The following is a 57,671-nucleotide window of genomic DNA, read 5'->3' as shown; positions in this document are numbered from 1 at the left end:
GCCGTCGTCGGCGACGTGATCTGCTTCGAGGTCGCCTACGACGACATCGTCCGCGACACCGTCGACGGCGGGGCGCAGATCCTCACCGTGCAGACCAACAACGCCACCTTCAACGAGGCCGAGGCCCTGCAACAGCTGGCCATGGTGCGTCTGCGGGCGGTCGAGCACGGCCGGGAGGCACTGATGGTCTCCACTGTCGGGGTCTCCGGTTTCGTGGACGGCGAGGGCTCGGTCCACGGTTCGACCGGCTTCAACACCGGTGCGGTGGTGGTCCGTGACATGAATCTTGACGGACCGCGTACGCTGGCGACTCGTTCGGGCCTCTGGCCCGAGGCGCTGATCGTTTTTGGTACGGTCGTCGCCCTCATCGGCGTGCTGCCCCTGCGCCGCCGTAAGACGAGAATCGACAGTGACGACGTGACAGTTTCGGAGGAACGGTGAGCGAGGCCGAAGGCTACCCGGGAGTGGGACGGGTCCTCGTGATCATCCCCACGTACAACGAGGCGGACAATGTCCGGCTGATCACCGAACGGGTGCGTAAGGCGACGCCTGCCGTCGACATCCTGGTGGCCGACGACAATTCCCCGGACGGCACCGGCGCGATCGCCGACGAGCTCGCCGACGCCGACGACCACATCTTCGTGCTCCACCGGGCCGGCAAGGAGGGCCTGGGCGCCGCCTACAAGGCCGGCTTCGCGTGGGGCAAGGAGAAGGGCTACGACGCGGTCGTCGAGATGGACGCGGACGGCTCGCACGCCCCCGAGGAACTGCCGCTGCTGCTGGACGCACTGAAGGACCACGACGTGGTCCTCGGTACCCGCTACATCCCCGGCGGCAGTGTCCACAACTGGCCGATGCGGCGCCTGCTGCTGTCCCGCGGCGGCAACATCTACATCCGGATGGCGCTCGGCATGCCGTTCAAGGACGCCACCGGCGGCTACCGGGCGTACCGGATCGCCGTTCTCGACAAGATCGACGTCGGGACGATCGCGTCCACCGGCTACTCGTTCCAGGTCGAGATGGCCTGGCGGTCGTACCGGCAGGGCTTCCGCATGAAAGAGGTGCCGATCACGTTCACCGAGCGCGAAATCGGCGTCAGCAAGATGAGCGGCAACATCTTCAAGGAACAGCTGCTGAGGGTCACCGTGTGGGGCGTGCAGGCCCGCAAGGAGAGCCTGAGCAACCTGGTCAGCCGCAAACCTCGCTAAGGAAGCACTCAGCTTCGAGGTGTCATGCTTGAGCGAGCCCGTCGTGAGGCGGGCTCGCGTGGCACCCTCCGGAGGATCGACGATGCGCCGAAGCAGACTGGCCTACCTACCCCTCGTGTTCCCGCTGCTGGCGTTCGCTGAGTTCCTGGCCTTCGTCTCGGTGGCACAGATCCTCAGCTTCGGCTGGGCGGCCCTGCTGCTCGCCGCGTGCAGCGTCGTCGGGGTCCTCCTGCTGCGCCGTGAGGGCATCCGCGGCTTCCGCGCCTTCCAGGAGGCCACCCGCGACGGCCGGCCGCCGGCTGCCGGGGTCACCAATTCACTGATCGGCCTCGGCGGGGCATCGCTGCTGGCGCTGCCCGGTTTCATCACCGGCGTCGCCGGCATCGTCCTGCTCCTGCCGCCCAGCCGGTTCCTGGCTCGCCGCGGCATCGAGCGACTGGCCGCCCGGCGTCTCGGCGGTGCCGCCACCGGTGACCTGTTCGGCCCGCGTCGCGTCCGCGTCCACCAGAGCGACCCGGTCACCGTGGTCGTCGTCGACGAGCAGCGCCCGACCCCACCGGCAGGCGCCATCGAGGGCGAGATCCTCCGCTGACCCGCTGACCCGCTGACCCGCTGACCCGTCGGCCGGCTGGCTCGTCGGCCCGCCACCGCAGGCTCCGCTCTCTCCCGGCCTCCCTGTTTCCGGCATGCGAAAAGGGCCGCCCCGTCAGGGGCGGCCCTTTCTCGTGTCAGTTCCTCAGCGACCGCGGCGGGTGCGAACTTCCTGCAACCGCTCGTTGAGGATGTCCTCCAGCTCGGCGATCGAACGCCGCTCCAGAAGCATGTCCCAGTGGGTGCGCGGCGGCTTGGCCTTCTTCGCCTCCGGCTCGTTGCCGTCGACCAGACGGGCGACGCTGCCGTCGAACTTGCACTCCCAGGTGGTGGGCACCTCGGCGTCGACGGCGAACGGCACCTCGAACTGGTGACCCTTGACGCACAGGTACTCGCGGGTCTGCCGGGGGGCAAGCTCGGTGTTACGGTCGGACTCGTAGCTGACTGCGCCTAGACGGCTGCCGCGCAGCATGCGTTCGCCCATGATCGGCTTTCCCCTCGCTCGTGGTGCTGCTCTCGTTGGTGTAACGAAAGGCGCGGCCGCTGGATTCCTCCGCCGGGATCCCCGCCGGCCGCCTAAGTTGTTCCGTCCGCACCGCTGTATCGGCGGTGTTAACGCTATGAGCGTAACCGGCCACTCACCCCCACCTGCAAACCGAACCGGCGTCCGAGTGGACCTTGGTCCACTTTGTGATTCTTTGCCGCTTCTTCGCGTGGTGCGATGTCGGTCACTCGACCGGATTCACTCGTAATTCACGGCACCTTCGGTCACTCGCCGGTGCGCACATCGTAGTGATCGGCTAAGGAACCATGGGCTGAAGCCTTCCGGGCACCTTCCCGAGCCCGCGCCGAACGTGAGAATGTTCACGAGTCGCCCACGGCCCACGCCGTAGCCCGCCTCACCGCGAGTGCTTACCCCACGTCTCATCGCCCACACCCGTCCGCCCGGAAAATCTCGGCGCCGCCACCCCAGCGCGGCAGCCGGGGTCAGCTGTTGTCGGACGGGGACGGCTGGGCGGGCGCCGGGGCGGCGGGCCGGGCGGCGCCGAGCGCGGCCAGAGCCGCGGCCAGGTCGCTGACCTGAGACGTCAGCTGGGCGACGCGGTTCTGGGCGGTGTCGGCGTCGGCGCGGGCGAACGCGAGACGGCGTTCCAGGTCGGCCTGGTCCCGCGCGGCACGGTCCACCGACCGTTCAAGATCTTCATTGGTACGCCGCAGAGTGTCCCGCTCGGCCAGCACCGCCGTCAGCGCCTCCCGCGCGGTGACCGCGTCCGCCTCGGCACGGCGGGCCTGCTCGACGGCGTCGTCCCGGGCCCGTTCGGCGGCGGCGGCGCGCTGCCCCTCCCGGACGGCGTCGGCCGAGCGCTGCTCCACCTGTTCGCGGGCGGCCGTCAGTTCCTCTTGCGCGCGGCGTTGCGCTGCCTCGACCGTACCCCGAAGATCCTTGGCGTCCTGGATCGCGGTCCTGAGGTCGCGCTCGGCGGTGTCGCGGGCGCTGCGCACGTCCTGAAGCTCGCGCCGCGCCGCCTCCAGATCGTCGGCGGCCGCGTCGCGTTCGGACTCGGCCCGCTCCCGCAGAGCGACCGCGGCCGTGGCCTTGCGCACCGCCTCGTCCCGCGCCGCGGCGGCCTCCTGAGCGCGTCTCCCAGCCTCCTCCGCGGCCCGTTTCGCGTCCTCCGCCTGCTGCCGGGCCTCGTCGCGCTCGGCCGTGGCCGCCGCCGCGATCTGCTGGGCGGCCGCCGCCGCGGTGGCCGCGTGCTCGGCGTCGCGGCGGGCGTCGTCGCGTTCCGCGTGTGCCGCCGCCACCTGGCCCGACGTCTCCGCCCGGACCTCGGCGACCTGACGTTCCACGCCGGCCGGCGACATCTCCGAGTGCAGCGCCTCGGTCAGGGACCCGACGAGCTGGTCGAGACGGTCGACGACCTCCCAGGTACGCGCGACCTGCCCCGCCAGCCCCGGCGACTGACGATGCCGCATCCGCACGTTGCGGGAGGCACGCTGGCATTCCCCGTCGTTGTCCCGGCAGTAGCGGAACGGCCGGCCGGCGGACGAGCGCTGGGGTACGGGGCGGCCGCAGTGGCCGCAGGGACGGGTCTCGGCTTCGGAATCCTGCACAGTCATAACGTCCACCACCCTAGGCTGCCCCCACCCCACGGCCCGGCAACCACACCGTGATCACTCGCTTGATCCGGGTTACCGGGCGTACCCCCGTGGTCTTAAGGTTTGCCGATGGATCGCACCGCGTTGGTCACCGGAGCCTCGTCCGGGATCGGTCTGGCTACCGCGGCGGCTCTGGCCGCCCGCGGATTCCGGGTGCTGGGCACCAGTCGTGACCCCGGGCGGCTGACACCGGAGCAGCGGGCCGACGGCGTCGACTACCTGCCGCTCGACCTCGGCGACGACGCGTCGATCGATCGCCTCGCGGACACACTGGCCGGCGTCGACGTGCTCGTCAACAACGCGGGGGAGAGCCAGTCGGGGCCGATCGAGGAGCTGCCGGGAGACGCTCTGCGGCGGATCTTCCAGGTCAACGTCCTCGGGCCGGTCCGGTTGACGCAGCTGGCACTGCCGGGGATGCGGGCACGCGGGTACGGCCGGGTGGTCATGGTCGGCTCGATGCTGGCGTCGTTCCCCCTGGCCTACCGGTCGTCGTATGTGGCGTCGAAGGCGGCGGTCAAGGGTTTCAGCAACGGCGCCCGGCAGGAGCTGACACCGTTCGGCGTGTGGCTGACGACGGTGGAGCCGGGGTCGATCGCGACCGGCATCAGTGAGCGGCGCACGAAATACATCGGGGCGGACTCACCGTACCGGGAGGACTTCGCCCGGATGCTCGCCGCTCTGGACCGCAACGAGCGGGCCGGGATCACCGCCGCGCAGGTCGCCCGGACGATCGTGGCCGCGATCGAGGCGGACCGGCCGAAGGCCCGTTACGCGGTGGGCAGCAACGCCCCGGCCGTCTTCGCGCTGCGGCGGCTGCTGCCCGGCGGCCTCGTCGAGAAGATCGTGCACCGGCGGCACGGCCTCAGTCGCTGAACCGTCGGCGCAGGGTGCTGATCGCGCTGGTCACGGCCAGCGCCCAGACCACCAGCAGCGGCTGGAAGAACAGCCGGGCGAACCGCTTGGTATCGGTGTCGAGGCCGAAGCCGTCCTTGTGCTCCAGCCACTGGGCCACGTTGCCCGGGAAGATCACGATGAAGAACGCGGCCACGATCACCCCGAGCCGGCCGCGGGCCGGCTGCCGCCAGACCGTCAGCAGTGCCACGCCCAGGGTGATCTCGACGACGCCGGAGGCCAGCACCACGAAGTCGGCGTCGAGGGGGAACCAGTCGGGGACCTGCGCCTGGAACTCGCTGCGGCCGACGGTCAGATGGGTGATACCGGCGAACGCCAGGACCGCGCCGAGAAGCGCCTGACCCACGTTTCGGATGACCGTCATGACGCCTCTTATAACACGTCACGGGGCGAACCAGCGCAGGTCGACGGCGTCGGCGATCGCCTGCAGGCCCGCGGCGGACGGGTGCAGATGGTCACCGGAGTCGTAGCGGCGCAGGAAACGGGCCGGGCGTGCCGGGTCGCGGAGGGCCTCGTCCTGATCCAGGACGGCGTCGCAGCCGCTGCCGGGGGAGCGGAGGAACGTGTTGACAGCGGCACGGCCGGCCTCACCGCCGGAGGTCCAGTAACCGGCGCCCTCGTACGGCGTCAGGGTGGAGCAGATCACCCGTACTCCCGCCGCATGGGCCCGCGTGATCAGCTCCCGGAGGCCGGCGATCAGCCGGCCGGCGGGCGGCGGGTCGGCGGCACCGAGATCGTTGAGCGCGTCATCGGAGATGATCACCCATCGCACGCCCGCCCGGCGCAGCACATCGCGGGCGAACCGGGCCGGGGCCCGCTCACCGTGCTCGTCGGCGGTCAGGCGATTGCCGCTGAGCCCGGTGTTGAGCACGCCGATCTCCCGGCCGGACGCGCGCAGCCGGTCGGACAGCAGGTCGGGCCAGCGCCGGTCGCCGCCGAACGGTGAACCCAGCCCGTCGGTGATCGACGCCCCGAACGCCACCACCGCGCCGGCGCCGCCCCGCACGTCCAGGCCGGACAGGAAATACCAGCTGCGCTCGGCCCGCGCACCGGTCAGCCGGGTGGCGAAGACCTGCTCCCCGGCGGCGACCCAGTTGCGCCGCGACGCGACGGGGTGCCGGGTGCTCGGGCCGGTCGCCGCCGGCAGATACAGGGTGACCGCCACGTCCGCGTCGGCCGGCACCACGAACGGCACCTCGTCACTGACCGCGGAGCCGCCCACCGGAATCGTCACCGACGGCCGACCGCCGAACGTGACCGCCCGGTGGGCCCCCAGCCCGGCCGACCCGATCGTCAGCGGCCGGGTGCCGAACTCGTTGGTCAGGTGCAGCCGGGCGGCATGGCCGCCGATGCTGGTGTGCACGATCTGCCGCAGAGTGTGGTCGTCGAACGCGCGCCCGTCGCCCTGCACGGCGGCCGCCCACGTGCCGGTCCACTGCGGCGTCACCGGTGCCGATGGTGTCACCGACGACACCGGCGGCGCGGGCCTCCGCGGCGGCTCGGGCGCGGTACATCCCGCCGACAGCAGCAGAAGGAACACCACCGCGCGGCGCATGATCTCCATCCTGTCACCGGGCGCGGGCCCGGCGGTGCGGCAGACGGCGAAACCCGGGATCGGCGTACGGCCACCGAGGGCACCGTGGCCGTCCGCGCGAGGTCTCCGCACCACCGGACCGCGACGCGGCCGCCGGGCTGAATCCGGTGGTCGCGGAAGGATGGGTCCCGTGGAGATCATCGAGCAGTTCGTGGCCGGCAAGAGCGGGGATCCGCACGGGTGCGAGGACGCGATCGTCGTGACCGGGCGGCACGCCGCGGTGATCGACGGGGCGACCGACGTCAGCGGCCGGACCTTCCACGGCCGGTCCGGCGGCTGGTGGGCGATGAACGCCTGCCGCGACGTCATCGGCCGGCTGGCCGAGGACACCGACGCCGGCACCGCCGTGGCCGCGCTGACCGCGGAACTCGCCGCCCGCACCGAACCCGGGGACACCGCGGCGTCGGTCACCGTCTATTCCGCGGCGCGACGGGAGATCTGGCAGATCGGTGACGTCGGTTTCGCCTACCGGGGCCTGCCGCCCGCGGCCGGGCAGCCGCGCAAACTCGTCGACCGGGTGGCGGCGTCGTTCCGTGCGGCGGTCATCGCCGCGGAGGCCGCCGCCGGGCGCATCAGCATGGACCGCGTGACCGAGGAGGACCCGGGACGCCTGGCAGCCCGGGCCCTCGTCAGCCGTCAGGACGCGTTCCGCAACCGCACCGGGCCGTACGGATACGCCGCGATCGACGGCCGTCCGGTGCCGCCGTCACTGGTGGTCGTCCACCCGGTCCCCGACGACGTCGACGAGCTGAGGATCGCCAGCGACGGCTACCCGGTGATCGGGGAATCGCTGGCGGAGTCGGAGTCGATCCTGGGCGGGCTGCTGGTGAAGGATCCGTGGTGCGTGGCCGAACTCGCCGGCACCAAGGCCGTCCGGCCCGGCCAGGTCAGCTTCGACGATCGTGCCTACCTGCGCATCCGCCGGTGAGCCGGGGGTCACGCCCGGGCCCCTGCGACGGCGACCCGGGATCACGTCCCGGTGTGCGGCGGCGACCCGGGATCACGTCCCGGTGTGTGCGGTGGTGAGCCGGGGTCAGGCCCGGGTGCGGGCGGCGGCGACCCGGGCGACCATCAGCTCGACGACGGCCTCGAACGCCGACAGGATGAGCACGAACATGTCGGACGGGCCGGAGACCGACGACGTGCCGACCGTGCCGACGACGACCACGACGGCGACCGGGATCGCGACCACCCGCACTCCGGCCAGCAGCACCGCGAGCCCGGCGAGCCGGTGCCCACGGGTGTCGCGGAACAGCGCGACAGCGGCCGACAGCATCACCACCACACCGAGCGCGGCCGATCCGGCGAACACCATGAACGGTGCGACCTCGGCCGCTGTCACGTCACCGTCCCGGTACGCCGACCACATGATCGAGTTGATCGCGACCAGGCCCGCGTCGACCATTACCAGGACCAGGGTCAGCGCCCCCAGCACCCGGTTGCTCACGCCCTCGGAAGACCCATGCGCCACGGCGTCCCCCCGACCTCCGGTGGATCTCGTCCCGTCAATATCGCACCGCCGCGCCAGCCGGTGCCGGGCCGCGTCGCGGCGCGACGGGTCAGGAGGAGGTGACCGGGGACGCCGGTGCGGAGATCGCCGGCCGGACGGGGTCGGGCGTGCGCGGCAGCGAGAGGATGAAGACGGCGCCGTGGGGCTCGTTCGGTTGGTAGCCGATGGTGGCACCGGAGGCGTCCGCGAGGCGGGCGACCAGATAGAGGCCGAGCCCGGTGCCGCTCTTGGTGGTGGCGACACCGGTCTCGGCGCGGGTGAAACGCTCGAACAGGTGCGGGATGAACGCGGCGGGGACGCCCTCGCCACTGTCGGCCACCCGGACCAGGGTGCGGTCACGGTCGGGAGTGATCATGACCTGAACCGGCGGGGCGCCGTACTTCGTGGCGTTGCCCAGCAGATTGCCCAGCAGCAGCTGCAGGTGCACCGGGTCGGCGAACGCGGTGACCTGATCCGGTGCGGTGACCGTGATCGTGCCGGGTTCGGCGCCTTGGGCGATGACCGCCTCCCGGACGGCGTGGGCGACGTCCAGGCGCACCGGCCGGGCGGTGAGGGCACCGGCGTCGAGCTGGGCGAGCGTCAGGATCTCGGTGACCAACCGGTCGGCGCGGTGCCCGGCGGTGGTCATCCGGCGCAGGTAGTGCAGGCGGGTGTCGTCCTCCAGGTCGGGCCAGTCGTCGAGCAGCAGCTCGCCGGCCGAGACGATGGCGGTGAGCGGCTGGCGTACGTCGTGGGTGAGCATCGCCATGAAGTCGGCCATCTGCTCGTTGGCGTGTTCCAGACGTTCGGCGTGGCGGGCGAGCTCGGCGGCGGCGCGGCGGCGCTCGTCCGCCAGGGCGTGCCGTTCCGTCATGTCGATGATCTGGGTGGCGATGTACTGCGGCCGGTCGGCCTCGTCACGCAGCAGGCTGGCGGTGATCGTGGCGTCCACGATCCGGCCGTCGGCATGCACGTAACGCTTGTCGATGTCGAAACCGTCGATCCGGCCGGTGCGGCAGTCGCGGACGTTGCGCTGCGTCGTGATCACGTCGTCGGGGTGGGTGACGTCGGTGACGTGCCGGCCGAGCAGATCCGTCTCGGTACGCCCCAGCATCTGACAGAGGGTGGGATTGACCCGGACCATCCGGCCGTCCATGTCGGTCAGCGTCATGCCGATGCGCGAGTTGTCGAACACCTTGCGCAGCCGCAGCTCACTGGAGCGCAGTTCACGCCGGTTGCGGCGGGCCCGGGCGGTGGCCGCGACCACGAGCAGCCCGACCCCCGACGCGGTGACCAGCGCGGCCCGTCCGGCGGCCCGGCTGCCCGACGTGGAGGCGAACAGCACGTCCTCGGAGACGGCGGCGGACAGCCGCCACGGGGTGCCGGGGATGTCGCGTGAGGTGTACCGCCACCAGACGCCGCCGTCCTGGTAGCGGCCGGTTCCGGCCCGGCTCAGCGCGGCGTGCAGCCGGGGCTCCTCGTTGATCAGCAGGTTCACGACGGTGTGCGGGTGGTTCCCCGCGACGACGGCGTCGACCGAGTCGACCAGGTGCACCTTCGCGCCTTCCAGTGGGATGGCGGTGGCCAGGTAGGACGAGAGCTGGCTGCCGCCGACCGCCACCGCCCCGGAGAAGACCCGCCGCCCGTACGGTGTGCCGTAGGGCACCGCGAAGGCGACCACCGGCAGGCCCTCGACGGCTGAGGCAACGACCGAGGACACGGCGGGCCGGCCCTGGGTCACCGCGATGTCCATGTGCCGGTAGCGCTCGGAGATCTTCTGGCCGGTCAGTGCCGGGTCGGGTGGCATGACCTGGAGGAGTCGGCCCTCGGCGTCGAGCAGGACGGCGGCCGGATAACCGAACCCGCCGACCGAGCGGGTGAAGTCGACGGCCGTCACCGTCTGATCGCTGAGGAACGCGCGTGCCTGGGTGCTCTGCCGGGCGATCAGGTCGGTGACCAGGGCTTCGACGAAATCGGCGGCCAGCCCGGCGCGCCACTCGTAGCGCTGGACGACGGCGTTCTTGGTGGTGCGCTCGACCCAGATCAGAACGCCGGTTCCCAGGCAGGTGAGCATCAGCCACACCGCGAGCGGCGCGGCGAGGAAACGCCAACCCGTCCGCATCTTTCTAACTATTTCATGTTTTGGTCTCTGCCCACCTGAGGACCGGGAAAGGCAGCCTTCGGTACGGGGCCCGATGACCGGGTGGGCAGCGTCGCACGGCGTCGGCGCCGGCAGGTGGCGCGGATGGGTTCGTCCCGGATCAGCTGTCCGGCCAGGTGCGGGGCGTTGCCGGGTCCGCCGGCCGCTGTCCGGGAAAGCGTGGTAGTGCTGGCGTTACCTCGAAGTGTCCATCCTGGACGACTGTGTGCGGCGCCCGGGTCCGGTTGGCTGATGGCATGACCTCCTCCGGAAGCCCTTCCTCGAACCCGTCTTCCCTCCACCGCCCCTTCTCCCGCCTACCAGTCTTCGGTCGTTCCCTCTCGGGAGTGCGGGCCGCCCGCACGTCCTCTGCCCGGCGATCGGCTGCGGCCGTGGCGATCACGGTTGCGGCGGCCACCACGGCCGGTGCCGCGTCCGTGCTGCCTCTGCTGCCGGCCACGCCCGCCGCCGCCTCGCCTGCCGTGGGTGTCGTCCCCCTCGCGTCGCCGTTCGCCTTGCCGGCGCCGTCCGGGCCGTTCGCCGTCGGCCGCGAGGTGCTGCACCTGACCGACCGGTCCCGGCCCGACCCGTGGGCACCCGGCCGGGCCCGGGAGCTGATGGTCTCGATGTTCTATCCGGCGGTGGCGCTGCCCGGCCGTCCCGCCCCCTATCTGTCCGTCGCCGAGGCGCGACTGCTGATCGACGACCGCGGGGCCACCGGCGTCATCACCCCGGACGACCTCAGCGCCACCCGCACCGCCGCCGTCCTCTCCGCCGCCGCCCGCCGTGGCCGCTACCCACTGGTGGTGCTGTCACCCGGATTCACCCTGCACCGGCACACCCTCACCCACCTCGCCGAGGAACTCGCCAGCCGTGGTTACGTCGTGGCCACCGTCGACCACGCCTACGAGTCGGCGGCCACCGACTTCCCCGGCGGTCGCACGCTGACCTGCACCGCCTGCACCGTGCTCAAGGGGCAGGGCAACGCGGGCTACGCCCGGGTGGCCACCGGCCGGGCCCGGGATCTGTCCTTCGTGCTCGACCGGCTCACCGGCGACCGGCCGGCATGGCGTCACGCCCGCCTCATCGACCGCGGCCGGATCGGCATGGCCGGCCACTCGATCGGCGGCAACGCCACCGCCGTGACCATGGCGGCCGACCCACGGGTCCGCGCCGGGATCAACATGGACGGTGGCCTCTTCGAGCCCGTCCCGGCCGGCGGTCTGAACGGACGGCCGTTCCTGCTGCTGGGCGCACCCTCGGCGGTTCCGGCCGAATCCTGGCTGCGGGACTGGCCGGTGCTCGACGGCTGGAAGCGCTGGCTCGACGTCACCGGTAGCGGGCACATGGACTTCACCGACATCCCGGTCCTCGGCGAGCAGGCCGGCATTCCCGACCCCGGGTTCCCCCTGTCCGGCAGCCGGGCCGCGCAGATCACCCGTGACTACGTCGCCGCCTTCTTCGACAGGCACCTGCGCGGCATCCCGCAGCCCCTGCTCGACGGCCCGTCCGCCGACCACCCGGAAGTCGTGTTCCAGAAGACATCGACGAAGATCTGATTGAAGCATCTCGATTATGGACGTTCGGCCCATCCCGTGATCATGCGTTCGTGCGATCGGATGCGAGAAGACCGGTAACGACCGTCCATAGAGGAGGTTCCGTGCGCACACCATCCCGTGCGATGGCGGCCACCACCACAGCATTCGTCGCGGCCGCGCTCATTCTCGCCCCAGGGGCGGGGAGCAGCGCGGCCCCAACCACCCCGGCCCAGGCGGCCGGGACCCCGGAAGTACACGGCGATCACGACCACGCCGACATCATCGATAACCGTAAAGGCAGCGTGGCGCCCACGTCGGCGCAGCGCACCCTCGCCGCGGAGGCGAGCGCGTCCGCACGGTGGAACGTCTTCGGCACCCCGGCCAGCCTCACCGCCCTGAGCGCCGAACCGCTGGCCAGTGGGCTCCCGGCTGACCCGGTGGCCGCCGCCCACGCCTACGTCGCCGGCAACCGCGACGTCCTCGGCATCACCGAGGCCGCCGCCGACTCCCTCGAACTGCTCACCAACCAGCCGGTCGGCGAGGGCAGCATCGTCCTGCTCCGGCAGCAGTTCGGTGACCTCGAAGCCGGCCGTGACGGCCTCCTCTCCGTGGGCATCCGCGACGGCAAGGTCTGGTATGTGAGCTCCTCGCTCGCCCGCGACGCCGCCGCGCCCCAGCCCGCCACCCTGACCGCGGCCGACGCCGAGCGCATCGCCGCCCAGCACGCCGGCATCACCGACCCCACCTCGCTCGGTACGAAGCTGGTCGCCGTACCGACCCCCGGCCAGGGCGCGCGTGCCGCGTACCAGGTCGCCTTCGGCTCCGACCTGACCAGCGCCGAACCCGAGGCGTACACCACCTGGGTGGACGCCCGCGACGGCAGCATCCTGGTCCGTGAGGACATCGTCGACCACGACGCCGACAACCCGAAGTGGGACGTCTTCCCGAACTCGCCGCGCACCGACTACTCGTCGCGCGACACCCGGCAGACGTTCTGCTGGATCCGGGCGCGCGGCTGTGACGAGGCCGTCGCCGGTCCCGCGTCCCCGCAGCCGTGGGACGTCGACCCGGCCACCGGCACGTCCACCAACACGACCAGCGGCAACAACTCGTTCGCGGTGCACAACTGGCTGTCCAACGACGCGTTCAGTGTCGGCACCGAACTGGCCACGCCCAGCCCCACCCGGGACTACACGTACCCGTGGACCAACCAGTGGTATCGGGAGCAGTGCGCGCCGACGGTCTTCGACACGCCGGCCCGTAACGACATCGACGCGGCCCGGGGCAACCTGTTCGTCCAGCACAACCGGATGCACGACTGGTCGTACCTTCTCGGCTTCACCGAGGCCACCTGGAACATGGAGAAGGACGGCGGCGACCCCGAGCAGGGCAACGCCCAGGCCGGTGGCATCTCCGGCGGCCCGCCCACCAACGCGGCGCGCAACAACGCCAACCAGATCACCCCGCCCGACGGGGAGGCGCCGATCACCAACATGTACCTGTGGCAGCCGATCGCCGCCGCCTTCTACGGTGCGTGCGCCGACGGCGACTACGACATGTCGGTCATCGCCCACGAGTACACCCACGCCATCACCAACCGCATGGTCGCCGGCCCGAACGGTGGCCTCTCCTCCCCGCAGGGCATGAGCGAGAGCTGGTCCGACCTGCTCTCCGTCGAGTACCTGGCGGAGCACGGCTACGCCCCGAGGGGCGCCCGCGGCTTCACCGTCGGCGAGTACGTGACCAGCGACCCGGTCGCCGGCATCCGTAACTACAACATGAGCAACAACCGGCTCAACTACAGCTCCGTCGACTACGACTTCGTCGGCCTGCAGGTGCACGCCTCCGGCGAGGTGTGGAGCGCCTCCAACTACGACGTCCGGTCCGCGTTCATCAAGCGGTACGGGTACGGCTCCGCCGCCCTCCAGAAGGCATGCGCCGTCGGCAAGAAGCCGGTCACGTCCTGCCCCGGCAACCGGCGCTGGATCCAGCTGGTGTTCGACTCGTTCCTGCTGCTGGCCAACACCGCCAACAGCCAGGTCGACGCCCGTGACGCGCTGCTCGGCGCCGACCGGGTCCGCTTCGGTGGCGCCAACCAAGACATCATCTGGAACGCGTTCGCCAAGCGCGGCCTCGGCGAGGGCGCGGCCAGCAACGGGGCCGGAGACGCCGACCCGACGCCCAGCTTCAGCTCGCCGTACGCCAAGGAGGCCACGGTCAAGTTCCGCCCGGTGGACGAGCACGGTAAGCCCGTGGCCGGTGCGAAGCTGTTCGTCGGCGACTACCAGGCGCGGGCCGTCGCGGTCGCCGACACCGACCCGGCGACCGCCCTGCCCGACACGGTCAACCTGGTCTCCGGGTCGTACGCGTTCATCGCGCAGGCCCCCGGCCACGGCCACGCCCGCGTGTCGCCGCAGTGGTTCGGATCCGGCAAGTCGGCGACCCTGACGGTGAAACTGCCGCGCAACGTCGCCTCGGCGACCGGCGGCGCGACCGCCACCGGCGACGGCATCAACCTGGCCCGGCTCGTCGACGACGACGAGGCCACCAACTGGGCGTCCCTGGGCAGCCCGGTCGCCGGTAAGGGCGTCACCGTCGACCTGGCCGGCGACGCGCAGAGGGTCCGGCGCGTGCAGGTGAGCGCCCTGCTCCGCCCGCCGGTCACCGGCGACGTCGACGCCGGTACGCAGAACCGCTACACCGCGCTGCGCCAGTTCAAGGTCCTGGCCTGCACGGCCACGGCGACCGTCACGTGCTCGGCTCCCGCCGACTTCAAGACGGTCTACACCAGCCGCCGGGACGCCTTCCCGTCCGGATCCCCGCGCCCGCGGGCCCCGGAGCTGGTCGTGAAGTCCTTCGACATCCCGGACGTCACCGCCACGCACCTCCGCATCGAAACCGTCACCAACCAGTGCATCGGCGCGCCCGACTACGCCGGTGAGCAGGATCTGGACCCGCGTGCCAACACCGACTGCGCCACCTCGAGCCCGCAGGCCCTGAACGTCCGAATCGCCGAGTTCCAGGCCTTCACCCGCTAGCCCACCGGTGGGTGGGGCCGGCGCCCCGCCCACCACCATCTCGTCCTCAGTGGTCGGCCATCAGCTAGTAGTTGATGGCCGACCACTGATTCGTTGCCGGTAGTCGGCAGCCGTCTGTTCATGCGAGACCGAATCAGGTAGGTGGTCGGCCGTCGGCAGAGCCGTCAGGTGGTCGGTCGCAGGCCTGGTCAGATGACCGTCGGCAGGGTCGGTCAGCGGCCGGTCGGCGGGTCTGGTCAGGTGGCTGGTCGGCGGGGCTGGTCAGGTGGCTGGTCGGTTGCTGGTCAGGGTTCGGTGCAGGCGGGCGGCCTCCGTGGTCACCCGGTTGCGGGTGGGGCGGGTGGCCGCGGCGGTCAGCTCGGGGATGTCGTCGTGGGCGGCTGCTGCGGCGGCTGCGGACTCCGCCACCAGTAGCAGGTCGGGGGTTCCGATCGGTGGTTTCGGGGCGGACAGGACGGCCGGAAGGAACTCGCGGAGGGTCATCCACACCTGGGTGGCAGCACCCGCCTGGAGTATCTGGGTGAGGGTGTCCACCACCCGTTTCAGCACCAGGACGTTCGCCGGGTGCAGGGCGGCCAGTTCCCGGCCGACCAGCGTGCCGTCCAGAACGCCGCGAGCGGCCAGGTCCACGAAAGCGTCGCTGGTCGCCAGGCGCCCGTCGGGGCGGGCGGCACTCATCCCGTACGCCAGGCAGAGGGCCATCGCCGGGCCGAACGGGCCGTCGCATGCTGCCAGGGCCGGCAGGACCGAGATGTCGCTGGCGGCTCCCTTGCCTTCGGAAGCCTTGACGAGCCGGGGCTGCATGTGTGCGGCGGCCAGTTCCCGGTGGCTGGGGAACACCATCGGCCACCCGGCCAGCCTGTCCGAGCTGTAGGGATCCGCCCGGTCCGCGGCGACGTCGGCCGGCTGGAACAGCAGGTAGGGCTGAACGGTCAGGTCGGTCTTGATCGCGTCGAACGTGACGACCCGGCGCCGGGTCCTCGTGGCGCAGCCGCAGTGATCGCGGACCTGGTGAGTACAGCGACGGCCGGGATCGAGGGTGATGACGGTCGGGTCCGGCAGACCGCCCGACTCGACGAATCCGGCGAAGGTCCGGCCGGCGGTCGAGGTGAGCCCGGCAGCCGCCGACCGGATGGCCGGGTCGATCTCCCGGGGCAGACGCAGCAGGGCCTGGGCCAGGTCATACGGTTGCGGCTCCCAGCCCTCGCCGAGCAGGCGCAGCACCCGGGCCGGGTCGACGTGACCGTCGACAGTGGCCGGTGTGGACAGGAGGGCCGGCGGCGGAGTCCTGCACATCTGCTCGGCCAGCTCCTCCATCCGGCGGATCGTCATCCAGAACGGCGGGCCGGCTTTCCGCTCCCACGCCGCCGGGGCCCACTTCGCCGCTTGACCGGTGACGACAGCGCGCAGCATGTTGGCGAACGCGGAACTCCACTGCGGAACGATCGGCTCCAGCGCCCGGACCACCGCCGGCCGGTCGAGGGCCACGAACCGAACCAGCCCGTCCATGATCAACTCGAAGCGGATCGGGTCCTCCGCCTGGTAGAGCAGATACTTGGCCTCGGCGGCCAGCTCCGGAATCGATGCGATCGGATCGGGCATCGGCGCCGCCACCGGCGGCATCCCCGCGAACCCCGCACCAACCCCGAACCCGCCATCCGAACTCCCACCGCCGATGTCGGTCCCGCTGACGGTGGACGTGGCAGAGCCGGTCCCGCTCACGGTGACCCCGCCGACGTAGGCTCCGCCCACGGTGGACGCGGCGACGCTGGCTCCGCTCGCCATGGAAGCGGCGACACTGGTCCAGCCCGCGGTGGAAGCGCCGATGTCGGTCCCGCTGGCGGTCGAGGTGGCGCTGACGGTGGAGGCGGCGGTGGGCGCGGGCGTGCCGGGACCGGCAGGAGCGGCGGGGAGCAGGGAGGCCGCCTGGCGGCGTAGGTCGCCCTGGAGGGAAGCCGTGACCCGGATCAGCTGGGCCAGGCCGGTCGGGCCGAACGCGGGCAGGTGCCTGCCCGCCAGTTTGAGGGCGCGCTCGGCCAGATCGGCGGCCGGGTTGGACAGCCCGGTCAGCAGCGCTTCGAACAGCAACGGATCCGCTTTTCGCGTGAGTGCGGCGCCGAGCCAGTCGAGCTGAGCCCGGACCAGCTTCTTCTCCTTACGGGGAAGGACCGCCCAGGCGGCCTCGGCGACCGTGTCCGGCTCCAGCAGGCCTGCGTCGTCGGCCAGGCGCAGACCTCGGAGAGCCAGCTCGGCGACCGTGGAATCCGCGCTGGAGAGCATGCCGGAGTATTCGCCGCGGCGGGCCGCGAACTCGTCGGCGGTCGGGTCGAGGAGGCGGTGCAGGACGACCATGCGCCGCAGCGGGCCGGTGCGGTCGCCGGCGTGCAGGCGCAGCACGCAGCCGTCGAGCAGGGCCTGGCGGTCCAGGACACCGTCGGCGGCCAGCCTGGTCAGCGCCTTCGTCCACTCCTCGTCCAATTCCTGGCCGAGCAGCGGGATGGTGAACACGTGCGGCAGCATCGACTCCAGATGCGGGTCGGCGCGGAGCAGGTCGGCGAGGTCCTTCCGGTAGCGGTCGGCACCGACCCGGCGCATCCATCCGCGGAGGGTGGCCTCGGTGGCCGGGGGCGGTAGCTCGGCCTCGGCGAGGAGCCGCGCGATCAGTGGCCACTGATCGTCGGCCCGGGTGGGGCGCATCTTCTCGGCCAGGGAGCGGGCGATGGCGGGCAGTGAGGGCCGGCCCGGCAGTCGCAGCACCTGGACGACGGCGTCGACGGAATGCGGCAGTGGTGCCTGCCAGAACCGGTCGGACCGCAGCCAGGAGACGATGTCGGCGGCGCGTGGCAGGCACGCGGCTCCGGCCACCCGGAGCGCACCCTCCCGCTGCTGGAATCGCAGGGTGCGCTCCTCGTAGCTCCGCCTGGTGTGGGGGCGACGGGGATCGCTGTGGGGCGCGAACTCCAGCTCGGGATCGTTCCACTGCAACCGGAGGCCCTTGAGCTGCGTGGCCAGCGAGCGCCGTGACGGCTCGTCGAGATCGGCCAGGGCGGCGGTCAGCCGGCCGCTGTCACCGGCACGGATCCACGACTCCAACTCCGGGAAGGTCACCATGGCGGACAACCTAACGGCACCCTCCGACAAATCCGCTCCCATGATCGACGGTGACGGCGTCCGGAGCGAGGTCCGACCCGAGAGCCGGGGGAATGCGGGCGGGGCGGAACCCGGGCAGGCGAGAGCGGCCCGATCAGCTGTGGCCTGGTACGCCTACGATCGCCGGGCGTGAATGGCGGGCGGAAGTTGCGCCGGTCTGGTCGGATGGTGTGACGAGACGTATCGGGGGACACGTGACGAATCGACGCACCTTCATGAGAGCGGGTGGCCTGCTCGCCACCGGTGTCACGGTGACCGCCGCGGCGTCCGGGCCGGCCCGCGCGTCCTCGTCGGCCGCCGCGTTACCGCTGCTGACCTGGCATGCGGCCCTGGCGAACCGCCGGTATGCCCCGGCGGTGGTGGCCGTCCTGGGTTCGTCGAGCAGTGAGGGTGTGGGGGCGTCCGGGTACGGCCGCGGTTACGTCTCGGTGCTGGCCGAGAACCTGCGGGCCGCGTTCCCGGTGGCCGGTGCGCCCGGGGGAGCCAACTATGTGGCGGCGTGGGGCACACCGCACTGGTGGCCGGTGACCGGCGGCGGGACTAGGGTGAACACGGCCGGCTGGGGCCTCAAGGCGGTCGATCTGGCCGGGCCGGAGGAGAGCCTGACCTACACCTTCACCGGTACGAGTGTGCAGGTGTGGCACGACGGCTCGCCGGAGATCGTGGTGGACGGCGGCACCGTCGTGGTCCGGGGGCCGGGCCGGATCCACGGGTTCGCCACCTTCGACGGCGACGAGGAGAAGGGCATCCAGGTCTTCAACGGCGGCCACGGCGGCCGGACCAGTGGTGATTTCGCCGATCGGCCGGCGGCCTGGGCGCCGCGGCTGAGGTCGATCCGCCCGCACCTGGTGATCCTGCAACTGGGCATCAACGACTGGCGGAGCGGGGTGTCCGCCGCGGAGATGAAACGCAACCTCATGACGATCATCGCGACGGTCCGGGCGAACACCACCACCGACCCGTCGTTCGTCATCTACGGCACACCGCGGGTCGGCGCCGATCACCGGATCCAGGATCACAGCCGCTTCACCGGGGCCTGGCGGGAGATCGCGGCCGAGGACACCGGCGGGCCGGGCGGCGCCAGTGGGGTCGCCTACTTCGATCTCGCGGCCCGGCAGCTGTCGCCGTCGTCGGACAACGGGCACGGCCTGTACTGCGAGGACCTGGTGCACATGACGGACCGGGGCGCCGCCTTCACCGCCGACGCGCTCGCCTCGTTCCTCACACCGTGACCTGCGGAACCGGGCCCGGCGACGGTGAGTGCGGGGCGCGTATGACCGAAGTGGTATGAGACCCCTCGGGGCCCGCTCGCTCACACTGAAGGCTGTCTATACAGCATGGCGAACGGAGCCCCCCATGCCCGGTCCCACCAGACATCGGCGCATCGTCGCGCTGATGGTCCCCGCCCTCACCGGCATTCTCGTCGCGACCATCGCGGTCTTCGGGTTCCCCCGGCCCGCGGCCGCCGCCACCCTGACCGTCGCCCAGGCGATCAGCACCCAGACCGGCGCCAGTGCCACCGTCAGCGGCTACGTCGTCGGCGAGCCCACCGCCACCAACACGGTCCGGTTCAGCGGCTTCACCGGCGACACCGCTCTCGCCATCGCCGACAGCGCCTCGCAGACCAGCACCGGCAGCATGCTGTACGTCCAGATCACCAGCACCTACCGGTCGTCGTTCGGGCTGCTGTCCAACCCGGCACTGATCGGCAAGCGACTCACCGTCACCGGGACGCTCACCGCCTACTTCACGCATGCCGGCCTCAAGTCGCCGACCGCGATGAGCCTGGGCAGCGGCTCCACCACCAGCCCGACCGCCACCGCCACCGCCTCGCCCACGGCGTCCAGCACCACCGACACCTACTACGCGGCGGCCCTCGGCAAATCCGGCCCCAGCCTCAGGTCGGCGCTGCACACGATCACGTCGACCGGCGTGACGAGGCTGTCGTACGACGGGGTCTGGGAGGCGCTCAAGGTCACCGACCAGGATCCGTCCAACTCGTCCAACGTCAGACTGTTCTACTCCGGCATCAGCCGCTCCAAGACCCTCAACGGCGGCAGCAGCGGCAACTGGAACCGCGAACACGTCTGGCCGCAGTCCCACGGCAACTTCGGTACCAGCGCCGGCCCCGGCACCGACCTGCACCACCTGCGGCCCGAGGACGTGACGGTCAACGCGCTCCGCGGCAACCTCGACTTCGACAACGGTGGCAGCGCCGTCTCCGGAGCCTCCGGCAACTACGCCGACTCCGACTCGTGGGAGCCCCGTACCGCCGTCAAGGGCGACGTTGCCCGGATGCTCTTCTACATGGCGGTCCGGTACGAGGGCGGCGACTCGTTCGCCAACCTCGAGGTCAACAATGTCACCGGTAACGGCAGCGTCCCGTACACCGGGAAGCTCTCCACCCTGATCGCCTGGCACCACGCGGACCCGCCGGACAGCGCGGAGAAGAGCCGTAACCAGCTCATCTACTCCACGTACCAGCGCAACCGGAACCCGTTCATCGACCACCCCGAGTGGGTCGCCTCCATCTTCGGCTGACCCGGCCCGGAACGCAGGCCACCGCCCGCTGCGGCGGTGGCCTGCGTTACGCTGCCGCGCATGTTCTGGCGTGCCGGTGACGTGCTGCGCGTGTCGTGCCCGTTCGACACGGCCGTGGTCACCGCGGTGGGCCGTGATGACGTGAGCCTGCGCTGGCCGTGGTGGGAGATCGACCCGGACGTCGTGGGTGTCGCCTGGAACGGCGACGTGGCGGTGAGCCGCACCGATCCGGACGAGTTGTTCACGACCGATCCGCCGGCCGGCGATCTGCGACCCGGCGGCACCTGCCGGGTCGGTGTCCTGCCGCGGATCGTCCACGTGCTGGAGGTACGCCGCGGTGGCGAGCCGGAGGAGACCGGCTGGCTGCCCCGGCCGACCGAGATCCTCACGGTGCTGCCGGGCGGTGTGGCGCCTGATCCGGATGCGGAGTTCGAGGGCCTCGACATCGAGGTGGACGGCGGGGTGCCGTTCACGTTCGAGCCGGTGTTCCGCCCGTACGCCTTCCTGGAGGCCGGCGACGACGTGGCCGACGCCGCCGGGCGGGCATGGCATTTCGGTGGCCCGCTCGCCTGGGCCGCCTTCGACGGCGCGGCCGGGGCACCGCGGTGGCCCCTGCTCCTGTTGGCCGGTGCGGCCGACGCGGCGACGGTGGCGGCGTCGACCGCCGGCGGGTTGCACGACGACGAGGTGGACCGCTGGCGACGGGCGGCCGGTCTCAGCGGGTGATGCCGGGGCGGGTGCGGAACGTGCCGCGGTAGGTGTGCGGGCTCGTGCCGACGATGCGTTTGAAGCGGTCGCGGAAAGCCGTCGGCGAGCCGAAGCCGACCTGGCCGGCGATCGACTCGACCGGCTGATCGGTGGCTTCGAGCAGGTGCTGGGCGCGGCGGACACGGGCGCGCAGCAGCCATTGGAGCGGGGTCGTGCCGGTCTGCTCGCGGAAGCGCCGGTTCAGCGTACGGATGCTCATGCCGGAACGCGCGGCCAGATCGCCCAGGGTGACATCGACGCTGGTGTTGTCCTGCATCCATTGGAGCAGGGGCTCCAGCCCGGCGCCGCGGGGTGTCGGCGGCGGGGACGGGATGATGAACTGCGCCTGGCCACCCTCACGTTCCAGCGGCATCACCGACAGGCGGGCGGCGTCGGCGGCGACCGCCGAACCGTGGTCGCGCCTGATCAGATGCAGACACAGGTCGAGCCCGGCGGCCGCTCCGGCGGAGGTCAGGAATTGGCCGTTGTCGACGTAGAGGACGTCCGGATCGACGTCGATCCGCGGGAAGCGGGCGGCGAGATCGGCGGCGGCCAGCCAGTGGGTGGTGGCGCGCAGCCCGTCGAGGAGGCCGGTGGCGGCGAGGACGAAAGCTCCGGCGCAGACGGAGGCGATCCGGGCGCCGCCGGCGGCGGCCTTCCGCAGATAATCGACAACCTCCAGGGGTACGGCCACCCGCGGGTCGGCACATCCGGGCAGGATGATCGTGTCCGCGTCGAGCAGGGCGTCCAGCCCCCACGGTGCCCGCAGAGTGAACGCCCCGGCGTCGACGGACGGCGTGGCCGCGCACACCCGTACCTGGTACGGCGTGCTGCCGTCGGCGAGCCGCACCCGGCTGAACACCTCGATCGGGGTGGACAGGTCGAACGGGATAACCCGGTCCAGGGCTAGTACGGCCACCGTGCGCATCCGCCCACCCTAGTTGGCCAGAACCCGTTGCAGGTGGGCAGTCTTGCCAGTTCCAGGTGTCCGAAAACGGGCCTACCGTCCCCGTCGTGACAAAACTGCTCCTCTCGCTGCACGTGCTCGCCGCGATCATCGCGATCGGTCCGGTCACCGTCGCGGCCAGCATGTTCCCGGCCGTGGCCCGCCGCTCCGGCGTCGGTGAACGACTGCACCTGCTGCACCGGATCTGCCGTGTCTACGGCGTGGTCGGTGTGGCCGTCCCGGTGTTCGGGCTGGCCACCGCGAACAGTCTCGGTGTCCTCGGCGACGCCTGGCTGCTCACCTCGATGGCCCTCACCGCGGCCGCCGCGCTGATCCTGGGACTGTTGATCATTCCCGGTCAGACACGCGCACTGGCCGGTCAGACGGTCACCCGGCTCGGCATGGTCACCGGCGTCTTCAACCTGCTGTGGGCGACCGTCACGGTGCTGATGATCGTGCGGCCCGGCTCCACCACCGGCGCGTGATCATGCGTGCCGCCGCATGGGTTGAACTCGTCTCGTTGTCAATACTGTTGATCAATATGTACACCGTACATATTGACGCGATCACGTCAACATGTGGTCCGGTGCACGGGTGTGCGTACCTCATCGTCGTGATCTTGACCTTGAACCGCACCACCCTGCCGGTCCGCACCCGGCTGCTCGCGCTGATCCCCGGCGTGGGCGGGGTCCTGGTGCTGCGCCGAATCAGCTGACCTGCACGATCACGGCGGTGGCGTTGTCGTCGCCGCCGTGGTCCAGCGTCTCGGCGAGCAGTTCCGCCACGGTCGTCCGCTCGGCCAGGGCATCGGCCAGCCGCCGGTCGTGGAGCTGGTCGGAGACTCCGTCCGTACACAAGAGGAATCGGTCACCGGGACACAGGCTGACGTTGAGCAGATCGGGCTCCGGCATGCCGGGATGTCCCGCGTAGCGGGTCAGGTGATGCCGGTCGCGGACCGCCTCCCGCGAGTCCGCCGCATACCATCCGTTGAGAATCCCCAGCCAGGCCGCCGTGTGGTCGGAGGTCAACAGCTCGAAGACACCGTCGCGCAGCCGGTAGGCCCGCGAGTCGCCGAGCTGCACCAGCCACGCCGAGCCGTCCGTGTCACCGGCAAAAGCGGTCAGCGTGCACCCGGTCAACCCGGCGATCCCGCGGCCCGCGTCCCGGACCGCCCGCTGCACCCCGGCCACCGCCGCGCGCAACGCCGCCGGACCCGTCGCGGTCGCCGTCTCCCGGACGAACACCTCCACCGCGGTACGCCCGGCGGCCGTACTACCCGGACCGTCCCCCATCCCGTCCGCCACCACCGCGAGCGGGCGCGCCGCATCCACGTGCAGCACGTCGAAATTGGCCGGGTAACGGTTGCCGACGACCGTCCCCGCCGTCGCGCTGAGCAGCCGCTGCCCCAGAACCCAGTTCGCCGCCGTGACCTCCATGACCGAAGGGTAGATCGCCGGCCGATCTGCGGTAGGTTGCCGGCCCGTGGCAGATCCACTGCGGCGACGGCTCGCCGCCGTCGCCACAGCCGTCCCCGCCGTGGCCGCGGCCGGTGGGATCGCCCTCCGGCCGGCTCCGCCTCAACTCCCGCCGGCTGTCGCCCGCCTCAGCCTCGCCGGGGAACAGGTTGCGCATCAGCGACCACTGACCGGAGTTCCGCCCGGATGCCGCCTGGGCCGGGTCGCCGGTCCGGCCAGTGCCGGGATTCAGGACGTCCGATGGTGCGGCTCTCGCCCGGTTCGGGTGGCAGAGGGCCGGGTTCCCGCAGGTCCGGAGGACGGCATCCGAAAATGTCGTACCCCGGCGCTAGTTTCCTCGCGTCAGGGTCGAACAGCGAGGGGAGGCCGGCGATGTACCGGCAGGGCGACGTGCTGATGATTCCGGTTCCACAGACCGAGGTGCCGGCGTGCGCCGCGGTGCCCCGCGACCGCCGGGGGCGGATGGTGCTGGCCCGCGGCGAGGCGACCGGCCACGCCCACGTCGTCGGCGGCCCCGGCCTGCAACTACTCGCCGATGTCGACGATCCGGACAGCATGTTCATCGACGTGCCGTCGCACGGGCGGGTCACCCACGAGGAGCACGGGCCGATCTCGCTGCCATCCGGCCACTACCGGGTGGTGCGCCAGCGTGAATACATTCCGGGCGCTTTCCGCCCGGTCGCGGACTGAGGGAGCCCGAGATGAAGCTGAGTCACGCCCAGGAGGCGATGGCTGCCGCCATCGAAGACCAGTGGCTGGCCGCCGCGGTCCAGACCGGCGATGCGGCACGTGCGGCTGCCGAATCGGGGGTACGGGACGCGTATCGCCTGGCCGGACTCGAGGCTCCGGACCGCATCTACTGGTTGGGGTCACCGCGCGCCGGCGCCGTGGCGATGGCACTGCTCTCCGGCCGTCTCACCCTCCCCGCCACAGCCCTCACTGACGGGCCCGCTGCCCTGTCCTCGACCACCCTCGATCCCGCTACGGCCTCGTTTGCTGCCTCGTCCTCGACCGTTCTCGGTCCTGTCGCGGTTTCGTCCGCGGCCGCCGCCACCTCGCTCGATCCGGTGGGGGCCGGCGGGGCCGAGCTGGATGCCGGGCCGGCGGCGTGGATCGCCGAGGTGGCGGCGGAGCTGCGGCGGCAGGGCTGGACGCCGGGGGAGACCGCCGGGCCGTCGCTGCGGCGGCGGGTGCGGACCGAGCCGTGGGCGGCCGCCCGTAAGGCGGCTGTCGACGTGCTCGGCAGCGACGGCTGGGCGCAGCTCAGCGCCGCGGCCGGCCGCCGCTCCTGGGCACTGGTGATGGACCTGATCGCCGGACGGTTGCGGCTGTGCCTCGGCGAGGATCTGGCGGCGGCCTTCCCCGGCGACGACAGCCGGGCGGTGCGGACGCCGGTGCTCGACGCGATCTACGGTCAGCACGACGGCACGTGGCTGTCGACGTTCGAGGCCGCCGATCGTCTGTGCCCCGACGCCGGGCTGATGACCGGCCTGGCCGGTCTCGCCGAGGTCGCCCGGAACGCCGGTTGGTGGTGGGCGAACGAGAAGGTCGCCGTGCTCACCGAGCGCCCGGCCACCCTGACCCGCGACAACGTCGGCCGGCTGCACCGTGGTGAGGGCGCCGCCCTGGAGTTCCCCGACGGCTACGGTCTCTGGGCCTGGCGTGGCATGCCCATCCCGGCCGACCTGGCGACCGAGCTGCCGACGCTGACCATCAGCCGCATCCGGTCGGAGGAGAACGCCGAGATCCGCCGGGTGATGCTGGAACACTACGGCTACGACCGCTACCTGCGCGACGCCGGCGCCCGCAAGCTGGGCTCCGACGAGACGGGCACGCTGTGGTATCTCGATCTCCCCGGCGACGAGCCCCTGGTCATGGTCGAGGTGGTCAACTCCACCCCGGAGCCCGACGGTACGAGCCGCATCTACTGGCTGCGCGTCCCACCCCGGACCAGGAGCGCCCGCGAGGGCGTCGCCTGGACGTTCGGCCTGACCACCGAGGAGTACCAGCCGTTGATCCAGACCTGACCACCCCGCCACACCCGCCCGCTCGCCTGTCCCGGTAGCAGATCGGGGCGGGCGGACCCGGCATAGCAGAGACAGGCGAGTGGGCCCGGCGTAGCAGATCTGGGCGGACGGGTCCGGCCTTGCAGAGACAAGCGAGCGGGCCCGGCGTAGCAGATCTGGGCGGGGCGGGCCCGGCGTAGCAGAGGCGGGCGGCAGAGACGGGCGGGCGGGTCCGGCGTAGCAGCGACGGGCGGGCGGGTCCGGCGTAGCAGCGACGGGCGGGCGGGTCCGGCGGGATCAGCGGTGTGCGGGCCGGGGCTGCGCCGGCAACGGCCAGGCGACCGGGATGCGTTCGAGGAGACCGTCGGCGTAGACGTCGCGCAGGTGCAGGGGCTTTAGATGGATGTAGCCGATGTGGCAGTCGCAGAGATTGTTGGTACATGGGCGTGGCTGGAGGGCGGCGCGCCACGTGCCGTCGTACAGGTTGCCGATCGGCGTCTTGATGAAGTGACAGCGGCGGACCGTGCCGTCACCGAGCACCGAGACGGCGGTCTCGCCGGCGTGACACGGCAGGCCCAGGGACGCGTGGGGGCGGACGCTGTCGCCGAACAACGGGTCCAGGGCGGTCCAGCGCTGCTCCTCCTCGGCGGTGTAGACGTGCCCCTCGGCCGCGTTGATCCACAGATAGACCTCGGGTGGCAGTGCGGCCCGCAGTGCCACCGCCTCCGCGTGGTGTTCCGGGAGGCCGACCACCCCGATCGAGAATCGGATGCCCAGGCCGAGGAGTTCCCGGCAGCGACCGAGGAACCGGTCCCGTGTCACCTGACCCGGGTGGTATGTCGCCCACAACGCCGCCACCTGCGGGTTCGCTTCGCTGAGCCAGCCGGTGCGGGCCGCCAGGTTCGTCTGGATCGCGACCCGGGCCACGTGCGGCAGGTGTGACAGCCGGACGATCGTGTCCCGGTACCACGATCGGGTCAGGCCCTCGCCCCACGGGGTGAACAGCACCGACAGCCGCCGGTCGGTGGTCGCCTCCACCCAGCCGGCGAAGCGTTCCAGGTCGGCCCGGTCGGCGCGTAGCAGTTCCGGCGGATCCACCCGCTTCGCGAACGGACAGTACGGACAGTCGTAGTTGCAGCTCGCCAGCGGCCCGCGATACAGCAGGTAGAGATCGTCCCGGGCCTCCGGCGCCACAGGTAGTGCATCGCCCTCAGTCGGCCGGGGCCGGCGTTCGGCAATCCGCGCTGAGACGGGCAGGAGGCGGCGGCCCTCCGGATTGGGCGGCGAGGCTTGCGGGCGGTGCGCCGGGTGTGGCTCGGGCCGGGGCGGGTGGCCCGGACGATGTGTGTGGTCGGGGCCGGTCATCGCGGGACGTAGGCTCCCATCGCCTCACGGACCTCGCCGGACACCAGCCACGGGCCGATGGCGTCGGAGTGGTCCAGCCCGGTTGCGGTGAGGGCGGTTCGGGTCTCGTTCAGCAGGCCGAGATCGACCAGCCGGACGAGCTGCGGGAAGTCGCCGGTGTGGTCGGTGCCGAAACGCCGGCGGTAGGCGCCGGCGTCGACACCCTCCGCGCGCAGCAGGGATTTCAACAGCCAGCGGCGCCGCTGCTCGACCTCGTCGAGGTGGAAACCGAACTCCGCGTACCGGAAATCGTCGGCCGGCCGGGACAGGTAATCGGTGAGAACCGCGCGGACCTCGGGCACCGCCACCGCGTAGTCGAAGGAATAGTGCAGGGTCGTCGTGTACGACCGGGCGCCGCAGCCCAACCCCACCATGCCGTCGTCCTGGCAGCAGTAGTCGGGGCCGTCCGGAACCGGTGCGTCGGACCGGCGGAACTGGCGCATCGAATGCCGCACATATCCCGCGGCGGTCATCACGTCGACTGCCTGCCGATACAGCTCGAGACGCTGCCGGTCCCAGTCGGCGCGGGCGTGGGCACGGCGGCCCAGCCCGGTCAGCGGCCGCACATACAGCGGATACAGGTACAGCTCCTCCGGACGCCATCGGAGGGCCTCGTCGAGAGAATGCTGCCAGGTCTGCGCGGTCTGCCCGTCGATGCCGTAGATCAGGTCGATGTTGAGGACCGGGATCCGCGCGTCACGGATCGCCTGCAGCGCGGCCATCACCTCGGGGAGACGTTGCGGCCGACCCGCGGCCCGAGCCTCGGCGTCGAGGAAGCTCTGCACCCCGATGCTGATCCGCGTCGTCCCGTGCGCGGCCAGTACCGCCAGCCGATCCGGAGTCGCCGTCGCCGGCGACGTCTCCACCGACAGCGGCACACCGCTGAGCCGCCCCCGCGATGCCGACGGTGGCTCGCCAGCGAGGCGCTCCCGCGATGCCGACTCTGGCTGGCCGGTGAGGTGCTCCCGCGATGCCGACGGTGGCTCGCCAGCGAGGTGCTCTCGCGGTGCCGGCGCTGACTGGCCGGTGAGGTGCTCCCGCGGTGCCGACGGTGGCTCGCCGGTGAGGCGTCCTGGCGACGCTGACAGCGGTTCGGGGGCGGGGTGCCCCGCCGAGGCCGACGCCGGATCTGCGAGCAGCCGAGGTGACGGCGCCGGGGCGGGTGCCGCCCGGTCGCCGAAGGCGTCGGCCAGGATGCCGAACAACTCCTCCAGTTCGGAGGCCGTCAGGTAGGTGGGTGTGCCGCCGCCGATCGCCAGGCGGGAGAACGACGCGGCCGGGTCGAGACTGTCGCGGACCGCTGTGGCCTGGTGCCGCAGCTGGGCCAGATAGGCGGTGACCTGCTCATCGGGCGGATTGGCGCGGGTGAACAGGTTGCAGAAGCCGCACCGCATCTCACAGAACGGCAGGTGGACGTACCCGAAGAGGGACGTTTGCGGCTCGGCCGCCCACACGTCGCTCAGCAGCGGGCGTGGGTCGAGACGGCGGTAGGCGGTCTTGTGCGGATAGGCGTAGAGGTAACCCTGATAGGGGGAGTCGAGGTTCACCGGGCGTCCAGGATGAAGTCGGCGTACGGGACAGTCCACACGGACTCGTGGGCGACACGGTGGCCGGTGTGGCCGTCCTCGCCGTAGAGCGTGCCGTGATCGGAGCAGAGGATCACCTGGCAGGGACGTCCCCGTCCGGTGACCAGGGAGAACAGGCGATCGAGGCGACCGTCGACGTACTCCAGGGCGGCGGCGTGCGTGGCCAGGTCGTCGTGGGGGGCCGAGGGCACGTAGTGCCGGTTCGGCTGGTGCAGGGCGGCCACGTTGACGAACGTGAAGAGTGGACGGTTCGCGGGCAGGCCGTCGACGATCGTCTGGAGGCGGTCGATCTGGGCGCCGAAGCAGTCCGGAGCGGTCACGCCGAACGCCTTCTCCCAGTGCGCCTCGGCGAACAGCCCCGGCAGCACCCGGCCGAGCGGCGTCGCCGGGTTGAAGAAGCCGACCCCGCCCAGGCAGACGGTGTGATACCCGGCTGTGGCGAGGGCGGTCGGCAGGTCCGGCGCATCGAAGACATACGTGTCCGGGCCGCTGGTCTCACTGCCCCCGAATCGCGCCGCGAACAACCGCTCGTGCGGCCCCGGCGTCACCGGCGTAGGCAGGAACCCGGCGAAGAACGCGTGATGCGCGGCGTAGGTGAAACTCGCCGGGCTGTGCCGCCGCTCCCACACGCCACCCGGCAGAACCTTCGCGAGGTACGGCGTCCGCCCATCCGCCAGACACTCCACCGCCACGTCGTAACGCAACGTGTCCAGCGTGACGAACAGCAGGTCATGGCTCCCGATCAGCTCACGCACGACACACCCGCCCATCGACCGGCCGCAGGCCCACCGAGCGAGGAAGGCATGGCCCCGGGCCCTCGAGGGCGGAGGACGCGGCCCCAGGCCCATTGAGGGCGGAGGATGCGGCGCCGGACCCATTGAGGGCGGAGGATGTGGCGCCGAGGCCCCCGAGGGTGGAAGACGCGACCGCAAGCCCGTCGAGGGAGGAGGGCACGGCCCCGGGCTCATCAAGGGCGGAGGACGTGGCCCCGGGCCTATCGGGAGGAAGGGCGGGCGACCAGCCGGCGGTGAGGGCGGCTATCTGGGCACCGTAGGTGTCGAGGCCGTCGGCCAGGACCCGGGGGAGCAGGTCACCGAACGCGTTCACCTCGGCGACCGCGTGGTCGCGCCAGCCTGTCCGGAACATCAGGTCAACCCCGGCGTGCAGGGTTCCGGGGAAGACGGCCGCCACCCGGGCGCACGTCTCCATCGCCGCGGCCCAGGAGCGGGCGCCCGCGGCGGCCCGGACCGCTGCCACGTCGCCGCGGGTGTTGCCCAGGTGCAGGTTCGTCATGGGGGAGCGGCTGGTCCGGACGACCACGTGTCGTGGCTCGCCGGCGATTACGACGACCCGCAGGTCGAGGACACGATCGCCGAGGGTGGCTTTCGGATACCAGCGCTCGACGTGGAGGCCGTCCGGGCCGAGCCGGTCGACGATCGCGCGGATCGAGGCTTCGTCGTCGTAACGGCGTACCCGGAGATTGTTGAAGATCTTGTCTCCGCTCAGCTCGACCGACGTGGCCGCGGTGACCCGACGTCCGGCCGTGGCGAAGGCCAGGACGCCGGACGCCGACGAGCCGTGAGCCGGTTTGACGAACACCCGGTTCCAGCCGGCGTCGGCCATCGCGGCCCGCAGCGAGGCGTAGTCGTGCACCGGCGGCAGGGCGGGCGGCACCGGGATACCGGCCGCGGACAGCAGCGCGTGACAGCGGGGCTTGTCGCTCATGGTGAGGATGTCGTCGGGCTGGTTGAGCAGCACACCGCCGCCGGCCGCGACCCGGTCCAGTGCCCACCGCAGACCGGCGAACGCCGCCGCGGCCCCCACGATCTCCCCGTGCTCGGCCGCCACGGCGGGCCGTCCGCTGCCGCGCTCCCGCAACAGCCGGTCGACCTCGGCATCCTCCCCGGGCGACTCGATCCGCACGAACGTCCCCGGACCGGGAACCGCAGAACGCGGCGAAGGCGACGACGCGGCCGGAGGGCCAGCGGCGGCGAAGCGCACAGTGCCCGCCCCCGCGACCGCGGAACCCGGCGAAGGCGACGACGCGGTGGGAGGAGGTGCGGCGCCCGGGCCGGACGACAGCACCTCACGCCACGGGTGGACGACCGGGACGGGCAGGCCGGCCCGGACAGCGGCCTCGACGAACAGGGTGACCCGGCGGTTGTCCGGGTTTCCGACGACGGCGAGACGCACTACTCGGACACCGCGGTGTAGCGGCCCCACTCCTCTTCCTTCTGTGGATCGGAGACGTCCACCTCGACGCCGGGCAGCTCGTCGACCACGCGCTGCGCCGTCTCCGTCGACATGAAGTGGTGGCTGAGGTCGAGCTTGCGCAGGTGGGTCAGCGGCTGACCGGCCAGCAGGGTCTCCGCGCCGGTGTCGCCGAGGACGCCCATCGACAGGTCGAGGTCGGTGAGGCGGGCGACGATGGGCGCGGCGGCGACGGCCGCGGCGATCTCCTCGGCGACCTCGGCGTTGCGCAGGCCCAGGTAGGTGAGGGCGGGCAGGGACCGGCCGGCGAGGATCGGGGCGAGGTCGTCGGCGCGGGCGTCGCCACCGTATTGGTCGACACCCAGCCACAGCTCCAGGTGGCTCAGGTGGGGCAGGTCGCTGGCACCGACCGCCCGGACCACCCCGGCCGGCAGGCCACCGGACTGGAAGATCAGCTCACGGAGGCCCTCGTGGCGCACCGGCCGCATCCCCAGACCCGTCCCGCCGCGGATCCACAGGCGCTCCAGAGCCGGGAAAGCCTCGATCAGCGCGGTGATGTCGGCCTGGTTGATCCAGGAGATCTCGCACTCCTCGCCGGTGAGGTCACCGACGAACAGGGAGCGCAGCCCGCTCAGCCGTGCCGCGTTGTCGACGAGCAGCTGATAGGGGAACGGGGTGTCGTAGGCCGACCCCCACTCGCCGACGATCAGCGCGGTCGGGCCGGCCGGGCCGGTGCGCTGCAGCAGCTGCTCGAACGCGGCCTCGAACTCCTCCGGGGCGGCCTCGAAATCCTCCATGCTGATCCGCCAGGTGACCGCGGCCGGGTCGGCGACGGTCACCTCGTCGTCGTCGGCCGCGACCACCGGCAGTCCCGCGAAGATCTCCACGTGCTCGTAAATGCCCACAGGACTCCCCTAGTCCGTAACCGACGCTCACCGGAACAGTGCCGAGAACCTAGCAGCCCCCACCGACACTTTCGCGTCCCGCGTAACCCTTCAGAGGACCCGCTGGCCGGGGGAGCGGAGCGGTGGGTGCGCGGACGGTCCGCCGGACGGGTGCGCCGGTGAGCCGGATCCGCCGGTGGGCAGCCCGTCGATCAGCTCGTCCAGCCGCTGGAGGTACGGGTCGCCGGCGTCGGCGTGGTAGTCGTCGGGCCGGGTGCCGTCGTGGCCGTCGCGGACCCCGGCGGCCCGCACGAGCAGGGTGACCACGACCGCGACGACGAGGTTGACGGCGAGCGCGACGACGCCGACGTAGATGCTGCGGCCGTCGCCGATCGACCAGCTGGATCCACCGAAGTGCTCGGCGACGATCCGGCCGGTCCCGTCGACTTCCGGGATGTCCCAGAGCAGCACCAGGCCGGTGACCAGCCCGCTGATCAGCCCGGCGGTGAGTGCGGCCCGGTGGAACCAGGCGGTGAGCAGGCCGAGGAAGACGGCCGGGATGGTCTGCAGGATCAGCACCCCGCCGATGAGCTGAAGGTCGACGGAGAACGCCGGGTCGACGGCGAGGATCAGGGCGGCCGCGCCGAACTTGACGATCAGCGACACCCACCGGCTGGTCCACGCCTCGGCGGCGGGGGTGGCGTCGGGCCGCAGATAGGTGCGGTAGAGGCTGCGGGTGAACGCGTTGGCGGCGGCGATCGACATGACGGCGGCCGGGATCAGGGCGGCGATGCTGAGGGCGGCGTACGCGATTCCGGCCGACCAGCTGGGGAAATACTCGTGGATGAGCCGCGGCACCACGGTGTTGAGGTCGCCGTCGGCCGGTGTCACTCCCCGGGACAGCGCGAAGATCCCCATCATGGCCATCAGCCCGAGTGCCATGCAGTAGATCGGCAGAGCCGCGGCGTTCCGGCGGACCGTGTCGCGGTCCTTGGCGGCGAGCATCCCGACCAGCGCGTGCGGATACGCGAAGATGGCCAGCGCCGACCCGATGACCAGGGTGAAGAAGCCGAGATGGCCGGTCTCCGGCAGCAGCAGCCCGTCGGCCGGGTTGGGTGTGGCGGCGAATCGTGTGGCGGCGCCGCGGAAGGCGCTGCCCCAGCCGCCGTACATCGCCACCATCAGGGCAGCGGTGATCAGCATCCAGGCGAGCAGGACGTCCTTGACCACGGACAGCAGGGCGGGCGCCCGCAACCCGGAGCGGAACGTGCAGATCGAGATGAGCGTGACCGCGGCCAGCAGTGGCCACTCGCCGCCGAACCCGACCGTACGCAGCACCGCCTGGAGCGAGATGAGCTGCACCGCGACATACGGGATGGTGGCGAGGATGCCGGTCACGGCGACCAGCGCGCCGAGCCCGGGCGACCCGAACCGGGCGGCCGCGAACTCGCTGTGGGTCAGGAAGCCGTGCCGTCGCGCCACCGACCACGCCCGGGTGGTGAAGATGAAGGTCAGGGGCGTGGTGACGATGGCGAACGGCACGGCGAACCACCCGATCGCACCGAGGCCGTAGGTCAGCGCCGGGACGGCGATGAACGTGTACGCGCTGTACATGCTCCCGCCGAGGAGGAACCACATCGTCCAGTTGCCGAACGCCCGCCCGCCGACGGCCCACTCCTCGAGGTGGTAGGGGTCGGCGGGCCGGCGCCAGCGTGCGGCGCCGAAGCCGAGCAGCACGACGCCGGCCATCAGGACCAGGAAGACGCCGACCTCGACGTCCCGGTCGGTCACGGCCGGTCCTCGCGGGTGGCGAGGTAGACGACCGTGATGACGACCATCGCGAGCAGCGCGCACGCGAACTGGTACCAGAAGAAGAACGGGACCCCGAACAGGGTCGGCTCGATGCGGTTGGCGAACGGGGTCAGCAGTGGCGCGACGGTCGGAATGACCAGCAGCCAATGCCAGTGGCGTGAGCGGGGCGACATCTTCGTCTCCTGCTGTCGTGGGGTGCGGCGGGAGCCGCCGGAGGCCGGCCACGGCGAGGAGAACGAACATCTATTAGCACTGCTAGTGCCGAAACCGTGAGGATTGTTTTACCGCTCGATCTCCAAAGAGGAAAGACCCCTGATCAAAACTCAGTCGTCGGAGCCGTCGTCGTCGGTGTCGGTGCCGTCATCGTCGGCGCCGTCATCGTCCGTGTCCGCGGTCTTGGTCACGACCTGGAAGGAAGAGTCCAGATCGACATCCCACTCCTGACCGGCCGCGTCGCGGACCTCAGCCTCGTAGGCGACGCCCTGGTCGTCGGAGGCCTCCACCTCCAGGACGGTCCCGCCGGTGATCGCGGCCCGCGCGGCGTTCTCCGCCGAGGTGCGCTCCTCGGCGCTCAGCACCCGATCATCGGAATCCGGCCGCCCGTCCGCATTGGCGGCGGTCGCCCACACCGTGCCACCGGCGCCGAGAGCGGCCACGAGGGCGATGCCACCGACGATGGTGCGCTTGCTGCGGAGCTTGCTGGTGTCCATGAGATGTGCCTTTCTGGCGGTGACTTCTAGCGGTGACTTCAGGTACCGCCACAGCTTGCGCCGAGGTCCCTGAACCTCCCCTGAACGCAGCTGAAAGGCCTTTCAGGAAGCCGGCAGCCGTACGACGAAACGCGCCCCACCCAGCGCGGAGGCGGTGATCCCGACCGTGCCCCCGTGCGCGGTCACGATCTCCTTGACGATGGCCAGCCCGAGCCCACTGCCCCCGGCATCCCGGTCCCGGGCCTCGTCGAGCCGCACGAACCGCTCGAACACCCGCTCCCGCTCACCCTCGGGGACGCCCGCCCCGTCGTCCTCGACCACCAGCTCCACCCCGTCCCCGGCGGTCCGGACGGTCACCACCACGGCACCGTGGGCGTGCCGTGACGCGTTGTCGGTGAGGTTGCGCACCACCTGGGCGAGCGCCGTCGCGTCCCCGCGGACCCGGCCCGCGCCCACCCCGGACGTGTCGACCGTCAGCCCGGCCCGCCGCACCCGGCGCGCCTCGGCCATCGCCAGGTCGTCGAGGTCGACGTCGCGCAGCTGCCGCACCCCGGCCCCACCCGTCCGGGTGAGCAGAAGCAGCTGCTCCACCAGGCGTTCCATCCGCCCGGACTCCTCCAGCACCGCCTCGGCCAGCTCGCCCTCGGGCAGCGCTCCGGGATGCGACCGGGCCACCTCGGCCGCCTGCCGGATCGCGGCCAGCGGCGACCGCAGCTCGTGCGAGGCGTCGGCCACGAACCGCTGCTGCCGTTCCCGGGAGTCCTGGAGGCGGGTCAGCATCCGGTTCATGGTGGCGGCCAGCCGGTGGATCTCGTCGCGGGCCACCGGTTGCGGAACCCGCCGGTCCAACCGCTCCCCGGTGATCTCCTCGACCTCCCGGCGGATCCGCTCGACCGGTGCCAGCGCCCCCGTCACCCCGACCCAGGTCACCCCGCCGACCAGGATCAGCGCCCCCGGCACCCCCATCAGCAGGGGTGTGGCCAGCGCCTTCGTCGCGTCGTCGACCTCCTCCAGCGAGGCGAGGACCACGACGGTGTACGGACCCTCGTCCTCGGTGACCCGCAGTGACCGCTCGTCGAGTGTCTCCGACGACCGGACCACGGTGCCGGAGTCGTCCAGGATCTCCCAGGCGAAGTCGTCGTCGGAGTCCTCGTCGTCGGTGGCCTCATCGGTGCCGGAGGAGGACGGGACGGGGTCCGGCAGGCCGGACGTCCTGATCCGGTCGGCGATCATCAAGGCCCGGCTCTCCGCGGCGTCCCTGATCCCACCCTCCAGCGACGCCCGCGTCAGAAGCACCAGCGTCACCGCCCCGATCACCACGGCGACCGCCGTCACCAGCACCGCCAGAACGGTGGTCCGCAGCCGGATCGAGGCCCGCTCAACCACCGTCGCCGCCCAGCCGGTACCCGGCGCCCCGCACGGTCCGGATCGCCTCCCGCCCGAACGGCCGGTCGATCTTGTTGCGCAGATGCCGCACATACACCTCGACGATGTTGGGGTCACCGTCGAAGTCGGTGTCCCACACCGCCTCCAGGATCCGCTGTTTCGACACCACGTCGCCGGTGTTGCGGGCCAGGAAGGCCAGCAGCGCGAACTCCCGGGCGGTCAGCTCGATCTCGGTCTCACCCCGCCACACCCGCCGCGACGCCGGGTCGATCCGCAGGTCACCGGCGGTCAGCTGGACCGGCCGCTCCCGGGCCCCGCGCCGGGCCACCGCCCGCAGCCGGGCCACCAGCACCGGATAGGAGAACGGCTTGGTCAGATAGTCGTCGGCGCCGGTGTCCAGGCCCTCGACCTGATCCCACTCGCCGTCCTTGGCGGTCAGCATCACGATCGGCGTCCAGTTCTCCTCGGCGCGCAGCGTGGCGCAGACCTGATAGCCGTTGAGCTTGGGCAGCATCAGATCGAGGACGATCACGTCATATTCATTCTCCCTGGCCAGCCACAAGCCGTCGACGCCGTCCGGTGCGACGTCGACCGCGAAGCCCTCGGCTTCCAGGCCCACCCGCAACGACCAGGCGAGCCGCTTCTCGTCCTCCACGACGAGTACACGCATGCCGCTCATCCTTGCCCACCCGACCTGAAACCACGCTGAAGGGATCGCGGTAGAGCGGACCCGGATATCGGGGTGATGGTGCCGATGGTTACCGTCGTGGTGGTTTCGACGGGCTGCGGCAGGGGGACAAGCGGACGCGATGAACGGTGATGACAACCGGCCGTCTCCCGCGCTCTTCTCCGCCGATCCCGAGATCGGCACCGACCTCGCCGCGGTCGACTGGGAGGCGACCCCACTGGGGCGACCGGACAGCTGGCCGCAGAGCCTCCAGACGGCGGTGAGCATCCTGCTGTCCTCCCGGTTCTCCATGTGGATGGCCTGGGGTCCGCAGCTCACCTTCTTCTGCAACGACGCCTACCGCCGCAACACGCTGGCCCGGAAATATCCGTGGGCGCTGGGCCGGCCGGCCAGCGAGGTGTGGGCGGAGATCTGGGGCGACATCGGGCCGCGGATCGACACCGTGCTGCGCACCGGGGAGGCCACCTGGGACGAGGCGCTGCTGCTGTTCCTGGAGCGCTCGGGGTATCTCGAGGAGTCGTACCACACGTTCTCGTACAGTCCGCTGCGCGACGACGACGGCGCCCTCGTCGGGATGCTCTGCGTGGTCAGCGAGGAGACCGACCGGGTGGTCGGCGAGCGGCGGATGGCCACGCTGCGTGACCTCGGCTCGGACCCGAGTGTCGCCCGGACCCAGGAGGAGATGCTCGGGTTCGTCGGCCGGCAGCTCGACCGCAACCGGCGGGACCTGCCGTTCACACTGACCTACCTGTTCGGCCAGGACGGGGCGGCCCGGCTCGCCGCGTCGACCGGGATCGACAGCCGGCACCCGGCGGCGGCGCCCGGCGCCTGGCCCACCGACCGGCTGGCCAACGGTGAGCCGGTCCTGACCGACCTCAGCCGGTGGGACGGGCTGCCCGGCGGCGACTGGCCGGATCCGCCGGCCCAGGCGCTCGCGGTGCCGCTGGTGCGCCAGGGCGGTACGCCGTACGGCTTCTTCGTCGCCGGGCTCAACCGCTACCGGCCCCTCGACGACGGTTATCGGGGGTTCGTCGAGCTCACCGCCGGTCACATCACCGCCGGAGTGGCCGGCGCCCGCAGCTACGAGGCCCAACAGCGCCGGGCCGAGGAACTGGCCGAACTCGACCGCGCGAAGACCGCCTTCTTCTCCAACATCAGCCACGAGTTCCGTACCCCGCTGACGTTGATCATGGGTCCGGTGGAGGATCTCCTCGCCGACGCCGACGAGCGGACCCGGCCGGATCTGGAGGTCGTCCACCGCAACGGGCTGCGCCTCGGCAAACTGGTCAACACGCTGCTCGACTTCTCCCGGATCGAGGCCGGCCGGATGCAGGCCCGTTTCGAGACCGTCGACCTGGCCGCCACCACCGCGGACCTGGCCAGCGTGTTCCGGTCGGCGATCGAACGGGCCGGGCTGACGTTCGAGGTCGACTGCCCGCCCCTGCCCCAGCCGGTCCACCTCGACCGGAGCATGTGGGAGAAGATCGTCCTCAACCTGCTCAGCAACGCCCTCAAGTTCACCTTCGACGGCGGCATCCGGGTGACGGCGCGTGCCGACGGTCCCGATGCGGTCGTCACGGTCAGTGACACCGGAGTGGGTGTCGCCGAGGAGGAGATGCCCCGGCTGTTCGAGCGGTTCCACCGGATCGAGAACTCCCGGTCGCGCTCCAACGAGGGCAGCGGCATCGGTCTGGCCCTGGTCCGCGAGCTGGTCGGGCTGCACGGCGGGACGATCAGCGCGGAGAGCACCGTCGGACGGGGGACCACGTTCAGGATCCGTCTTCCGTTCGGCAGCACGCACCTTCCGGCGTACACGCTGAACTCCCCGGGCGAAAGCCATGCCGAATCCTTCCTCCAGGAGGCCCTGCGCTGGCTGCCGGGCGGTGAGGAACCGGCGGTGGTGCCCGGACCGGGCGCGTCGCCGGACGGTGGCGCGGCCCTGCTGGTCGCCGACGACAACGCCGACATGCGCGACTACCTGACCCGGCTGCTGCGCTCCGCCGGGCACCGGGTGACCGCCGCCGGCGACGGCCAGCAGGCTCTGGAGGCCGCCCGGACCGTCACCCCCGACCTGATCGTCAGCGACGTGATGATGCCGCGCCTCGACGGGTTGCAGCTGGTCGCCGCCCTGCGCGCCGACCCGCGCACGGCGAGCACGCCGGTGCTGCTGCTGTCCGCCCGCGCCGGGCAGGAGGCGTCCATCGAAGGCCTGGAGGCGGGCGCCGACGACTACCTGGTCAAGCCGTTCTCCGCCGCCGAGCTGCTGGCCCGGGTGCGTGCCAACGTCAAGCTGGCCCGGCTGCGCAACCATCACACCCGCTGGCGGACCGCGCTGATCGACTCGCTGCAGGAGGCGTTCTTCGTCTGCGACGAGGACGGCGCGGTCATCGAGATCAACAGCGCGTTCACCGACATCCTCGGGTATGGGCCGGAGGGGCTGCCGTACCTTCCGACCCATCCGTGGTGGCCGGACGCCGCGACCGACGTCGAGGCGCACCGGGCGGTCTCGCACGCGTACGCGACGCTGCTCGAGGAGCCGCACGGCACGTACACCATCCCGGTCCGGCACCGCGACGGCCGGCGGCTGTGGGCGGCGGCCGCGTACAACCGGGTCCGCGACCCGGAGACCGGCAAACAGGTGGTCGTCGGCACGTTCCGGGACGTCACCGCCGAGCACTACGCGGTGCAGCGCGACAGTGCCCTCGCCGCCCTCGGCATGCGCTTCGCCGAGGCGGAGAACCTCGGCGAGGCCCTCGATGCGGTCCTGCGCGAGCTGGAGCAGACCTGGCAGGCGGCGTACGTGCTGGCGACCGTCTTCACCGACCGGTCCGGTCCCGTGGTGACCGCCACCGATCCGTCGCTGACCTGGGACAGTCTGCCCGAGGAGCGCCGGCGGTCGATCCTCGCGCTCCGGGACCTGCCGGCGTTCACCCCGTCCGGCACCGGCATCGTCCTCGACCACCCGCACGGCCCCATGGCACTGTGGATCGAGCCCGGCCCGCAGCGCCCGTTCACCACCCCCGACGAGACCCTCCTCGCGCTGCTCGCCGGCCGCATCAGCCAGGGTCTGCGCCGCATCGACCAGTTCGACCAGCAGCGGGAGACCGCGCTCGCCCTCCAGCGGGCCATCCTCGGCCCGGACAGCCTGCCCACCGGTTTCGCGGTCCGCTACGAGCCGGCGACCCGCCCGTTGAAGGTCGGCGGCGACTGGTACGACACGATCACGCTCCCCGACGGCCGGATCGGCATCGTCGTCGGCGACTGCGTCGGTCACGGCCTTCAGGCGGCCACCGTGATGGGCCAGCTCCGCAGTGCCTGCCGCGCCCTGCTGCTCCAGGACACCAGCCCCGCGCAGACCCTGATGGCCCTCGACCGGTTCGCCGCCATGCTGCCCGGCGCCGGCTGCGCCACCGTCTTCTGCGGGATCCTCGACCCCGGCACCGGCCATCTCGTCTACTCCAGCGCCGGCCACCCACCGGCCATCGTCGGCCATCCCGACGGCAGCACCCATCTGCTCGACGGTGGCCGGTCCCGTCCGGTGGCGGTCCGTCCCGGCCTGGACCGTCCGGACGCCGAATACGTGGTGCCACCCCGGGCGACCCTGCTGCTCTACACCGACGGTCTGGTCGAACGCCGGCGCCGTCCGCTGTCCGCCGGCATCGGTGAGGCGAGTGTCGCCGTGCAGCACGGCCTGGGTACCCCGATCGAGGACCTGGCCACCGAGATCATGACCCGGCTGGCCCCCGAGGCCGGCTACGACGACGACGTCGCCCTGCTCCTGTACCGCCACCCCGGCCCGCTGGAGATCGAGTTCGCCGCCGAGTCGACCCGGCTCGCCCCGGTCCGCTCCGCGCTGCGCGGATGGCTCGACCGGTGCGGCGTGGACCCGGCCATCGTGCAGAACGTGCTGGTCGCCGCCGGGGAGGCGTGCGCCAACGCGATCGAGCACGGCCACCGCGAGCAGCCGGGCGGCCGGATCCGGCTCCGTGCCGCCGCGACCGCCGCCGACCTGCGCCTGACCATTTCCGACAGCGGACGCTGGAAGACTCCCGATCCCTCCGCCGGCCCGTACCGCGGTCGGGGGATCAAGCTCATGCGCGCCTTCATGCACACTGTCACCGTCACCTCCGGAACGACCGGCACCGTCGTCGACATGCAGGCGAGGCTAACCTGATGACCCCCGAGCTCACCCTCACGACGGGTCCCGGCCCGGATGGTGCCGTCGTTCTCACCGCCTCCGGCGAGATCGACATGAGCAACGCCGAGACCTTCGCCGGCGCCCTGACCCGGGCGGTCGCCGACGCGGCCGGCGCGCGCCTGGTCGTCGACCTCACCGCGGTCGAATACCTGGACAGCGCGGGTCTCGCGGCGCTCTTCGCCCAGGCCGATCACATCGAATTGCGTACGGGGCCGCTGCTCGCCCCGTTGCTGGAGATCTCCGGCCTCAGTGACCTGACCACGGTCCACCAGCTCTGACCCGCCGGCCCTTCCGCGGCTCGAGCCGGCGGTGGAAGCCGGCGGTGGAGGCCGATGGCGGAAGCCGATGGTGGCAGCCGGAGCCCGGTCGGTCAGGAATCGAGAAGTCCTGGCGGGGGCCGCGTGACTAGCGTTCGTGCTCGACGAGATTCCGAGCCCGGAGGCCCTGATGACCTGGAACAACCGTATCCGCCGACTGCACCGCTGGACGTCCGCCGTCTTCACCGCGACGGTCGTCCTGACGTTCGTCGCCCTCGCTCAGAAGGAGCCGATCGTCTGGGTCTCCTACGTGCCCCTGCTCCCGCTGGCGGTGCTGATGATCAGCGGCCTGTACCTGTTCGTCCTGCCCTGGATCCGCCGCCGGGCCGTCGCCGAGCCGCTTGATCAGTGACCGGACGATGATCAGCGGCACGACACCGAACACACCGAACGACATGTCGAGCAGCGTCCACCCGAGCGGCAGCTGCCGGATCGGCCCGGCGATCAGTGCCAGCGGAATGATCCCGGCGCAGCAGATCATGCCCCACTCGACGACCCAGACGTTGCGTACCGGATCGCGCCACGGCCCCCAGAACGCCGCCGCGATCACCAGGTGCGCGAAGGCCAGCCAGTCGGTCCCGTACGCGACGAACGGATAGTCACGGCCGGTGACGGCAAGTCCGTCCCGGATCCGCTCCACCCAGGTGACGAGCCCGTCCGGGGCGGCGGGCAGCGCATGCAGCAGATCCGCCAGCAACCGCATCTCGGTGGCCAGCGGGAACGCCGTCACCCCACTGATCACCAGCCCGCCGACGAAGACCGCCAGCCACACCCTGATCCATCCCACCGTGCTCATGACCGGACCGTAGGCCGGTCCGGCGCCGCCGCGCGACACCGGACACCGGATCTCCACAGAACCCGGCGCCCCGGCACACAGTGGCTGGCTCTCACCGCTGCCTCGAGCGCACTGAAACAGCGGCCGGAGCCAGCCGGAAATGTGCGCGCCGAGCCGGCGGTCAGAGTCGGCCGGAAATGAGCGCGCCGAGCCGGCGGTCAGAGCCAGCCGGAAAAGTGCGCACCGAGACGGCGGGGAGAGCCGGCCGGCAAAGTGCGCGCCGAGACGGCGGTGAGAGCCGGCCGGAGAAGAGCCGGGTCAGCTGGGGCCGGGGGACGGCACGGGGCCGCGGTCGACGAAGCTGAAGGTGGTCAGCGGCGGCGCGTCGCCGACGTGCTCGACGTAGAAGCCGCCGACGCCCTCGTTGGCGTCCGCGTCCCACTGCACGAAGCCGTAGGCGTCGTTGTAGAGGTGATAGCGGGGCCGGTTCTTGTCGTCCTTCTGGTCGGTGGCGACCAGTTCGAACAGCGTGCCCTTGCCGGTCTCGCACTTGGCCCCGACCAGCTTGGCCGCCGCGTCCGGGATGATCCGGATGCCGAGGCAGATCTCCTCGACGTTCGGGTCGTACAGGGAGCGGATCAGGTAGTCTACACCCATCGGGATGAGCGCGAACTCCGATTTCGCGCCGGTGCCGTCACCGGCCTCGACCTCGGTGTAGTGCCGTTCGAACGCCATGTCGCGGTCGACCTCGGCGACGTGGATCAGCATGCGGTTCCGGCCGGTCTTGATGGCCTGGAGCCGTTCCTCGGCGGTCGGTGTGCGGGCCGGTTTCGGCGAGACCGAGACCGAGGACGGCGCCGACGCGGAGGGCTCGCCGGGACCGGCCACCGAATGGTCCGGCGTGGACAGGCCGTTGTAGCGGATCAGGACGCCCACGCCGGTGGCGAGCAACACGGCGACAGCGGTGGCGGCGACCGCGAGGGTACGGCGACGGCGCGGCCGTTGCGGCGCGGCGGCCGGCACGGGTGGCGCGGTCGGCCGGCCCACCGGGGCGGGCGCGGGCGACGGTGCCGGCAGCGGCGCCGGTGACGACGGCGACATCGCCGGTGACGGTGCGCTCGCGAGCGCCCGCAGGATCACCGTGTCGTCCGCCGGCGGCCGCACGGGCCCGCCGGCCAGCAGGAGGTCCAGCAGTTCCCGGGCGGTGGGCCGGTCGCCGGGTTCCTTGGACAGCGCCCGCGAGACCGGTCCGTGCAGCGACGCGGGCAGGCCGGCGAGGTTGGGTGGCTGGGTGAGGATGCGCATCGCCGTGGCGGGGGCGGACTCGGCGGCGAACGGGGTGCGGCCGGTGGCGGCGTAGGCGACGACGGCGCCCCACGCGAAGATGTCGGCGGCCGCGGTGACCGGCCGGCCGTCGACCGGGTCGAAGCGTTCCGGCGCCATGTACGCCACCGTGCCGACCAGCTGGTCGGTGCGGGTGTGCTGGCTGGTCGCCTCGAACGCCCGGGCGATGCCGAAGTCGATGACCTTGATGCCGCCGCGCGCGAACAGCACGTTGCCGGGCTTGAGGTCGCGGTGGATGACCCCGGCCCCGTGGATGGCGGTGAGCGCGGTCGCGATGCCCACGGCGACACCGTGCAGGGCGGAGCCGGACAGCGGGCCCTTCGCCTTGATCTCGGCGGCCAGGCTGGGCCCGTCCACGTATTCCACGACCAGGTAGGGCGGCTCGTGGTCGGGGTCGGCGTCGAGCACCTCGGCGGTGGAGAACGGCGGCACCTGCTTGGCGCGGGTGACCTCGCTGCGGAACCGGCCCCGGAATTCGCTCTCGTTGGAGAACTCGGGCCGGACCATCTTGATCGCCACCGGCCGGCCGTCCGGGTCACGGGCCAGGAACACGGTGCCCATGCCGCCTTCGCCGAGCCGTCCGACCAGCTCGTATGGGCCGAGGGCGACCGGGTCTCCCGGACGCAGCGGCATGTTCATCTGGTTCTCATCCTCTCGGGCCGTCGCGCCCCGGGAGTCTACTCATGGTGATCACGCCTCTTGGTTACCGCGTCGATGTCGGTTTGGCGACGGATTGCCCGGCGGTGGGCCCGAACAGCCGGGCGGCGGGCGGCGGTCAGGTACGGGGTGGACGGGTGGAACCGCGGATCCGCAGGCTGGTGGCCAGCACGTGCTGTCGTCGTTCGGTCCGGCCCCGGAGGCGTTCCAGCAGCATGGTCGCCGCCTGGGCGCCCATCTCGACGCCCTGCTGGTCGACGGAGGTCAGGTCGATCAGCGGATGCTGGGACATGTCGGTGTTGTCGTATCCGGCGACGGAGATCTCACCGAGCCGGCCCGCGGCGGCGACACCGGCCAGCACGACCAGGGCGATGTCGTCGTGCCCGGCGAAGATCGCCGTCGGTGGTTCGGGGAGCGCCAGCAGCCGTGCGGTGGCCTCCCGGACGCCGCTGTCGCCGTCCTCCCAGCGGGCCACCTCGATGCTCGGGGTGAGCCCGGCCTCGGCCATCCGCCGGCGGTAGACGGCGACGCGGACCACGTGCGGGGTGACCGGGGTCTCGGCGGCGACGGCCTCCGGTTCGGTGAGGTGGGCGATCCGGCGGTGCCCGAGGGCGAGCAGGTGGTCCATCACCGCGCCGGCACCGGCCTCGTCGTCGCCGACCACGGTGTCGTAACCCTCGGGGTCGTCGTGGCGGCCGAGCATCACCACCGGCACCCGGCGGGCGAGTTCCTCCAGCCAGGGCGGGTCGACGCGGGGCGAGACCGCGATGATGCCGTCGACCAGGCCGTCGGCGAGCGATTCGAGGGTGCTGTACTCGGGGCCGTCGGCGGGGGCGAGGACCAGTTGGTAGGGCGTGTCGGCGACGGCCCGGTTGGCGCCGTCGACGATCTGGGTCATGAACCGGCCGCTGACGTAGGGGATCTCCAGGCCGAGCCGGTAGCTGGAGCCGCGCAGGGCCCGGGCGGCGACGCTGGGGCGGTAGCCGAGTTCCTCGATGGCGGCTTCGACGCGCTGGCGCATTCCGGGGCTCACCCCGTACGCGTTGCGGATCACCTTGGACACCGCGGCCCGGGAGACGCCTGCGGTCCGGGCCACGTCGCTGATCGTGACCGACCGGCCCCTCGTGATCGACATATGCCTCACTGTAGACCGTTCTCCGCGGCCCGGAACGGCGGGTTCACCACTCCTTGAAACGTTTCGAGCCGTGTCTTGTGCCGTCGGCGTAGACCGGTCTACTGTGACGGCTGTTACAAGCGGAGACCGATCTACAAACATGCGGGAAACCGGAGGTTCATATGAGGTTCGGTGCGGCGGTACTGCTCGCGGGCGCCCTGTCCCTGTCGGCCTGTAGCGCCGGGTCCCTGGGGTCCAGTGACGACCAGGCCGGCGGCAAGATCCAGATCACCTTCCTGACCAACAACGACCCCGCCAACGTCAAGGTGGCCGACGCGGTCATCGCGGCGTTCGAGGCCGCGAACACCGACGTCGACGTCAAGCTCGACACCCGGCCGCAGGGCAGTGAGGGCGACAACCTGGTCAAGACGCGGCTCTCCACCGGCGACATGGCCGACGTGTTCGAATACAACTCCGGCTCGTTGTTGCAGGCCATCGCCCCGTCGACGAACCTGACGCCGGTCACCGGCGAGTCCTGGGTCGGCGACCTGGACGAGACGTTCAAGAAGGTCGTCTCCAGCGGCACCGAGGTCTACGGCTCGCCGTGGCAGACCATCTCCGGCGGCGGCATCCTCTACAACAGGCCCCTCTACGCCAAGCTCGGCCTGCAACCGCCGAAGACCTGGGCGGACTTCATGGCCAACAACGCCAGGATCAAAGCCGCGGGTACGGCACCGGTCGCCCAGACCTACAGCGACACCTGGACCTCGCAGATCCTGGTCCTCGCCGACTTCCACAACGTGTCCGCCGCCGATCCCGGCTTCGCCGACGAGTACACCGCCAACCAGGCCAAGTACGCGACGACACCGGCCGCCCTGGCCGGCTTCCAGCACCTGGAGGAGCTGAAGAAGGCCGGCTACTGGAACGACGACTACGCCTCGGCCAAGTACAACGAGGGACTCGCCGCCGTGGCTCAGGGCACCGCCGCGCACTACCCGATGATCACGTTCGCGGTCACCGCCATCGAGACCGCCGCGCCCGGCAAGACCAACGACGTGGGCTTCTTCGCCCTGCCCGGGACCGACGCGAGCAGGAACGGCGCGACCCTGTGGGAGCCGTCCGGCATCTACATCCCGAAGAGCACCCAGGGGGACAAGCTGACCGCGGCCAAGAAGTTCCAGGCGTTCCTGGCCTCCCCGGCCGGTTGTGCGGCCCAGGCGAGCGCGACGTCGCTGGGTGGCCCGTTCGCGGTGAAGACCTGTGAGCTGCCGGACGACGTGGCCACCTCGGTCAAGGACCTGAGCACGTACGTGGACGCCGGCACCGCCAGCCCCGCGCTGGAGTTCCTGTCCCCGATCAAGGGCCCGGCGCTGGAGCAGATCACCGTCGAGGTCGGCTCCGGCATCCGCCCCGCGGCGGACGGCGCGAAGCTGTACGACGAGGACGTGAAGAAGCAGGCGCAGCAGCTCGGGCTCCAGGGCTGGTGATGACGACCGTCACCGGCGCGGTGACGGAGGCTCCGGCGACCACGGTCCCGGAGCCCGCCCGCCGCACAAGCCCGTATCCCTACTGGTTCATCCTCCCGGGCGGTGTCATCTTCACCGTCTTCTTCCTGGTGCCGTCGGTGATGGCGTTCTGGTTCAGCCTCACCCGCTGGACCCTGTTCGACCAGGAGTTCATCGGCCTCGACAACTACGTCCAGTTCTTCCGGGAGCCGGCGCTGTCGTCCGGGCTCCGGCACACGCTCGTCTACGCCGTGACGACCTCGGGCCTGAAGGTGGTCCTCGGCATGGCCCTGGCCGTGCTGCTGACCGGCCCGATCCTGGGCCGCGGCTTCATGCGGTCGGTCGCGTTCTTCCCGGTCCTGGTCAGCACGATCGGCGTCGGCCTCACCTTCCAGATCCTGATGCACCCGACCAGGGGCGTCATCAACCAGGCGCTGGACCTGATCGGCATCACCGGTCCGGCCTGGCTCGTCGATCCGGACTGGGCGCTGCTGTCGGTCGCGTTCGTCGACGTCTGGCAGGGCGTCGGGCTGGCCACGGTCATCTACATGGCCGGCATCCTGTCGATCCCCGGCGAGTATTTCGAGGCCGCCAAGATGGACGGCGCCGGTGCCTGGCACCGCTTCCGCAACATCACGCTGCCCCTGGCCAAGCCGGCGACCGTCTCGGTGATCCTGCTGTCGCTGATCGGCGGGCTGCGCAAGTTCGACCTGATCTGGGCGATGACCAAGGGCGGCCCCGGGTTCACCTCCGACGTGATGGCGTCGGTGATCTACAAGCAGTACCAGGCCGGTTTCTACGGGCTCTCCACGGCCGGCAACGTCGTGCTGTTCCTGCTGGTGATCCTGATCGCGCTGCCGCTGTTCTGGTTCTTCAACCGAAGGGACGACCAGTGAGCACCCGCCCCCGCCCCAACTATCCGCTGAGCGGCCTGGCGGTCGTGCTGTTCGGGGTCGTCTTCCTGGTCCCGTTCGGGTTCATCGTGCTCACCGCGGGCAAGACCGCGCAGGAATCGGCCCTGCTGGACTTCTCGTGGCCGACCGAGTGGGCGTTCGTGGCGAACCTCCAGGCGGTGGTGGAGGCCCGTGACTACCTGCTGATCATCGCGTTCATCAACAGCACGATCCTCACCGTCGCCAGCGTGACGGTGGTCGTGATCCTGGCCGCGATGGCCGGGTTCGTCCTGCAGCGACGTAGGAGCCGGTTCACCAGGGCGGCGAACCTGATCATCCTGTCCGGACTGGTGCTGCCGCCGGCGGTGGTCCCGACCATCTGGGTGCTCCAGAGGATCGGGCTGTTCAAGACCATGCCCGGCCTGATCCTGGTCGAGATCGCGTACGCCATGGCCTTCTGTGTCCTGCTCTTCCAGGCGTTCATCGCCGGCATTCCGAAGGAGATGGACGAGGCCGCCACGATCGACGGCGCCGGGCCGCTCAGCCTGTTCTTCCGCGTCGTGTTCCCCCTGCTGCGGCCGATCATCGTGACCGTCGTCGTGGTGCAGACGGTGTTCATCTGGAACGACTTCACCAGCCCGCTCTACTTCCTGCCCGGTGACGAGAATGCCACCGTGCAGCTGACCCTCTTCAATTTCCAGGGCCAGTACGCCAGCTCCTACAACCTCCTGTTCATGGACATCCTGCTGGTCACGGTTCCGCCGCTGATCATGTTCATGATCTTCCAGCGCCAGATCGTGTCCGGCATGGTCGCCGGCTCGGTGAAAGGTTGAGCCCCATGCAAGGTCGGATGATCACTCCCGTGAGCGAGCTGGGCAGCGCCCCGCTGTTCCGCACCGAGATCACGCTCGACGCCGGGCACGGCGCGGTGACCGCGGCGACGCTGCGGATCAGCAGCCTCGGCGTGCACGAGGCCCGGCTCGACGGGCAGCCGGTCGGCGACGACGTGCTGAGCCCCGGCTGGAGCTCCTACGAGCACCGGCTGCGCCACCTGACCCACGACGTCACCGGGCTGCTGACCGGCAGGGCGGCCACCGTGCTGACCGTGCTGGTCGGCAACGGGTGGCACCGGGGGCGGCTCGGGTTCATGGGCGGGCGCGCCTTCTACGGCGACCGCCTCGGTGTCATCGCCGACCTGGAGATCACCTTCGCCGACGGGCACCGGCAAACCGTCGTCACCGACGAGACGTGGACGGCCGGGGGCTCCGACGTGCTCGGCGACGACCTCTACGACGGGCAGACCATCGACGCGCGGCGCCGGTCCGCCAAGTGGTACGCCGTGGGCGGCGAGCCCGAGTGGTTCCTGCCGGTCAAGGTCCTCGACTTCGACGCCGGCGTGCTCACGCCGTACATCAGCACCCCGGTGACCAGGCAGGACGTCCTCACGCCGGTGAAGGTATGGCAGTCGCCCGAAGGGCGCACGCTGGTGGACTTCGGGCAGAACCTGGTCGGCTGGATCCGCTTCGCCGCGACCGGGCCGGCTGGCTCGGAGGTCCGGATCCGGCACGCCGAGGTTCTCGAACACGGGGAGCTGGGCGCGCGGCCGCTGCGCGACGCGCAGGCCACGGACCGGTTCATCCTCAGCGGGGGCGAGGACTTCTTCGAGCCGACCATGACGTTTCACGGCTTCCGGTACGCCGAGATCACCGGCCTGCCGGAGCCGGCCTTCGCGACCGTCGAAGCCGTGGTCGTGCACTCCGACCTGCGCCGCACCGGCACGTTCGCCTGCTCCGACGACCTGCTCAACCAGCTGCACAGCAATGTCGTGTGGAGCACCAAGGGCAACTTCCTGGACCTGCCGACCGACTGCCCGCAGCGCAACGAGCGGCTCGGCTGGACCGGTGACATCGCGGTCTTCGCCCCGTCGGCCGCCTTCCTGTTCGACACCGGGCCGTTCCTCGCCGACTGGCTGGCCGACCTGGCCGCCGAGCAGCGGGCCGCCGACGGTCTGGTCCCGTTCGTCGTACCGGACGTGCTGAAGTATCTGCCGCACGTGCCGGAGTTCCCCGACCCGGACAGCACCGCCTTCTGGTCCGACGCCGCGGTCTGGGTGCCGTGGACGCTGTGGCGGGCCTACGGCGACCGGGCGATCCTGGAGAACCAGTACGACTCGATGACCGCCCACGTGCGCCGGGTCCGGACGCTGCTGTCACCGGCCGGGGTGTGGGACACGTCGTTCCAGTTCGGCGACTGGCTCGACCCGGACGCGCCACCGGACGACCCGGCCAAGGCGAAGGCCGACCCGGGGGTGGTCGCGACCGCCGCCTACCACCGGTCCGCGACGATCACCGCCGAGGTGGCCGCCCTGCTCGGCCGGGAGCGGGACGCGGCCGAGTTCGGTGACCTCGCCGCCCGGGCCCGGGCGGCGTTCAACGAGCAGTACGTGTCGGCGGACGGCACGATCGTCTCGGACTGCACGACGGTCTACACGCTGGCCCTGGTGTTCGGGCTGGTCGACGACGAGGCGGCGGCCGGGCGGCGGCTGGCGGAGCTGGTCGCGGACAGCGGCTACCGGATCTCGACCGGGTTCGCCGGTACCCCGTACATCCTCGACGCACTGACCCGGACCGGACATCTCGATGTCGCGTACCGCCTGCTGCTGCAACGGGAGTGCCCGTCCTGGCTCTACCCGGTGACGATGGGCGCCACGACGATCTGGGAACGCTGGGACTCGATGCTGCCGGACGGCTCGATCAATCCGGGGGAGATGACCAGCTTCAACCACTACGCGCTGGGTGCGGTCGCCGACTGGATGCACCGGGTGATCGGCGGCATCGCCCCCCTGGAACCCGGCTACTCCCGGGTGCTGATCGCGCCGCGTCCCGGCGGCGGGCTCACCTGGGGTCGTGCGGGTCTGGACACCCGGCACGGCCGCATCGACGTGTCCTGGCAGCTCGACGACGGTGAGCTGACCGTCGACGTCACCCTTCCCGCCGGGGTGACCGGGGTGCTGTCGCTGCCCGGGCGCGACGACGCCGAACTGGGCGCCGGAGTCCACCGGGCGACGGTCTGAGAGGGGGAGGGCCGCCGGGGCGCCGTTCTCCATAAGCAACCAAAGGTTGCGCATTCTCCTGGGTGCGGCGTAAAGTCATACGCAACCAAAGGTTGCGGGAGGTTGAGATGGAGTACGGAAGCATCGAGCGCGAGATCTACGTCGACGCGTCACCCGAGATCGTCTTCGACGTGGTGAGCCGTCCCGAGCACGTCCAGCGGTGGTGGCCCGACGAGGCCGACTACTCGCTCGTGCCCGGGGCGGCGGGCCGGATCTCGTTCGGGGAGAAGTCCGAGACGTTCACCGTCGTCGACGTGCGGCCGCACCGGTCGTTCGCGTTCCGGTGGACCCACCCGGAGGGCGAGGCCGCCGCACAGGGCAACTCGTTCCTGGTCGCGTTCGACCTGACGCCCCAGGGGGACGGGACGCTGCTGCGGATGAGCGAGACCGGTTTCCGGGAGCGCGGCTGGAGCGAAGCCGTCGCCGAGGAGGCCTGGCGCGACCACGTCAGCGGCTGGGACTTCTTCCTGCCGCGGCTGGCGCCCTACGCCGGCACGCTGCGGGCGGAAGTGAACACCCGGCCGTGAACGCGGTCGACGACGATCTCTGGTCGGCGATCGGGGACCCGACCCGGCGGCGGATGCTCGACCTGTTGCTGACCGACGGGCACGGCACCGCCACCACGCTCGGTCAACGACTGTCGGTGACCCGGCAGGGCGTGGCCAAACACCTGGTCGTCCTGGAACGGGCCGGTCTGGTGCGCGGGACGCCGGCCGGCCGGGAGCGGCGATACCGGGTCGACGACGCCCAGCTGGCCCGCGCGGTGGCCCAGCTGTCGTCGGTCGGCGCCGCCTGGGACGCCCGTCTGCAGCGCATCAAGCGCATCGCCGAGGCGATCGCCCAGGAGGGACCGGGGGTGGTCAGCGGCGGGTGCGGCCCCGGCCCGACTGGTCCGTCGAGCTGATCTCGAGAGAGCCCATGCCGCCGGCGGCGTCGACGTCCAGGCCGGGGCCGTCGCCCAGGTCACCCGACCGGATGACCGTGCCGGGGCCGCTGCCGCCGTGCTCGTCGCCGTACAGGATCACGTTCCCGGCGCCGTCGCCCACGGTGACGCGCGCCGGGAGCCGGCCGTCGGTCCAGATCCGCCAGTTGCTCACGCCGCCGGTCATCCGGATCGGCACGACACCGGACAGCCGGCCCAGGACCAGGCTGATGCTCTCCGCTCCGCCGTCCAGGTCGATCCGGCTCACCGTGCCCGCCGTGGTGTCGAACCGGGCCGATTTCACCCCGGCCGCCAGCTGGAGACCCCAGACGATGCGGTCGCTGAGCCGGACCTCGACCGCGCCGCTCGACCCGCCCGGGTCGATCTCGATGCGCAGCACACCGCCGGTGAACGAGGTGGTGGCGTCGACCGCCGACCCGTCCGGGGCGGTCACCTCGAACGGCCGGCCACCGAGGTCGGCGATGCGCACCGACAGGTCGGTGACGCCGGTGACGAACTCCAGTCGGGCCGACTCGACGGCCGGGGTGGTGGGGGTGGCCGAGGCCGACGGGGGTGCGGTGGGGGAGAGCAGTAACGGCGGCGGCATCGGCGCGACCGTGATCTGCGGCTCGATCGCGATGACCGACGGCGGCAGCGCGGCCCGCTGCTGCCGGATCTCCGACTCGGCGAGCGGACGGGCCAGCAGCATCGTCCCGGCCACCACCGAGAGGGCCAGCACGCCGGTCAGCACGATCGGCAGCCGGCGACCCGGCGATCCGGACCGGCCGCCCTCCGGCTCCACCGCCACCGACGACTCGGCATGGGGCGGCACCGGCAGGAACGCCTCCCACGGGGCGCGCAACCGGTGCGGCGCGTCCGGCCAGTAGTCGGCGATGTTCGGCAGCCGTTCACCCGGCTCGGCCTGCTCCGGGGCGCGGTGCCGGGGCGCCCGGCGACTCGTCACATACCCGCCGACACGCAGCGCGGGAGGACGCTGGTCCTCGCCCGAGGGAGACTCATTCCGCCCCACACGCGTCTCCTTGCGGCGCTGGTGAAACTGATCTTCTGTGGAACGTACGGGCAGGAGGTTATCGCCCTTTTGTCGAGTTGCCAACAGGGGCCGCGGTGATTACCGATCTCACAGCGAAACCGGCGCTGCGCAGGGGCTGAATCAGCGGCGACTACCATGGCGGCGACGTCCCGAAGCAGGTTCACCGCCGCACGCTGCCCAAGGCGGACCAGCCCCAAGACAGCCTTGGAGATCTGCGTGACAAGTGCCGACCTCGCCGCCCTGCTGCACCGGGCGGGCGTCACCGATGTCCTCACCGATGCGGCGCACCGGTCGGCGTATGCGAGTGACGCCTCCCTCTACCGGATCGTGCCGCAGCTGATCGTCCGCCCGCGGCACGACGACGACGTCCTGGCGACCCTGGCCGTCAGCCGGGAGACCGGGGTGCCGGTCACCGCCCGCGGCGCCGGCACCAGCGTGGCCGGCAACGCGATCGGCCCGGGCATCATCCTCGACTTCAGCCGCCACATGAACAGGGTGCTGGAGGTTGACGGCGACGCCCGGACGGCACGGGTGCAGGCCGGCACGGTCCAGGCCACGCTCCAGGCGGCCGCCAAGCCGTTCGGGCTGCGGTTCGGGCCGGACCCGTCGACACACACCCGCTGCACCATCGGCGGCATGATCGGCAACAACTCGTGCGGGTCGCGCACCCTTGGTTACGGCCGGACCTCGGACAACACGCTCGCCCTCACGGCGTACACGATCGACGGCGAGGAACTGTCCACGTCCAAGAGCGTGGACCGGCTGCGCGACGTCATCGGCGCCAACCTGGCGATCGGGCGGACCGAGTTCGCGACCTTCGGCCGCCAGGTCTCCGGCTACGCCGTCGAGCACCTGCTGCCGGAGAACGGTTTCAACCTCACCGAATTCCTGGTCGGCAGCGAGGGCACCCTCGCGGTGATCACCGAGGCGACGGTACGTCTGGTCGCCGACCCGGCCCACCGGACGCTGGTCGTGCTGGGCTACCCCGACTTCGGCACCGCCGGCGACGTCATCCCGCAGATCCTGGAGTTCAGCCCGACCGCCTGCGAGGGCCTCGACCACCGGATCTGTGACCTGGTCCGCTCGCGCCGGGGTCCCGGCGCGGTGCCGCCCCTGCCCGGCGGCGCGGCCTGGCTGATGGTGGAGATCGCCGGCGACGACCCCGACGAGGTCCGCGACCGGGTCGGCCGGCTCGTCAAGGTCGCCGAGGCGGTCGACCACCGGATCGTCGAGGACACCGCCGAGGCCGCTCCGCTGTGGAAGATCCGTGAGGACGGCGCCGGCCTGGCCGGACGGGCCCCGAGCGGTCTGCCCGCGCACGCCGGCTGGGAGGACGCCGCGGTCCCGCCCGCACGGATCGGTTCCTACCTGCGCGACTTCGACGCCCTGTGCGGCCGGCACGGGCTCAGCGTCATGCCGTACGGGCACCTCGGCGACGGCTGTGTCCACGTGCGACTGGACTTCCCGCTGGACAAGCCGAACGGCCCGGCGCTGTTCCGGTCCTTCCTGGAGGACGCCGCCGACCTGGTCGTCAGCTACGGCGGATCGCTCTCCGGCGAACACGGCGACGGCCGGGCCCGCTCCGAGTTGCTCTCCCGGATGTACTCACCCGAGGCGATGGGCCTGTTCCGGCAGATCAAGGGCGTCTTCGACCCGAGGAACCTGCTGAACCCGGGCAACCTCGTCGACCCGGACCCGGTCGACGCCAACATCCGCGTCTCGCAGGCACGCAAGGTCACGGTGCCGCTGGCGCTCGCCTACCACCACGACGGCGGCGACTTCAACCAGGCCGTGCACCGGTGCACCGGCGTCGGCAAGTGCCGCGTCGACACCCGGGTCCTCGGCGGGGTGATGTGCCCGTCCTTCCTGGCCACGAAGAACGAGAAGGACTCCACCCGGGGGCGCGCCCGCGTGCTCCAGGAGATGCTCGACGGTGATCTCGCTCCGGACTGGCGCGCGGAGGCCGTACACGATGCGCTGGATCTCTGTCTGTCGTGCAAGGGATGTGCGTCGGACTGCCCGACCGGGATCGACATGGCGGCCTACAAGTCCGAGGTTCTGCACCAGAGTTTCAAGGGGCGGGTGCGGCCGCGGTCGCATTACTCGCTGGGCTGGCTGCCGCGCTGGTCCCGGCTCGCCTCGAAGATGCCCGCGCTCGCCAACCTGGCCACCAGCCTGCCCGGCATCAAGGGCATCGCGCTGTGGATCGCCGGGGTCGACAAGCGCCGCACCATCCCCGCCTTCGCGCCGAAGACGTTCCGGTCGTCGTTCAAGCCGGTGCAGACCGGCAAACCGGTGGTTCTGTTCGTGGACAGTTTCACCGACCACTTCTCGCCGGAGATCGCCCGCGCCGCCGTGGACGTGCTGGTCGACGCCGGTTATGCGCCGCGGGTCGCCAGCCGCAAGGCCTGCTGCGGGCTGACCTGGATCTCCACCGGCCAGCTCGACGCGGCCCGCCGCATCCTCGGCGGCACCGTCGCCGAGCTGCACGAGGCCGCGAAGCAGGGCATCCCGATCGTCGGCCTGGAGCCGTCGTGCACCGGCGTGCTGCGCCAGGACGCCGTCGAACTGGTCGACAACGAGGCCGCCCGGGCGGTCGCCGCGGCGACCATGACGGTGGCCGAGCTGCTCGCCGCCACCCCCGGTTACACCCCTCCCGACCTCCAGGGGGTACGGGTGATCGCCCAGCCGCACTGCCATCACCACGCCGTGATGGGCTGGGACGCGGACGCGAAACTGCTCAAGCAGGCCGGCGCGACCGTCAAGCGGCTGGGCGGCTGCTGCGGCCTGGCCGGCAACTTCGGCGTCGAACGTGGCCACTACGAGGTGTCCGTGCAGGTGGCCGAGCAGCAGCTCCTGCCGGCCCTGGCGCAGGCAGAGGAGGGCGACGTGCTGCTCGCCGACGGCTTCTCCTGCCGCACCCAGGCCGACGATCTGGCCGGTGTCTCCGGTGTCCACCTCGTCCAGCTCCTCCAGGAGCGGATCCACGCGCGCTCCCGGACCGCCGGCGCCGGGAGATAATTCGCGCGCGGTTCCGGCCTCCGACCGGTACGAAGTTCTCGTGCCCCTGATGACGCTGGCGTCCGCGATCCTGTTGTTCGGGTTCGCGGACTCGATGGTCAACTCCTATGTGGTCCTGTTCGGCGCCGACGTGGTCGGGATGTCCCCGTTGCAGCTCGGCGTGTGGATCTCGGCGTTCGCGCTGGGCGGGATCACGATCAGCTGGACGCTCGGCCGCCTGTTCGACCGCCGCCCGTCCCGTACGTACGCGATCGCGGTGATGCTGCTGGGCGCCGCCGGTTATCTGGTGCTGCCCCGGGTGACGAGTTTCCCGCTGCTGCTCCTGATGGCGGCGACGGTCTTCGGGGCGGTCAGTGCGGCGTTTCCGCAGCTGTTCGCGCTGAGCCGGGCGGTGCTGGGCGAGGGCCGATCGACACCACTGCTGCGCGCGGCGTGGTCGACGGCGTGGGCGGTGGGCCCGCTGGCCGGCGCGCTGGTGCTGTCCCGGGGCGGCTACTCCTGGCTGATGTGGACGGCGTCCGCGGCGTACCTGATCGCCGCCCTGACCGTGCTGGCGGTGCCCCGGCCGGATCCGGTGCCCGCCGCCACCACCGCCACGGCCCCCGGCGAGACACCCGTCCTGCTGACGGTGAGTGTCACCCTGTTCTTCACCGCGATGTTCGCCGGCGGACTGGCCCTGTCGCTGTTCGTCACCCGGGGCCTGCACCAGCCGGCCGCGTCCATGGGTGTCCTCTTCAGCGTCTGCGCCGTCGTGGAGGTGGTGACCACGCTGGGCCTGGCCGCACTACCCGCGAGAATCGGCCAGCGAACCCTGATGCTGACCGGTTTCGCGACCTTCGCCGCCTACCACCTGGTGACCGTCGCGGCCACCGGTATGCCGCTGCTGCTGGCCGGACAGGTCCTCCGGGGCATCGCGATCGCGATCGTCGCGACAGCCGGCATCCGCTACTTCCAGGACCACCTCGCCCCCGCGACCGGCCGTGCCACCACACTGTTCGCCAACGCCTCCACCACCGGCCTGCTGATCTCCGGCATCCTGTCCGGTGTGGCAGTGGAACACTTCGGCTACCGCACGACCCTGATCCTCTGCGGCGCGGTGGCCGCGATCGGCGGGGCGGCCTTCGCCACGGCTTCCGTGCGCTCGCCCGAGAAGGCCCATGTCTGAGCCGCCCACCCTGATCATCGTGCGCGGCAACTCCGGCAGCGGAAAGACCACCACCGCCAGAGAGGTCCGCCGCCGGTACGGACGCGGTTGCGCCCTCATCGAACAGGATCACCTGAGACGGGTCCTGCTGCGCGAACACGGCGGCCTCGGCGACGACGCGGTGGCACCCGCCTTCCTCACCGGCACGGCGAGAGCGGCCCTGGAAGCCGGATACCACGTGATCCTCGAAGGCATCCTGCACACCCGCGAGTACGCCACCCACCTGCGGCACCTCATCGAGTCCCATCCCGGTCCGGTGAGCTGCCACTACCTGGACGTCTCCTTCGAGGAGACCCTGCGGCGCCACCGGAACCGCGCCGAGCCGATCCCGGTGACCGCGGAGACCATGCACGACTGGTACACCGAACGGGACCTGCTCGGCATCCCCGGCGAAGTCGTCATCCCGGAGTCAGCCGGCCTGGACGAGGCGGTGACCACCGTCCTGCACGGCAGTGGGCTGGCCGCCCGGGCCGCTCTGACCCCGTGCCCCACGCGTTGCCGTCGCTGCCAGGAAAAGGCGGGAGAACCCGGGAACCCTTGACCGGAGCCGCTCGCCGGGGCAGAACCGCCGGCCGGGTCGAACGGCCCTACCAGGCGAAGTGGCATCGGATCATCGTAGGGATGCGCCCGTCGAACAGAACGGACGACGACCTCGAGGAGGCGACCATGACCGTCAGCGATCTGGTCATCGAGCCGCAGGTGCACACTCACGGTGGCGTCACGCCGGAGGCCCGAGAGTACGCCCGGGAGAAGATCACCGCAGCGGTGCAGCACGCGTCGGCGCCGGTGCTGCGTGTCCGGCTGACGCTGGACGCAGCCGCACCCGGTCACCGTGTCGACGTCCAGGCGGACGTCAACGGCGTCGGCGTTCACGTGCACGCCGTCGGTTCGACGATGCAGGAGGCGATCGATCTCGTGCAGGAACGTCTGCGGTCGCGGTTGCGGCACCTCCGTCGCCGCCCCACCCATGGCCCACGCCCCAGGCCGGCGTGACGGGCCGCCTGGCCCGGTCAGGGAAGGCGCCGCCCGGCCGGCGCCGGGCGTCGCCGCCCCGTTCACCGGGCGGCCGGATGGCAGGTCGCCGAGTCTCGCCTGCCCGGCCGGTCTGTCGAGTTCCGGCGTGAGAGACGACGAGGAGGGCTGTGATGCGACTCTGGACGGTCGACGACGTGATGGCGTCTGCTCGGTGTCGTCGCCCGCAGCGATCTGCTGAAGGCCCATCTGCGCCCCGACGACGAGATCCGTGACGGTCGTCAACGCGATCACCCGGGTGTGGGACGACCGTCAGACGACGACCGGCTACGGCATCGGCTGACGCCACCGAACCCCCGCACCGCCCGCC

General features: G+C 71.4%; 49 protein-coding genes (1 of these 49 running past the window's edge). 26 read left to right on the top strand and 23 right to left on the bottom strand.

Annotated elements, in window-relative coordinates; all coding sequences use genetic code 11:
• From lnt to BC793_RS40905, 3 genes are all read left to right on the top strand, one after another.
• Positions 1–441: the end of an apolipoprotein N-acyltransferase gene (gene lnt, locus BC793_RS40915; protein ID WP_109601999.1), read on the top strand. 1,167 nt of this gene lie to the left of the window's left edge; only the last 441 of its 1,608 coding nucleotides appear in the window; the start codon falls outside the window, past its left edge; it ends in the stop codon at positions 439–441.
• A complete protein-coding gene (locus BC793_RS40910; protein ID WP_109601998.1) occupies positions 438–1,208 on the top strand; it encodes a polyprenol monophosphomannose synthase in 771 nt (256 codons plus the stop codon). Before lnt ends, BC793_RS40910 begins: the two co-directional genes overlap by 4 nt.
• Positions 1,209–1,290: 82 nt before the next feature.
• On the top strand, positions 1,291–1,800 hold the full coding sequence (locus BC793_RS40905) for an FxsA family protein (protein WP_109601997.1): 510 nt from the start codon (positions 1,291–1,293) through the stop codon (positions 1,798–1,800).
• Between the two features lie 144 nt (positions 1,801–1,944).
• On the opposite strand, the gene BC793_RS40900 is transcribed toward BC793_RS40905, so the two are convergent.
• A complete protein-coding gene (locus BC793_RS40900; protein WP_067693645.1) occupies positions 1,945–2,283 on the bottom strand; it encodes an RNA polymerase-binding protein RbpA in 339 nt (112 codons plus the stop codon).
• Between the two features lie 503 nt (positions 2,284–2,786).
• Positions 2,787–3,920, bottom strand: coding sequence for a coiled-coil domain-containing protein (locus tag BC793_RS40895; RefSeq protein WP_109601996.1), 1,134 nt, complete (start codon positions 3,918–3,920; stop codon positions 2,787–2,789).
• A gap of 108 nt (positions 3,921–4,028) precedes the next feature.
• Between BC793_RS40895 and BC793_RS40890 the strand changes: the two genes are divergently transcribed.
• Positions 4,029–4,832 (top strand): SDR family oxidoreductase, encoded by an 804-nt coding sequence (locus BC793_RS40890; protein WP_203896561.1) that lies wholly within the window; start codon positions 4,029–4,031, stop codon positions 4,830–4,832.
• On the opposite strand, the gene BC793_RS40885 is transcribed toward BC793_RS40890, so the two are convergent.
• Complete coding sequence (locus BC793_RS40885; RefSeq protein ID WP_109601994.1) at positions 4,822–5,235, bottom strand: DoxX family protein; 414 nt, start codon at positions 5,233–5,235, stop codon at positions 4,822–4,824. The two genes, BC793_RS40890 and BC793_RS40885, sit on opposite strands and share 11 nt — an antisense overlap.
• Before the next feature lie 18 nt (positions 5,236–5,253).
• Positions 5,254–6,537, bottom strand: a complete 1,284-nt coding sequence (locus tag BC793_RS40880; protein ID WP_211340660.1) for an SGNH/GDSL hydrolase family protein — start codon at positions 6,535–6,537, stop codon at positions 5,254–5,256.
• A 58-nt stretch (positions 6,538–6,595) separates the two neighbouring features.
• Here BC793_RS40880 and BC793_RS40875 point away from each other — a divergent pair, with 58 nt between their 5' ends.
• A complete protein-coding gene (locus BC793_RS40875) occupies positions 6,596–7,393 on the top strand; it encodes a hypothetical protein (RefSeq protein WP_109602048.1) in 798 nt (265 codons plus the stop codon).
• A gap of 105 nt (positions 7,394–7,498) precedes the next feature.
• Here the strand turns inward: BC793_RS40875 and BC793_RS40870 are convergent, their stop codons facing one another.
• Together BC793_RS40870 and BC793_RS40865 are read right to left on the bottom strand one after the other, a co-directional pair.
• Complete coding sequence (locus BC793_RS40870) at positions 7,499–7,912, bottom strand: hypothetical protein (protein ID WP_109601993.1); 414 nt, start codon at positions 7,910–7,912, stop codon at positions 7,499–7,501.
• Positions 7,913–8,024: 112 nt separating this feature from the next.
• A complete protein-coding gene (locus BC793_RS40865) occupies positions 8,025–10,076 on the bottom strand; it encodes a sensor histidine kinase (RefSeq protein ID WP_109601992.1) in 2,052 nt (683 codons plus the stop codon).
• Positions 10,077–10,486: 410 nt separating this feature from the next.
• Here BC793_RS40865 and BC793_RS52545 point away from each other — a divergent pair, with 410 nt between their 5' ends.
• Complete coding sequence (locus BC793_RS52545) at positions 10,487–11,653, top strand: alpha/beta hydrolase family protein (protein ID WP_203896559.1); 1,167 nt, start codon at positions 10,487–10,489, stop codon at positions 11,651–11,653.
• A 101-nt stretch (positions 11,654–11,754) separates the two neighbouring features.
• Positions 11,755–14,670 (top strand): M36 family metallopeptidase, encoded by a 2,916-nt coding sequence (locus tag BC793_RS40855; protein ID WP_109601990.1) that lies wholly within the window; start codon positions 11,755–11,757, stop codon positions 14,668–14,670.
• Between the two features lie 261 nt (positions 14,671–14,931).
• Here BC793_RS40855 and BC793_RS40850 read toward each other — a convergent pair whose 3' ends face one another.
• Positions 14,932–17,781, bottom strand: coding sequence for a DUF7825 domain-containing protein (locus tag BC793_RS40850; protein ID WP_109601989.1), 2,850 nt, complete (start codon positions 17,779–17,781; stop codon positions 14,932–14,934).
• Positions 17,782–18,014: 233 nt separating this feature from the next.
• Here BC793_RS40850 and BC793_RS40845 point away from each other — a divergent pair, with 233 nt between their 5' ends.
• The 3 genes from BC793_RS40845 (at position 18,015) to BC793_RS40835 (ending at position 21,087) form a co-directional block, all read left to right on the top strand.
• Positions 18,015–19,052 (top strand): SGNH/GDSL hydrolase family protein, encoded by a 1,038-nt coding sequence (locus BC793_RS40845; RefSeq protein WP_158319523.1) that lies wholly within the window; start codon positions 18,015–18,017, stop codon positions 19,050–19,052.
• Between the two features lie 124 nt (positions 19,053–19,176).
• Positions 19,177–20,361 (top strand): endonuclease, encoded by a 1,185-nt coding sequence (locus tag BC793_RS40840; RefSeq protein WP_203896558.1) that lies wholly within the window; start codon positions 19,177–19,179, stop codon positions 20,359–20,361.
• Positions 20,362–20,421: 60 nt separating this feature from the next.
• On the top strand, positions 20,422–21,087 hold the full coding sequence (locus BC793_RS40835) for a hypothetical protein (protein ID WP_109601987.1): 666 nt from the start codon (positions 20,422–20,424) through the stop codon (positions 21,085–21,087).
• Here the strand turns inward: BC793_RS40835 and BC793_RS40830 are convergent.
• Positions 21,077–22,036 (bottom strand): GlxA family transcriptional regulator, encoded by a 960-nt coding sequence (locus BC793_RS40830; protein ID WP_109601986.1) that lies wholly within the window; start codon positions 22,034–22,036, stop codon positions 21,077–21,079. The two genes, BC793_RS40835 and BC793_RS40830, sit on opposite strands and share 11 nt — an antisense overlap.
• A gap of 86 nt (positions 22,037–22,122) precedes the next feature.
• On the opposite strand from BC793_RS40830, the gene BC793_RS40825 reads away from it, so the two are divergent.
• On the top strand, positions 22,123–22,539 hold the full coding sequence (locus BC793_RS40825) for a hypothetical protein (RefSeq protein ID WP_109601985.1): 417 nt from the start codon (positions 22,123–22,125) through the stop codon (positions 22,537–22,539).
• A gap of 2 nt (positions 22,540–22,541) precedes the next feature.
• Positions 22,542–22,769, top strand: coding sequence for a DUF3817 domain-containing protein (locus tag BC793_RS52725; RefSeq protein ID WP_203896562.1), 228 nt, complete (start codon positions 22,542–22,544; stop codon positions 22,767–22,769).
• Here BC793_RS52725 and BC793_RS40815 read toward each other — a convergent pair.
• A complete protein-coding gene (locus tag BC793_RS40815; RefSeq protein WP_109601983.1) occupies positions 22,762–23,490 on the bottom strand; it encodes a PP2C family protein-serine/threonine phosphatase in 729 nt (242 codons plus the stop codon). The two genes, BC793_RS52725 and BC793_RS40815, sit on opposite strands and share 8 nt — an antisense overlap.
• 411 nt (positions 23,491–23,901) lie before the next feature.
• Between BC793_RS40815 and BC793_RS40810 the strand changes: the two genes are divergently transcribed.
• Positions 23,902–24,219 carry a hypothetical protein gene (locus tag BC793_RS40810; protein ID WP_109601982.1) on the top strand — a complete coding sequence of 106 codons (318 nt, stop codon included), beginning with the start codon at positions 23,902–23,904 and terminating at the stop codon, positions 24,217–24,219.
• 11 nt (positions 24,220–24,230) lie between these two features.
• Positions 24,231–25,556 (top strand): DUF6745 domain-containing protein, encoded by a 1,326-nt coding sequence (locus BC793_RS40805; RefSeq protein ID WP_109601981.1) that lies wholly within the window; start codon positions 24,231–24,233, stop codon positions 25,554–25,556.
• A 276-nt stretch (positions 25,557–25,832) separates the two neighbouring features.
• Here the strand turns inward: BC793_RS40805 and BC793_RS40800 are convergent, their stop codons facing one another.
• From BC793_RS40800 to BC793_RS40755, 10 genes are all read right to left on the bottom strand, one after another.
• A complete protein-coding gene (locus tag BC793_RS40800; protein ID WP_109601980.1) occupies positions 25,833–26,729 on the bottom strand; it encodes an STM4011 family radical SAM protein in 897 nt (298 codons plus the stop codon).
• A 167-nt stretch (positions 26,730–26,896) separates the two neighbouring features.
• On the bottom strand, positions 26,897–28,486 hold the full coding sequence (locus tag BC793_RS40795; protein WP_109601979.1) for an STM4012 family radical SAM protein: 1,590 nt from the start codon (positions 28,484–28,486) through the stop codon (positions 26,897–26,899).
• Positions 28,483–29,280, bottom strand: coding sequence for an STM4013/SEN3800 family hydrolase (locus tag BC793_RS40790; protein ID WP_170167344.1), 798 nt, complete (start codon positions 29,278–29,280; stop codon positions 28,483–28,485). Before BC793_RS40790 ends, BC793_RS40795 begins: the two co-directional genes overlap by 4 nt.
• Complete coding sequence (locus BC793_RS40785; RefSeq protein ID WP_170167343.1) at positions 29,273–30,718, bottom strand: STM4014 family protein; 1,446 nt, start codon at positions 30,716–30,718, stop codon at positions 29,273–29,275. Before BC793_RS40785 ends, BC793_RS40790 begins: the two co-directional genes overlap by 8 nt.
• Positions 30,718–31,641, bottom strand: a complete 924-nt coding sequence (locus BC793_RS40780; RefSeq protein ID WP_109601977.1) for an STM4015 family protein — start codon at positions 31,639–31,641, stop codon at positions 30,718–30,720. Before BC793_RS40780 ends, BC793_RS40785 begins: the two co-directional genes overlap by 1 nt.
• A gap of 90 nt (positions 31,642–31,731) precedes the next feature.
• Entirely contained in the window at positions 31,732–33,369 is a 1,638-nt protein-coding gene (locus tag BC793_RS40775; protein WP_109602046.1) for a sodium:solute symporter family protein, read from the bottom strand.
• Between the two features lie 38 nt (positions 33,370–33,407).
• Complete coding sequence (locus tag BC793_RS40770) at positions 33,408–33,605, bottom strand: DUF3311 domain-containing protein (protein WP_109601976.1); 198 nt, start codon at positions 33,603–33,605, stop codon at positions 33,408–33,410.
• Between the two features lie 150 nt (positions 33,606–33,755).
• Positions 33,756–34,142 carry a PepSY domain-containing protein gene (locus BC793_RS40765; RefSeq protein ID WP_109601975.1) on the bottom strand — a complete coding sequence of 129 codons (387 nt, stop codon included), beginning with the start codon at positions 34,140–34,142 and terminating at the stop codon, positions 33,756–33,758.
• A 102-nt stretch (positions 34,143–34,244) separates the two neighbouring features.
• Positions 34,245–35,528: a sensor histidine kinase gene (locus tag BC793_RS52540; protein WP_203896556.1), complete on the bottom strand. Its 1,284-nt coding sequence runs from the start codon at positions 35,526–35,528 to the stop codon at positions 34,245–34,247.
• Positions 35,521–36,198, bottom strand: coding sequence for a response regulator transcription factor (locus BC793_RS40755; RefSeq protein WP_109602045.1), 678 nt, complete (start codon positions 36,196–36,198; stop codon positions 35,521–35,523). Before BC793_RS40755 ends, BC793_RS52540 begins: the two co-directional genes overlap by 8 nt.
• A gap of 139 nt (positions 36,199–36,337) precedes the next feature.
• On the opposite strand from BC793_RS40755, the gene BC793_RS40750 reads away from it, so the two are divergent.
• Entirely contained in the window at positions 36,338–40,390 is a 4,053-nt protein-coding gene (locus BC793_RS40750) for a SpoIIE family protein phosphatase (RefSeq protein WP_109601973.1), read from the top strand.
• Positions 40,390–40,692: an STAS domain-containing protein gene (locus tag BC793_RS40745; RefSeq protein WP_109601972.1), complete on the top strand. Its 303-nt coding sequence runs from the start codon at positions 40,390–40,392 to the stop codon at positions 40,690–40,692. Before BC793_RS40750 ends, BC793_RS40745 begins: the two co-directional genes overlap by 1 nt.
• A gap of 127 nt (positions 40,693–40,819) precedes the next feature.
• On the opposite strand, the gene BC793_RS52975 is transcribed toward BC793_RS40745, so the two are convergent.
• The 3 genes from BC793_RS52975 to BC793_RS40725 form a co-directional block, all read right to left on the bottom strand.
• Positions 40,820–41,527, bottom strand: coding sequence for a hypothetical protein (locus BC793_RS52975; protein WP_203896555.1), 708 nt, complete (start codon positions 41,525–41,527; stop codon positions 40,820–40,822).
• Positions 41,528–41,824: 297 nt separating this feature from the next.
• Positions 41,825–43,489, bottom strand: a complete 1,665-nt coding sequence (locus BC793_RS40730) for a serine/threonine protein kinase (RefSeq protein WP_170167342.1) — start codon at positions 43,487–43,489, stop codon at positions 41,825–41,827.
• Positions 43,490–43,625: 136 nt separating this feature from the next.
• On the bottom strand, positions 43,626–44,642 hold the full coding sequence (locus BC793_RS40725; RefSeq protein ID WP_109601971.1) for a LacI family DNA-binding transcriptional regulator: 1,017 nt from the start codon (positions 44,640–44,642) through the stop codon (positions 43,626–43,628).
• 161 nt (positions 44,643–44,803) lie between these two features.
• On the opposite strand from BC793_RS40725, the gene BC793_RS40720 reads away from it, so the two are divergent.
• The 6 genes from BC793_RS40720 to BC793_RS40695 all read left to right on the top strand — a co-directional run bounded on the left by BC793_RS40720 (position 44,804) and on the right by BC793_RS40695 (position 51,035).
• Positions 44,804–46,108 (top strand): ABC transporter substrate-binding protein, encoded by a 1,305-nt coding sequence (locus tag BC793_RS40720; protein WP_109601970.1) that lies wholly within the window; start codon positions 44,804–44,806, stop codon positions 46,106–46,108.
• The gene (locus BC793_RS40715) at positions 46,108–47,022 is read left to right on the top strand and encodes a carbohydrate ABC transporter permease (protein WP_109601969.1); all 915 of its coding nucleotides are present in this window, start codon (positions 46,108–46,110) and stop codon (positions 47,020–47,022) included. The genes BC793_RS40720 and BC793_RS40715 overlap by 1 nt, the downstream gene beginning before the upstream one ends.
• The gene (locus BC793_RS40710) at positions 47,019–47,852 is read left to right on the top strand and encodes a carbohydrate ABC transporter permease (protein ID WP_109601968.1); all 834 of its coding nucleotides are present in this window, start codon (positions 47,019–47,021) and stop codon (positions 47,850–47,852) included. Before BC793_RS40715 ends, BC793_RS40710 begins: the two co-directional genes overlap by 4 nt.
• Positions 47,853–47,881: 29 nt before the next feature.
• Entirely contained in the window at positions 47,882–50,092 is a 2,211-nt protein-coding gene (locus BC793_RS40705) for an alpha-L-rhamnosidase (RefSeq protein ID WP_239170578.1), read from the top strand.
• Between the two features lie 107 nt (positions 50,093–50,199).
• Positions 50,200–50,658, top strand: a complete 459-nt coding sequence (locus BC793_RS40700; protein WP_109601966.1) for an SRPBCC domain-containing protein — start codon at positions 50,200–50,202, stop codon at positions 50,656–50,658.
• Positions 50,655–51,035, top strand: coding sequence for an ArsR/SmtB family transcription factor (locus BC793_RS40695; protein WP_275416296.1), 381 nt, complete (start codon positions 50,655–50,657; stop codon positions 51,033–51,035). Before BC793_RS40700 ends, BC793_RS40695 begins: the two co-directional genes overlap by 4 nt.
• Here the strand turns inward: BC793_RS40695 and BC793_RS40690 are convergent.
• Entirely contained in the window at positions 50,992–52,083 is a 1,092-nt protein-coding gene (locus BC793_RS40690) for a hypothetical protein (protein ID WP_146246692.1), read from the bottom strand. The genes BC793_RS40695 and BC793_RS40690 overlap by 44 nt on opposite strands.
• A 237-nt stretch (positions 52,084–52,320) precedes the next feature.
• Between BC793_RS40690 and BC793_RS40685 the strand changes: the two genes are divergently transcribed.
• The 4 genes from BC793_RS40685 (at position 52,321) to BC793_RS40670 (ending at position 57,322) form a co-directional block, all read left to right on the top strand.
• Complete coding sequence (locus BC793_RS40685) at positions 52,321–55,125, top strand: FAD-binding and (Fe-S)-binding domain-containing protein (RefSeq protein WP_239170577.1); 2,805 nt, start codon at positions 52,321–52,323, stop codon at positions 55,123–55,125.
• Positions 55,126–55,174: 49 nt separating this feature from the next.
• Positions 55,175–56,290: an MFS transporter gene (locus BC793_RS40680; RefSeq protein WP_109601963.1), complete on the top strand. Its 1,116-nt coding sequence runs from the start codon at positions 55,175–55,177 to the stop codon at positions 56,288–56,290.
• Entirely contained in the window at positions 56,283–56,870 is a 588-nt protein-coding gene (locus BC793_RS40675) for an AAA family ATPase (RefSeq protein WP_109601962.1), read from the top strand. Before BC793_RS40680 ends, BC793_RS40675 begins: the two co-directional genes overlap by 8 nt.
• A gap of 125 nt (positions 56,871–56,995) precedes the next feature.
• Positions 56,996–57,322 (top strand): HPF/RaiA family ribosome-associated protein, encoded by a 327-nt coding sequence (locus BC793_RS40670; protein WP_158319522.1) that lies wholly within the window; start codon positions 56,996–56,998, stop codon positions 57,320–57,322.
• The last annotated feature ends 349 nt before the right edge of the window (positions 57,323–57,671 follow it).

Source organism: Actinoplanes xinjiangensis (assembly GCF_003148685.1).
Lineage (GTDB): Bacteria > Actinomycetota > Actinomycetes > Mycobacteriales > Micromonosporaceae > Actinoplanes > Actinoplanes xinjiangensis.
Note: the sequence above shows the minus strand (reverse complement) of the source record. Positions and strands in the feature narration are given on the sequence as shown.

Bases quoted from the DNA above. Each gene is read 5' to 3' on its own strand.
- BC793_RS40670 (WP_158319522.1), top strand. From the start codon at position 56,996: ATGACCGTCAGCGATCTGGTCATCGAGCCGCAGGTGCACACTCACGGT.
- BC793_RS40770 (WP_109601976.1), bottom strand. From the start codon at position 33,605: ATGTCGCCCCGCTCACGCCACTGGCATTGGCTGCTGGTCATTCCGACC.
- BC793_RS40750 (WP_109601973.1), top strand. From the start codon at position 36,338: ATGAACGGTGATGACAACCGGCCGTCTCCCGCGCTCTTCTCCGCCGAT.
- BC793_RS40715 (WP_109601969.1), top strand. From the start codon at position 46,108: ATGACGACCGTCACCGGCGCGGTGACGGAGGCTCCGGCGACCACGGTC.
- BC793_RS40725 (WP_109601971.1), bottom strand. From the start codon at position 44,642: ATGTCGATCACGAGGGGCCGGTCGGTCACGATCAGCGACGTGGCCCGG.
- BC793_RS40700 (WP_109601966.1), top strand. From the start codon at position 50,200: ATGGAGTACGGAAGCATCGAGCGCGAGATCTACGTCGACGCGTCACCC.
- BC793_RS40765 (WP_109601975.1), bottom strand. From the start codon at position 34,142: ATGGACACCAGCAAGCTCCGCAGCAAGCGCACCATCGTCGGTGGCATC.
- BC793_RS40755 (WP_109602045.1), bottom strand. From the start codon at position 36,198: ATGCGTGTACTCGTCGTGGAGGACGAGAAGCGGCTCGCCTGGTCGTTG.
- BC793_RS40680 (WP_109601963.1), top strand. From the start codon at position 55,175: ATGACGCTGGCGTCCGCGATCCTGTTGTTCGGGTTCGCGGACTCGATG.
- BC793_RS40810 (WP_109601982.1), top strand. From the start codon at position 23,902: ATGTACCGGCAGGGCGACGTGCTGATGATTCCGGTTCCACAGACCGAG.
- BC793_RS40775 (WP_109602046.1), bottom strand. From the start codon at position 33,369: ATGGCCGGCGTCGTGCTGCTCGGCTTCGGCGCCGCACGCTGGCGCCGG.
- BC793_RS40840 (WP_203896558.1), top strand. From the start codon at position 19,177: ATGCCCGGTCCCACCAGACATCGGCGCATCGTCGCGCTGATGGTCCCC.
- BC793_RS40905 (WP_109601997.1), top strand. From the start codon at position 1,291: ATGCGCCGAAGCAGACTGGCCTACCTACCCCTCGTGTTCCCGCTGCTG.
- BC793_RS40850 (WP_109601989.1), bottom strand. From the start codon at position 17,781: ATGGTGACCTTCCCGGAGTTGGAGTCGTGGATCCGTGCCGGTGACAGC.
- BC793_RS40865 (WP_109601992.1), bottom strand. From the start codon at position 10,076: ATGCGGACGGGTTGGCGTTTCCTCGCCGCGCCGCTCGCGGTGTGGCTG.
- BC793_RS52725 (WP_203896562.1), top strand. From the start codon at position 22,542: ATGCGTGCCGCCGCATGGGTTGAACTCGTCTCGTTGTCAATACTGTTG.
- BC793_RS40835 (WP_109601987.1), top strand. From the start codon at position 20,422: ATGTTCTGGCGTGCCGGTGACGTGCTGCGCGTGTCGTGCCCGTTCGAC.
- BC793_RS40830 (WP_109601986.1), bottom strand. From the start codon at position 22,036: ATGCGCACGGTGGCCGTACTAGCCCTGGACCGGGTTATCCCGTTCGAC.
- BC793_RS40885 (WP_109601994.1), bottom strand. From the start codon at position 5,235: ATGACGGTCATCCGAAACGTGGGTCAGGCGCTTCTCGGCGCGGTCCTG.
- BC793_RS40745 (WP_109601972.1), top strand. From the start codon at position 40,390: ATGACCCCCGAGCTCACCCTCACGACGGGTCCCGGCCCGGATGGTGCC.
- BC793_RS40720 (WP_109601970.1), top strand. From the start codon at position 44,804: ATGAGGTTCGGTGCGGCGGTACTGCTCGCGGGCGCCCTGTCCCTGTCG.
- BC793_RS40675 (WP_109601962.1), top strand. From the start codon at position 56,283: ATGTCTGAGCCGCCCACCCTGATCATCGTGCGCGGCAACTCCGGCAGC.
- BC793_RS40805 (WP_109601981.1), top strand. From the start codon at position 24,231: ATGAAGCTGAGTCACGCCCAGGAGGCGATGGCTGCCGCCATCGAAGAC.
- BC793_RS52975 (WP_203896555.1), bottom strand. From the start codon at position 41,527: ATGAGCACGGTGGGATGGATCAGGGTGTGGCTGGCGGTCTTCGTCGGC.
- BC793_RS40895 (WP_109601996.1), bottom strand. From the start codon at position 3,920: ATGACTGTGCAGGATTCCGAAGCCGAGACCCGTCCCTGCGGCCACTGC.
- BC793_RS40730 (WP_170167342.1), bottom strand. From the start codon at position 43,489: ATGAACATGCCGCTGCGTCCGGGAGACCCGGTCGCCCTCGGCCCATAC.
- BC793_RS40815 (WP_109601983.1), bottom strand. From the start codon at position 23,490: ATGGAGGTCACGGCGGCGAACTGGGTTCTGGGGCAGCGGCTGCTCAGC.
- BC793_RS40900 (WP_067693645.1), bottom strand. From the start codon at position 2,283: ATGGGCGAACGCATGCTGCGCGGCAGCCGTCTAGGCGCAGTCAGCTAC.
- BC793_RS40890 (WP_203896561.1), top strand. From the start codon at position 4,029: ATGGATCGCACCGCGTTGGTCACCGGAGCCTCGTCCGGGATCGGTCTG.